The sequence below is a fragment of the Paenibacillus sp. HWE-109 genome (assembly GCF_022163125.1).
GTDB lineage: Bacteria > Bacillota > Bacilli > Paenibacillales > NBRC-103111 > Paenibacillus_E.
In genome coordinates this window covers 7952501-8010171 of record NZ_CP091881.1, presented here as the reverse complement: position 1 = coordinate 8010171, position 57671 = coordinate 7952501, and the positions used below count along the sequence as shown (strand labels likewise).

At 48.7% G+C, this 57671-nt stretch carries 48 protein-coding genes, 2 rRNA genes and 1 riboswitch (2 of these 51 running past the window's edge); of the genes, 5 read left to right on the top strand and 45 right to left on the bottom strand.

The window, feature by feature from the left end:
• The 13 genes from LOZ80_RS34550 to purE form a co-directional block, all read right to left on the bottom strand.
• Positions 1-562 carry the 5' portion of a stalk domain-containing protein gene (locus tag LOZ80_RS34550; protein ID WP_238168752.1) on the bottom strand. Its footprint begins 392 nt before the window's first position, so only the first 562 of its 954 coding nucleotides appear in the window; the start codon lies at positions 560-562; its stop codon lies off the left edge, out of view.
• Between the two features lie 1149 nt (positions 563-1711).
• The gene (purD, locus tag LOZ80_RS34545) at positions 1712-2971 is read right to left on the bottom strand and encodes a phosphoribosylamine--glycine ligase (protein WP_238168751.1); all 1260 of its coding nucleotides are present in this window, start codon (positions 2969-2971) and stop codon (positions 1712-1714) included.
• A gap of 68 nt (positions 2972-3039) precedes the next feature.
• Positions 3040-4587, bottom strand: a complete 1548-nt coding sequence (gene purH / locus LOZ80_RS34540) for a bifunctional phosphoribosylaminoimidazolecarboxamide formyltransferase/IMP cyclohydrolase (protein WP_238168750.1) — start codon at positions 4585-4587, stop codon at positions 3040-3042.
• A gap of 620 nt (positions 4588-5207) precedes the next feature.
• Positions 5208-5819 carry a phosphoribosylglycinamide formyltransferase gene (gene purN, locus LOZ80_RS34535; protein ID WP_238168749.1) on the bottom strand — a complete coding sequence of 204 codons (612 nt, stop codon included), beginning with the start codon at positions 5817-5819 and terminating at the stop codon, positions 5208-5210.
• On the bottom strand, positions 5819-6859 hold the full coding sequence (gene purM / locus LOZ80_RS34530) for a phosphoribosylformylglycinamidine cyclo-ligase (protein ID WP_238168748.1): 1041 nt from the start codon (positions 6857-6859) through the stop codon (positions 5819-5821). The genes purN and purM overlap by 1 nt, the downstream gene beginning before the upstream one ends.
• A gap of 96 nt (positions 6860-6955) precedes the next feature.
• Positions 6956-8488 (bottom strand): amidophosphoribosyltransferase, encoded by a 1533-nt coding sequence (purF, locus tag LOZ80_RS34525; protein WP_238168747.1) that lies wholly within the window; start codon positions 8486-8488, stop codon positions 6956-6958.
• Positions 8473-10716 (bottom strand): phosphoribosylformylglycinamidine synthase subunit PurL, encoded by a 2244-nt coding sequence (purL, locus tag LOZ80_RS34520; RefSeq protein ID WP_238168746.1) that lies wholly within the window; start codon positions 10714-10716, stop codon positions 8473-8475. The genes purF and purL overlap by 16 nt, the downstream gene beginning before the upstream one ends.
• Positions 10694-11389 carry a phosphoribosylformylglycinamidine synthase subunit PurQ gene (purQ, locus tag LOZ80_RS34515; protein WP_079414613.1) on the bottom strand — a complete coding sequence of 232 codons (696 nt, stop codon included), beginning with the start codon at positions 11387-11389 and terminating at the stop codon, positions 10694-10696. The genes purL and purQ overlap by 23 nt, the downstream gene beginning before the upstream one ends.
• Before the next feature lie 40 nt (positions 11390-11429).
• On the bottom strand, positions 11430-11669 hold the full coding sequence (gene purS / locus LOZ80_RS34510) for a phosphoribosylformylglycinamidine synthase subunit PurS (protein WP_079414612.1): 240 nt from the start codon (positions 11667-11669) through the stop codon (positions 11430-11432).
• 364 nt (positions 11670-12033) lie between these two features.
• Positions 12034-12933, bottom strand: a complete 900-nt coding sequence (locus tag LOZ80_RS34505) for a phosphoribosylaminoimidazolesuccinocarboxamide synthase (RefSeq protein WP_238168745.1) — start codon at positions 12931-12933, stop codon at positions 12034-12036.
• Between the two features lie 24 nt (positions 12934-12957).
• Positions 12958-14253: an adenylosuccinate lyase gene (purB, locus tag LOZ80_RS34500; RefSeq protein WP_238168744.1), complete on the bottom strand. Its 1296-nt coding sequence runs from the start codon at positions 14251-14253 to the stop codon at positions 12958-12960.
• Positions 14254-14279: 26 nt separating this feature from the next.
• Positions 14280-15452 carry a 5-(carboxyamino)imidazole ribonucleotide synthase gene (gene purK / locus LOZ80_RS34495; RefSeq protein ID WP_238168743.1) on the bottom strand — a complete coding sequence of 391 codons (1173 nt, stop codon included), beginning with the start codon at positions 15450-15452 and terminating at the stop codon, positions 14280-14282.
• Positions 15449-15934, bottom strand: a complete 486-nt coding sequence (purE, locus tag LOZ80_RS34490) for a 5-(carboxyamino)imidazole ribonucleotide mutase (RefSeq protein ID WP_079414608.1) — start codon at positions 15932-15934, stop codon at positions 15449-15451. Before purE ends, purK begins: the two co-directional genes overlap by 4 nt.
• A 179-nt stretch (positions 15935-16113) precedes the next feature.
• Positions 16114-16215, bottom strand: a riboswitch (purine riboswitch).
• A 311-nt stretch (positions 16216-16526) separates the two neighbouring features.
• On the opposite strand from purE, the gene LOZ80_RS34485 reads away from it, so the two are divergent.
• Positions 16527-17606, top strand: a complete 1080-nt coding sequence (locus LOZ80_RS34485) for a stalk domain-containing protein (RefSeq protein ID WP_238168742.1) — start codon at positions 16527-16529, stop codon at positions 17604-17606.
• Between the two features lie 75 nt (positions 17607-17681).
• Here LOZ80_RS34485 and LOZ80_RS34480 read toward each other — a convergent pair whose 3' ends face one another.
• The 7 genes from LOZ80_RS34480 to LOZ80_RS34450 all read right to left on the bottom strand — a co-directional run bounded on the left by LOZ80_RS34480 (position 17682) and on the right by LOZ80_RS34450 (position 25382).
• Complete coding sequence (locus LOZ80_RS34480; protein ID WP_238168741.1) at positions 17682-17954, bottom strand: Fur family transcriptional regulator; 273 nt, start codon at positions 17952-17954, stop codon at positions 17682-17684.
• A gap of 38 nt (positions 17955-17992) precedes the next feature.
• Positions 17993-19456: a catalase gene (locus LOZ80_RS34475; RefSeq protein ID WP_238168740.1), complete on the bottom strand. Its 1464-nt coding sequence runs from the start codon at positions 19454-19456 to the stop codon at positions 17993-17995.
• Between the two features lie 514 nt (positions 19457-19970).
• On the bottom strand, positions 19971-20387 hold the full coding sequence (locus LOZ80_RS34470; RefSeq protein WP_238168739.1) for an Rpn family recombination-promoting nuclease/putative transposase: 417 nt from the start codon (positions 20385-20387) through the stop codon (positions 19971-19973).
• A 74-nt stretch (positions 20388-20461) separates the two neighbouring features.
• A complete protein-coding gene (locus LOZ80_RS34465; RefSeq protein WP_238168738.1) occupies positions 20462-21355 on the bottom strand; it encodes an Rpn family recombination-promoting nuclease/putative transposase in 894 nt (297 codons plus the stop codon).
• 137 nt (positions 21356-21492) lie between these two features.
• Positions 21493-22389, bottom strand: a complete 897-nt coding sequence (locus LOZ80_RS34460; RefSeq protein WP_238168737.1) for a polyprenyl synthetase family protein — start codon at positions 22387-22389, stop codon at positions 21493-21495.
• Positions 22390-22431: 42 nt separating this feature from the next.
• Positions 22432-23064, bottom strand: a complete 633-nt coding sequence (locus tag LOZ80_RS34455) for a response regulator transcription factor (RefSeq protein ID WP_238168736.1) — start codon at positions 23062-23064, stop codon at positions 22432-22434.
• A complete protein-coding gene (locus LOZ80_RS34450) occupies positions 23061-25382 on the bottom strand; it encodes a sensor histidine kinase (RefSeq protein ID WP_238168735.1) in 2322 nt (773 codons plus the stop codon). Before LOZ80_RS34450 ends, LOZ80_RS34455 begins: the two co-directional genes overlap by 4 nt.
• A 737-nt stretch (positions 25383-26119) precedes the next feature.
• Between LOZ80_RS34450 and LOZ80_RS34445 the strand changes: the two genes are divergently transcribed.
• Together LOZ80_RS34445 and LOZ80_RS34440 are read left to right on the top strand one after the other, a co-directional pair.
• The gene (locus LOZ80_RS34445) at positions 26120-26809 is read left to right on the top strand and encodes a response regulator transcription factor (protein WP_238168734.1); all 690 of its coding nucleotides are present in this window, start codon (positions 26120-26122) and stop codon (positions 26807-26809) included.
• Positions 26799-27905: a sensor histidine kinase gene (locus tag LOZ80_RS34440; protein WP_238168733.1), complete on the top strand. Its 1107-nt coding sequence runs from the start codon at positions 26799-26801 to the stop codon at positions 27903-27905. Before LOZ80_RS34445 ends, LOZ80_RS34440 begins: the two co-directional genes overlap by 11 nt.
• Before the next feature lie 4 nt (positions 27906-27909).
• On the opposite strand, the gene LOZ80_RS34435 is transcribed toward LOZ80_RS34440, so the two are convergent.
• Positions 27910-29355, bottom strand: coding sequence for an alpha/beta hydrolase family protein (locus LOZ80_RS34435; protein ID WP_238168732.1), 1446 nt, complete (start codon positions 29353-29355; stop codon positions 27910-27912).
• 344 nt (positions 29356-29699) lie between these two features.
• Between LOZ80_RS34435 and LOZ80_RS34430 the strand changes: the two genes are divergently transcribed.
• Together LOZ80_RS34430 and sda are read left to right on the top strand one after the other, a co-directional pair.
• Positions 29700-30137, top strand: a complete 438-nt coding sequence (locus LOZ80_RS34430) for a hypothetical protein (RefSeq protein WP_238168731.1) — start codon at positions 29700-29702, stop codon at positions 30135-30137.
• A 25-nt stretch (positions 30138-30162) separates the two neighbouring features.
• Positions 30163-30342 carry a sporulation histidine kinase inhibitor Sda gene (gene sda / locus LOZ80_RS34425; protein WP_238168730.1) on the top strand — a complete coding sequence of 60 codons (180 nt, stop codon included), beginning with the start codon at positions 30163-30165 and terminating at the stop codon, positions 30340-30342.
• A gap of 63 nt (positions 30343-30405) precedes the next feature.
• Here sda and LOZ80_RS34420 read toward each other — a convergent pair whose 3' ends face one another.
• The 24 genes from LOZ80_RS34420 to LOZ80_RS34305 all read right to left on the bottom strand — a co-directional run.
• A complete protein-coding gene (locus tag LOZ80_RS34420; protein WP_238168729.1) occupies positions 30406-31383 on the bottom strand; it encodes an aromatic ring-hydroxylating dioxygenase subunit alpha in 978 nt (325 codons plus the stop codon).
• Between the two features lie 19 nt (positions 31384-31402).
• Positions 31403-32551, bottom strand: a complete 1149-nt coding sequence (locus LOZ80_RS34415; RefSeq protein ID WP_238168728.1) for a BMP family ABC transporter substrate-binding protein — start codon at positions 32549-32551, stop codon at positions 31403-31405.
• 4 nt (positions 32552-32555) lie between these two features.
• Positions 32556-33041 (bottom strand): (2Fe-2S)-binding protein, encoded by a 486-nt coding sequence (locus LOZ80_RS34410; protein WP_238168727.1) that lies wholly within the window; start codon positions 33039-33041, stop codon positions 32556-32558.
• Positions 33034-35346, bottom strand: coding sequence for a xanthine dehydrogenase subunit D (gene pucD, locus LOZ80_RS34405; RefSeq protein ID WP_238168726.1), 2313 nt, complete (start codon positions 35344-35346; stop codon positions 33034-33036). Before pucD ends, LOZ80_RS34410 begins: the two co-directional genes overlap by 8 nt.
• Complete coding sequence (locus LOZ80_RS34400) at positions 35330-36244, bottom strand: FAD binding domain-containing protein (protein ID WP_238168725.1); 915 nt, start codon at positions 36242-36244, stop codon at positions 35330-35332. The genes pucD and LOZ80_RS34400 overlap by 17 nt, the downstream gene beginning before the upstream one ends.
• Before the next feature lie 186 nt (positions 36245-36430).
• The gene (tnpC, locus tag LOZ80_RS34395; RefSeq protein ID WP_238166678.1) at positions 36431-37876 is read right to left on the bottom strand and encodes an IS66 family transposase; all 1446 of its coding nucleotides are present in this window, start codon (positions 37874-37876) and stop codon (positions 36431-36433) included.
• 283 nt (positions 37877-38159) lie between these two features.
• Positions 38160-38810, bottom strand: a complete 651-nt coding sequence (locus tag LOZ80_RS34390; RefSeq protein WP_238168724.1) for a nucleotidyltransferase family protein — start codon at positions 38808-38810, stop codon at positions 38160-38162.
• The gene (locus LOZ80_RS34385; RefSeq protein WP_238168723.1) at positions 38804-39787 is read right to left on the bottom strand and encodes an XdhC family protein; all 984 of its coding nucleotides are present in this window, start codon (positions 39785-39787) and stop codon (positions 38804-38806) included. Before LOZ80_RS34385 ends, LOZ80_RS34390 begins: the two co-directional genes overlap by 7 nt.
• Positions 39788-39811: 24 nt before the next feature.
• Positions 39812-41407, bottom strand: coding sequence for a gamma-glutamyltransferase (ggt, locus tag LOZ80_RS34380; RefSeq protein WP_238168722.1), 1596 nt, complete (start codon positions 41405-41407; stop codon positions 39812-39814).
• On the bottom strand, positions 41401-42645 hold the full coding sequence (locus tag LOZ80_RS34375; RefSeq protein WP_238168721.1) for a pyridoxal-phosphate-dependent aminotransferase family protein: 1245 nt from the start codon (positions 42643-42645) through the stop codon (positions 41401-41403). Before LOZ80_RS34375 ends, ggt begins: the two co-directional genes overlap by 7 nt.
• A complete protein-coding gene (locus LOZ80_RS34370; protein ID WP_238173200.1) occupies positions 42632-43912 on the bottom strand; it encodes a M20 family metallo-hydrolase in 1281 nt (426 codons plus the stop codon). Before LOZ80_RS34370 ends, LOZ80_RS34375 begins: the two co-directional genes overlap by 14 nt.
• 1 nt (position 43913) lies before the next feature.
• Positions 43914-45308: an allantoinase gene (locus LOZ80_RS34365; protein WP_238168720.1), complete on the bottom strand. Its 1395-nt coding sequence runs from the start codon at positions 45306-45308 to the stop codon at positions 43914-43916.
• Between the two features lie 36 nt (positions 45309-45344).
• Positions 45345-45701: a hydroxyisourate hydrolase gene (gene uraH, locus LOZ80_RS34360; protein WP_238168719.1), complete on the bottom strand. Its 357-nt coding sequence runs from the start codon at positions 45699-45701 to the stop codon at positions 45345-45347.
• On the bottom strand, positions 45698-47167 hold the full coding sequence (gene pucL / locus LOZ80_RS34355) for a factor-independent urate hydroxylase (protein WP_238168718.1): 1470 nt from the start codon (positions 47165-47167) through the stop codon (positions 45698-45700). The genes uraH and pucL overlap by 4 nt, the downstream gene beginning before the upstream one ends.
• Positions 47168-47357: 190 nt before the next feature.
• A complete protein-coding gene (locus tag LOZ80_RS34350) occupies positions 47358-48347 on the bottom strand; it encodes an ABC transporter substrate-binding protein (RefSeq protein ID WP_238168717.1) in 990 nt (329 codons plus the stop codon).
• Positions 48348-48886: 539 nt separating this feature from the next.
• Entirely contained in the window at positions 48887-49372 is a 486-nt protein-coding gene (locus LOZ80_RS34345) for a nucleoside deaminase (protein ID WP_238168716.1), read from the bottom strand.
• Positions 49373-49398: 26 nt separating this feature from the next.
• Positions 49399-50328: an ABC transporter permease gene (locus tag LOZ80_RS34340; protein ID WP_238168715.1), complete on the bottom strand. Its 930-nt coding sequence runs from the start codon at positions 50326-50328 to the stop codon at positions 49399-49401.
• Between the two features lie 43 nt (positions 50329-50371).
• A complete protein-coding gene (locus LOZ80_RS34335; protein ID WP_238168714.1) occupies positions 50372-51493 on the bottom strand; it encodes an ABC transporter permease in 1122 nt (373 codons plus the stop codon).
• Complete coding sequence (locus LOZ80_RS34330) at positions 51490-53034, bottom strand: ABC transporter ATP-binding protein (RefSeq protein WP_238168713.1); 1545 nt, start codon at positions 53032-53034, stop codon at positions 51490-51492. The genes LOZ80_RS34335 and LOZ80_RS34330 overlap by 4 nt, the downstream gene beginning before the upstream one ends.
• A 235-nt stretch (positions 53035-53269) precedes the next feature.
• A complete protein-coding gene (locus LOZ80_RS34325) occupies positions 53270-53803 on the bottom strand; it encodes a chromate efflux transporter ChrA (RefSeq protein WP_238168712.1) in 534 nt (177 codons plus the stop codon).
• A complete protein-coding gene (locus tag LOZ80_RS34320; RefSeq protein WP_283214807.1) occupies positions 53800-54390 on the bottom strand; it encodes a chromate efflux transporter ChrB in 591 nt (196 codons plus the stop codon). The genes LOZ80_RS34325 and LOZ80_RS34320 overlap by 4 nt, the downstream gene beginning before the upstream one ends.
• 196 nt (positions 54391-54586) lie before the next feature.
• On the bottom strand, positions 54587-56032 hold the full coding sequence (gene tnpC / locus LOZ80_RS34315) for an IS66 family transposase (RefSeq protein ID WP_238166678.1): 1446 nt from the start codon (positions 56030-56032) through the stop codon (positions 54587-54589).
• 342 nt (positions 56033-56374) lie between these two features.
• Positions 56375-56491: ribosomal RNA gene (gene rrf, locus LOZ80_RS34310) — 5S ribosomal RNA — on the bottom strand.
• A 67-nt stretch (positions 56492-56558) separates the two neighbouring features.
• Positions 56559-57671 (bottom strand): 23S ribosomal RNA (locus LOZ80_RS34305) (it continues 1802 nt past the right edge of the window).

Sequence of the window (57671 nt, the reverse complement as noted above, 5' to 3'; positions counted from 1 at the left end):
TCTTGAATCCTAATTCTACAACCTGTTCAGCAGTAACTGGCGTTACTTTATTTACGCTTACTTTATAATTTGCTTTCCAATGACCTTTTGAGTAAGGATTGTTATAAATATCTGTATAGGCCACCGACTCCCCACTGGATACTGTACCAGAGTTAGAAGATCCTTCAGACGGTTTAGTTACTGGAGGAGGAGTAGGTGCTGCAGTAGGTTTAGGTGTTGGTTTAGTAGTATTGTCTTTGTCTGGAATTCCAGAACCAGTACGAGTTCCACTAGTGATCTCAACTGTTTGAGTTGAGTTATTCCATTTAACAGAACCTCCCATAGCTTCTGCAACTGCTTTCGCAGATACATAGCTATGGCCATCATAAACCACTGGATACATAGTCCCATCTTCACTGGACATATCAACTTCACTACCATTGACAGTTACTTTTAATGCTTGATTTTGATATGCTGTGATTTGCTTAAGTGCTGAATCAGCATAGGCTAAAGTTCCTGCCGATACAGCTAGTGATACAATTGCAATGATTGCTGAAACTTTTTTACTGAATAAATTCTTCATTTCTATTCCTCGCGCTTCTTATGTATTTTTGAGACTCTTAGGGTGTTACCCTTTCGTCCCATAATAAAAAGAGGAAGAGAGATTTGAACTCTCAATAAATGCATCCTGCTCCTCTAATAATCTCTATTCAACTCCTAATATAACCAATTACTCTTCTTCTTCGACTGTCCCCAACTGACTACCCCATCCGCATAAACACCGGCCGAAAAGATGCCCACCTCAATAGTAATTGATGTCGGAATTACATAATATTATTTCATCATGAAGTTAAATCCTCCTATGTATGTTATATCATACACTAACATTTTACATCATATTACAAATTACTGCATATATTTTATTTATCGGGAACCGTCATTAAGGGGGTTTCAAACACACGTTCATGACTGAATATGGGCGGCATATTGGCCGCAGTCACCGGAAGCCGTGCTTCTTCCGGATGATTGCCAGCACAAACAGTCTTCAACTCTATAAACCGAATTAAATGTGGGTTGATACAAAAACTGGCGTTTTGTTAAAACTGCTTACCTTCAATCAAAGCCAACAGGAAATAAGTCGAATTGAAGTACTAAATATTGAATTTGATACTCTACAGGACAAATTTAAGAGTGGATACTTACAAGAATCGTTACAATCTACGATATCAATAATTGGTATAGGGGATAAAGAGTGAAAATTTATGCTTACCCCCAAGATCGTTCGTGCTTTAGATGCGTATAAGCCCATTAGGGAGGATATTCTTTGTCGACGAAAACGACTTAATCAACCTGCCTCTTCGTTTCTGAGAAACGTGGCGATCGGTTGTACAGGCGGGGAGTTGAACTTATTAATGTCGCTATACATCAAGGTTTTTGTCTTTACGGTAATTAATTTTTTAGTTCATTATTAGGACATAACTCATAATTGATATGAAAAAGGCTGCCAACAAGAAAATTCTTTGTTTGGCAGCCTTTTTTTTGCGGTACTAGACTTACCATGACCTCTTACCAAATCATTTGTTCCCGTTCAATCTTTCAACAAAACAGACATTTTGTTGAAAGTTAAGAAACATAATAGACCACCCAGTTTTGTATCCCCCCGGGTGGTGATGACTTGCCGGAGGACAATAAAAGACTTGAACTTATATCCCTTTTCCCCTTCGGGTTTTATTTATTTCAAAGCCTTCATCGCAATATCCGTCCGGTAATGTTTCCCGTCAAAATGAATCCGATCCAAATCGGCATAAGCTTTCTGACGAGCTTCGATAATATCTTTGCCGATTCCTGTGATGCCCAGCACGCGCCCGCCGTTGGTAACGATTTGACCGTCCTCGATAGCTGTCCCCGCGTGGAACACGAGCGAATCTTGAACCTGATCCAGCCCCGTAATCGGCAGACCCTTAGGATATGCGGCCGGATAGCCCGGTGAAGCCACAATGACACAAACCGCTGCGTCTTCGCTCCACTCGATCGGCTGCTCAGCCAGCGTCCCGTTGTTGATCGCCAGGAAAATATCCAGCAGATCCGTTTGCAATCTTGGCAAAATAACCTGCGTCTCCGGATCTCCGAAGCGCGCGTTGAACTCGATCGTTTTCACACCATTCGGGGTCAAAATCAGACCTGCATACAGCACACCCTTGAACGGGCGGCCTTCTGCAACCATGGCATCTGCCGTTGGCTGCACGATTTTCTCAAGCGCCTCTTGCACGATGGATTCACGAATATGCGGCAGCGGTGAGTAAGTCCCCATTCCGCCCGTATTTGGCCCTTTGTCGTTGTCAAACACAGGCTTGTGATCCTGCGAAGGCACCATCAGACGAACTGTGGAGCCATCCACGAAAGCCAGCAAAGACATCTCTTGTCCTGTCAGGAATTCCTCAATGACGACGCTCGCGCCGGATTTGCCGAACACTTGGTCCACCATAATATCTTTCAGCGCAGCTTCCGCTTCTTCCATCGTCTGAGCAACGGTCACGCCTTTGCCAGCAGCCAAACCGTCTGCTTTGATCACGATCGGCGCTGTTTGTGTACGCAAGTAAGCCAGTGCTGGCTCATATGCGTCAAAGGATTCATAGGCAGCTGTAGGAATGCTGTATTTTTTCAAAAGTTCCTTCATGAAAACCTTGCTGCCCTCGATAATCGCTGCATTAGCGCGCGGTCCGAAAGCGGCGATGCCTTTGGCTTCCAAATGGTCGACCAAACCTGCAGCTAACGGATCATCAGGAGCTACCATGACCAGATCAATCGCTTGCTCCTTCGCAAATGTGCTGATTTCCTCGAATTGCAGCTCCGTAATCGGCACGCACTCGGCCAAACCGGCAATCCCGCCGTTCCCCGGCGCGCAGAACAATTTGCTGATTTTTGGGCTTTTGCTCAATGACCACACAATCGCGTGCTCACGCCCGCCTCGTCCAATAACTAGTACACGCATGGTTATAGTCCCCTCTCATGGGGAATGCCCACGGTCTCAGAAACGATCGTGAGCATTCTCAGTTGTTTTTAGTGTTTAAAATGACGTACGCCCGTCATGACCATAGCAATGCCATTTTCGTTCGCAACGCGAATGGATTCTTCATCTTTGATCGAGCCGCCTGGCTGAATCACAGCAGTGATGCCAGCTTTTGCTGCCATTTCGAGCGTGTCGCCCATTGGGAAGAACGCATCGGAGGAAAGCACAGAACCTTTGGACTTCTCGCCAGCTTGCTCGATGGCAATTTTGGCAGCACCCACGCGGTTCATTTGACCAGCGCCCACACCTACGGTCATATCGTCTGCAACGAGGACAATCGCATTGGATTTAACGTGCTTAACTACTTTCCATGCGAAAAGCAGTTGCTTCATCTCTTCCGCTGTCGGTTGACGCTCAGAAACAACTTTCAGATCAGCTTCCGTCAATTGGTAAGCATCGCTCGCTTGAACGAGCATGCCGCCTTCAACGGTTGTCAGCACTGGCTCTGATTGGCGACCAGCGATCGTATCTAAGCCGCTAACTTTAAGCAAGCGGATGTTTTTCTTTTTGGACAGGATATCGAGCGCTTCCGGTGTAAAATCAGGCGCAATGACGATTTCCAGGAAAATCTCATGCAGCAATTGCGCTGTCGCCTCATCAATCGCACGGTTAGCCGCTACGATACCACCGAAGATGGACGTAGGATCAGCATTGTACGCTTTGGTATAAGCTTCAAGTACATTTGTACCAATGCCTACGCCGCAAGGATTCATGTGCTTAACGGCTACAACCGCTGGCTCGCTGAATTCTTTGACAATTTGAAGGGCTGTATTCGCATCATTAATATTGTTGTAGGATAATTCTTTACCATGCAATTGTTCAGCCGTCGTAATGTTCCCGGCAGCTGCATTCGGCTTGCGGTAGAAAGCCGCGCTTTGATGCGGGTTCTCCCCGTAGCGAAGCTCTTGCATTTTCTCATAAGTTACCGTGTAGCGCTCTGGGTAAGGCTCGCCTTGCAGGCCAGTCAAATAGTCGCCAATCAAAGCATCGTAAGCTCCTGTGTGACGGAACACTTTGGCTGCCAAACGCTTGCGCGTTTCCAGCGTCGTGTCGCCTGTCTCCTGGACTTCTTCCAACACTTTGGCATAGTCAGTCGTGTCGACGATAACGGAAACGAACGCATGGTTTTTCGCTGCAGAACGAAGCATCGTCGGTCCACCGATATCGATGTTCTCGATCGCATCTTCGTAAGTCACATCCGGCTTCGCAATCGTCTCCGCAAAAGGATACAAATTCACAACAACCAAATCAATATACTCCAAGCCAAGCTTCTTCATGCTCTCTTGGTGCTCTACGTTGTCACGAACAGCCAGTAATCCGCCGTGGACGTTCGGATGCAGCGTTTTGACGCGGCCATCCATGATCTCCGGGAATCCTGTCACTTCCGAAATACCGATAACCGGTACCCCTTTATCCTTCAACAAACTTAGCGTACCGCCTGTGGATATGATCTCAACGCCCAGCTTCGTCAGCTCGCTTGCGAATTCAACGATACCCGTTTTATCGAAAACGCTGATGAGTGCTCTTTTGATTGCCACTATGCTTCCTCCCAGAAATTGAATTTATAGATAGTTTACGAGTGCTTTTCGCGTTGAAAAATGAAAATAACTTCGGCCTCTTCGGGGAAACCGAATCTTTAACGCTGTTAATCAGCCTTAAAGCAGCTAATTCTGACCGGCAGCCTGACTTAAGACTGCGAAACAGCCTTAACTTCGGCCTATCTCCGCCTCATGAGGGAAAACCGCCTCTTTAACGCTGTTAATCAGCCTTAAAGCAGCCAATTCTGACCGGCAGCCTGACTTAGCGCTGCGAAACAGCCTTAACTTCGGCCTATCTCCGCCTCATGCGGGGAAACCGCCTCTTTAACGCTGTAAATCAGCTTTAAAGCAGCTAACTCTGAGCAGCTGCCTGACTTAGCGCTGCGAAACAGCCTTAACCTCGGCCTATCTCCGCCTCATGCGGGAAAACCGCCTCTTTAACGCTGTTAATCAGCCTTAAAGCAGCCAATTCTGACCAGCTGCCTGACTTAGCGCTGAGAAACAGCCTTAACCTTGGCCTATCTCCGCCTCATGCGGGGAAACCGTCTCTTTAACGCTGTTAATCAGCCTTAAAGCAGCCAATTCTGACCAGCTGCCTGACTTAGCGCTGCGAAACAGCCTTAAAGCCGCACGCCAACCCTGCGGCCATCCAGGCTCACGCGAGCCTCGCGCAGCCAGCGGATCACCTGCGGCAGCAGCACATGCTCGGCCGCATGAATCCGCTCCGCGAGCGATTCCGCGGTCTCGTGCTCGTGGATCTCCACGGCGCGCTGCGCAATAATCGGGCCCGAGTCCAGGCCGCCGTCCACGAAGTGCACGGTGACGCCGGTTTGCTTCACGCCGTACTCGACGGCTTGCTCAATCGCGCGCACGCCCGGAAAAGACGGCAGCAGCGATGGGTGAATGTTGATCATCCGCCCATAATAAGGCCCAACCAGCACATCCGTAATAATCCGCATGTAGCCAGCCATCACGATCAGATCAACCTGACGCTCTACAAGCTCCTTCAGAATGAGAGCTTCATAAGCCTCGCGGCTTTCATATTCCTTTGGACTGAACACGAACATTGGCACTTTCGCTTCCTTGGCGCGCTCAACCACGTAGGCTTTGGGGCGGTCACAGACAAGAAGCTCGATGCTGACATCAAGCTTCCCCTTCTGTACCTGGTCCACGATCGCCTGGAAATTAGAGCCGCTGCCCGAAGCAAAAATCGCGATCCGGTAAGGCTGCATTACACCTCAGCTCCTTGGAACGTCACGACACGCTCGCCCTCGGTTACAACACCAAGTCGGTAGGCTTTCTCGCCTTGCGCTTCAGCTGCTGCAATAGCTTTCTCAGCATCGTCTGCGTTCACGATCACAACCATACCAATCCCCATGTTGAACGTACGGAACATATCGTTGTTCGAAATGCCGCCCTCACGCTGCATCAGCGCGAAGATCGGAAGAATCGGCCATGAGCCGTAATGGATCTCTACATTTACGCCTTCCGGCAAAACGCGTGGAATATTTTCGATGAAACCGCCGCCTGTAATATGCGCCATCCCTTTGATCGCTACATCTTCCAGCATCGCCAGAACCGGCTTCACATACAGCTTCGTTGGCTCAAGGAGCACATTCCCCAGCTTGTCGCCCAGCTCTTCCACATGCCCTTGCAGCGTATAACCGCCATCTTCCAGCAAAAGCTTGCGCACAAGAGAGAACCCGTTGCTGTGCACGCCGCTTGAAGCCAGACCTAGAACTACGTCTCCAGGACGAATTGTTGTACCGTCGATGATCTTTTTCTTGTCGACGATTCCAACCGTAAAGCCGGCAATGTCATACTCCCCTGACGCATACATGCCCGGCATTTCCGCCGTTTCCCCGCCGATCAGTGAGCAGCCAGACTGCGCACAACCATCAGCGATCCCTTTAACAATTGCTTCAATTTTCTCAGGAATAACTTTATCGCAAGCCAGATAATCAAGGAAGAACAGCGGCTCTGCGCCTTGAACGATAATATCGTTCACACACATCGCAACAGCGTCAATCCCGATCGTATCATGCTTATCCATTGCAAAAGCGATCTTCAGCTTCGTGCCCACGCCATCCGTACCCGATACGAGCACAGGCTCCTCATACTTGTCTTTGTTCAAGCTGAACAGCCCGCCGAAGCCTCCGAGGTCCGTTAACACTTCAGGACGGAATGTCCGTTTGACGTGCTTTTTCATCCGTTCTACGGCTTCGTTCCCTGCTGCGATATCGACTCCAGCCTTTTTGTAAGCATCTGACACGTCGCTTCCACTCCTTAGTTTTGTCTATGTATCGGGGGGCGTCCGGCCCTCCCGTTGTGTATTCCAATTTTTAGCATTTCCCTATTGATTACCCAATTAATCGCAAGCACAACCAACTTTCGTCACATCGACGATTTCCGTTGGATAGCTGTTATCGAAACAAGCCGTGCAATATCCGCTCGCCGCTCCTGCCGAACCTTGACCGATCGAATCAAGCAGTCCCTCTTTGGTTAAAAAATGAAGGGAATCCGCATTGATCGCCTTGCGAATTTCTTCGATGGAATTCATCGCAGCGATCAGTTCCTTGCGGTCCGGGGTATCAATCCCGTAATAGCAAGGGTTCATGAATGGCGGCGAAGAAATCCGCACATGCACTTCCGTAGCGCCAGCTTCTCTCAGCAAGTTGACGATGCGCAGCGACGTTGTTCCACGAACGATGGAATCATCGATCATGACCACGCGTTTGCCTTCAACCACTTTGCGCACAGCGCTCAGCTTCATTTTGACCCCTTGCTCGCGCAGCTCTTGGCTTGGAATGATGAACGTTCGGCCTGTATAGCGGTTCTTAATCAGACCCAGCTCATACGGGATGCCCGTTTGTTCCGCAAAGCCAATTGCCGCCGAAATACTGGAATCCGGCACGCCCGTCACGATATCCGCGTCCACGAACGCTTCCATCGCCAAACGTTTCCCCATCCGCTTACGCGCAGAGTGAATGTTCACCGTGTCGATATCGCTGTCTGGACGAGCGAAGTAAATGTACTCCATCGCACAGATCGCACGCTTGCCACCCTCCACAAACTGTTCCGAATGGAAGCCGTCGCGATCCAGCACAATAATCTCACCAGGCTGCACATCACGGAAGTACGTCGCTCCCACGGCATCAAAAGCGCAGGTCTCGGAAGCGAACAAGTACGCATCACCAAGGCGGCCAATCATGAAAGGACGCAATCCATTCGGATCGAGCGCAGCAATCAACTTATCTTTGGTAATGATCAAGAAGGCGAATCCGCCAACCACTTGATGCAAAGCATCCTTCACCGCATCCACGATATCATCATGTTCCGAACGAGCAATCAAATGCGCCAGAACTTCGGTATCGCTGGTCGTTTGGAAAATAGATCCCTTACGCTCAAGCTCCCGCTTGATAATATTCGCATTATCGAGGTTGCCGTTCGTCGCAATCGCCAGGTCGCCCTCGCGGTACTTGAATACGAGCGGCTGTGCATTCGCCAGCTTGCTTTCGCCAGCTGTTGAATAGCGCACATGCGCGATCGCCGTAGAACCTGTCAGAGGATGCAGATTATCGTTCGTAAACACCTCTTTGGCAAGTCCCATGCCGCGATAATAGTTGAACTTACCGTCTTCGACTGTACAAATGCCGGCGCTTTCCTGTCCGCGATGCTGCAGGGCATGAAGCCCGTAGTAGCACAGCGAGGATGCTTCAGGATGACCATACACCCCGAACACGCCACACTCTTCATTCAGCTTATCAAACAATCCGCCTTGGCCGCCTACACCCTCGTTGAAATACTCGCCAGTCCAAAGCTCATGCTGAGCCTCCCCAAGTGTAACCAGGGGAGCCGCAGGAAGCTTCAGGGCCTCGGATTGCTTTATGCCATTAGACATGGGATCGCATCCTTCCAGACTTTCGCCAGCTCGCTTACCGGAGACTGGAGACGCTGTTCGTTGTTGATTTTGATCGTCAAATCTGTACCTGTTACAGTTCCGATTTCTTCATACGGCACGCCTTGGGAAGCAATCCAGTGCTTCAATGCGTCTGCTTTGTCAGGTGTTGCGCTCAGAAGAATACGGGACTGCGTTTCACTGAACAATGCGAAATCAGGGCGAAGCTCAGACGTTACGTTAACGGCTGCGCCAACGCTGCCACTGATACAGCTTTCAGCCAAAGCTACAGCCAAGCCGCCTTCGGACAAGTCATGCGCAGAAGCGACAAGACCTTCTTGAATGGCTTTCAAAACAGCGTTTTGCAGGCGCTTCTCGGTAGCCAAGTCAAGCTCTGGTGGACGTCCTTCTGTTACATTATGAATCACATATTGGAATTCGCTGCCGCCGAGTTCTGCTTTCGTCTCGCCGAGCAGGATGATGATGTCGCCTTCGTTTTTGAAATTTTGTGTCGTGATGTGGTCGATGTCATGAACAAGACCAACCATCCCGATGACTGGCGTCGGGTAGATCGCGCCTTTGGAATTCTCGTTGTACAGCGAGACATTTCCGCCGATAACCGGCGTATCCAGGAAGCGGCAAGCTTCTGCCATACCGTCTGTGGATTTCTCCAACTGCCAGAAGATTTCCGGCTTATCCGGGCTGCCGAAATTCAAGTTGTCCGTTACAGCCAGCGGCTCAGCGCCGGAGCAGACCACGTTGCGCGCTGCTTCAGAAACGGCGATCCGTCCGCCAACTTCCGGATCCAGATACACGTAGCGCCCGTTGCAGTCGGTTGTCATTGCGAGGCCCTTGCGGGTTCCGCGAATCGTTACAACCGCTGCATCCGATCCCGGACGCACAGCTGTTTCCGTACGAACCATGTAGTCATACTGGTTGTACACCCACTCTTTGCTCGCTACCGTCGGTGACGCGAGCACCGATTTAAGCGCATCTGTCAACTTCGTTACCTCTGGGTAACGGGTTGTATCGATGGCTGCGCTAGCTTCGTAATAAGCCGGTACTTTGCTCGGCTTATTGTACACCGGGCACTCGTCGACGAGAGCGCCAACAGGCATGTTCCCCACGACTTCACCGTGGTGGATCAATTTCAGGTAACCGTCATCGGTTACCTTGCCGACTTTGGCGCAGTGGAGACCCCAGCGCTCGAAGATGCCCTTGGCTTGCGCCTCATGCTTCGGCTCAACCACGAAAAGCATACGCTCTTGAGACTCAGACAGCATCATTTCATATGCTGTCATGCCGTCTTCGCGCTGCGGCACTTCATCCAGGTACAACTCCATGCCGTTGCCTGCTTTACTTGCCATCTCAGCGCTGGAACAAGTGAGTCCCGCTGCGCCCATATCTTGAATTCCGAGCACGATGCCGGAATCGATTAACTCTAAGCATGCTTCCAGCACAAGCTTTTCCATGAAAGGATCGCCAACTTGCACCGCTGGACGCTTGGCTTCAGACTCAGCCGTCAGCTCTTCGGACGCGAATGTCGCACCGTGAATGCCGTCGCGGCCCGTTGCCGGCCCTACGTAGAACACTGGGTTGCCAACACCTTTGGCAACACCGCGTTGAATCATGTCGTGGTCGATGAGACCGACGCACATGGCGTTAACAAGCGGGTTTCCTTCGTAGCTTTCGTCGAACATCACTTCGCCGCCAACTGTTGGAATCCCGATACAGTTCCCGTAGCCTGCGATACCGGATACTACGTGCTCGAACAAGTACTTCACACGATCGTTTTGCAGCTTGCCGAAACGCAAGGAGTTCAGCAGCGCTACAGGGCGCGCGCCCATGGAGAAAATATCACGAATAATACCGCCCACACCTGTCGCCGCGCCTTGGTAAGGCTCGATTGCGGAAGGGTGGTTATGACTTTCAATTTTGAAAACGACGGCTTGGTTGTCACCGATATCTACAATCCCTGCGCCTTCGCCAGGTCCCATCAGAACGCGAGGTCCTGTAACAGGGAATTTGCGAAGTACCGGTTTGGAATTTTTGTAAGAGCAATGCTCGGACCACATAACGCTGAATACGCCGATCTCCACATAGTTCGGATTGCGTCCAAGGAAGCCGCAAATTTTGGCAAACTCTTCGTCGGTTACGCCCATTTGCTTGTAAATTTTCTGTTCCGCGATTTGTTCGGCTGATGGTTCCTTAGCGGATAGCTGCTGCGTCATGTTTCTCCCTCCAAGCGCTTAGAATTGATGTGAACATTTTCTTGCCGTCTGCTGAGCCCAGAATCTCGTGAACCGCACGTTCCGGATGGGGCATCATGCCAACAACATTGCCTGCTTTGTTGCTGATTCCTGCAATATCGTCCAATGATCCGTTCGGGTTGCTGCCTGCTTCATAACGGAACACGATTTGTTTGTTTTCTTGCAATTCTTTCAGTGTTGCATCATCACAATAATAATTGCCTTCGCCATGAGCGATAGGGATCGTGATGATCTCGCCTTCCGCATAGTCACGCGTGAAAGCCGTCGTGTTGTTCTCTACTTTGAGCGCCGTTTGGTGACAGCGGAACTTCATGCCATTGTTGCGCAGCAGCGCTCCTGGCAATAATCTTGCTTCCGTCAATACTTGGAATCCGTTACAAATACCTAGAATGTATTTGCCTTCTTCCGCCGCTTTCACAACGGATTTCATAACATTCGTAAATTGTGCGATAGCTCCGCAGCGCAGGTAATCCCCATAAGAGAATCCGCCTGGTACTAGGATGCAATCATATTTAGACAAGTCGCTTTCTGTATGCCATACGTAGTCAACCGGTTCACCGATTGAATCTTCGATTGCTTTGTACAAATCGATATCGCAGTTCGATCCCGGAAAAACGAGAACCGCAAAATTCATGACGTGTTCCTCCTTTTAAGTGGTAAGCCTATTCGGTATGTTACGCCAACTCGTAGCGGTAGTCTTCGATAACCGTGTTCGCAAGCAACTTCTCGCACATAGCTTTCACGCGTGCTTCTGCTTCTGCTTTATCCGTTGTTCCCAGCTCAAGCTCCAAATATTTGCCAATGCGCACCTTGCCAACTTCCTCAAACCCCATCGAATGAAGCGCTCCTTGCACCGCAGTTCCTTGAACATCCAATACGTTCTGCTTGATCGTTACGTAGACCGTTGCTTTCATTTGTAATCTCTCCTTAGCGTTATTCGCCAGTTGATCTGGCAGCGGCATAGTTAGGAGCCCATTTAGAAGTCCCTAAGGGCTCTTATTTCTCATTTTTCTTCCACTTTTGATGAAATAGAAGCTTCTAGGGACTCTTATTCCTCTAAAAGGCAGCTATTTCATTGGTTTTCATGCAAATAAGAGGCTTTAAGGGCTCTTATTCTGTATTTATTGCTCAATTCCCTGAAAATAAGAGGCCCTAAAGGCTCTTATTCCCCATTCCGAGGCCGGGGGCACACACGAATGTGTGATCTTAGGACGAGCATCCGCTCAAACTAAAGCCCCGCTACATGTCAGCCCTGGCAATTAAGCCCCCTGCAATCCCCTACTCCGTCAAACGACGCAAAATCTCTTTATACCGATTGGACGTCTCTTCCACAACAGAAGCCGGAAGCTCGTCTGGCTCGCTGTTTTTGTCCCAGCCCGAACCCGCCAAGTACGTACGAACGGGCTCTTTGTCCATCGAATCAATCTCGATATCGAGCGCATAATTTTCTTGTGACCAATAACGGGAGGAATCCGGCGTGAAAATCTCATCAATAATAATAAGTTCACCGGCATAAATGCCGAATTCGAATTTGGTATCTGCTAAAATAATGCCTTTTTGCTCACAAATCGCATGCGCAAGCGTGTAAAGCATGATGCTTTTCTCTTGCAGCTCGTAAGTCAGGTTCTCACCGACCAACGCCGCCATTTGTTCCACGGAAATGTCTTCATCATGACCAACATCATTTTTCGCCGCAGGCGTGAAAATCGGATCTTCCAGCCGTTGATTCTTTCGCAGTCCTTCAGGCAGCTTGCGGCCATTAATCTCGCCGGTCTGAGCGTACTGTCTCCAGCCATTACCTGTGATGTAGCCGCGAACTACACACTCGATGGAGATGCGCTCTGCTTTTTTGGCGACAATAATTCGCTCCTTCAGAAGCTCTCGCGCCGCTGCGTCAGGAATGACAGCGTGAAGTTGTTCCACGTCCGTGTGGACGATATGGTTCTTCATATAACCGCTCGTCACGTTGAACCAGTATTTGCTCAGTGCATTCAGCACGTAGCCCTTGTCCGGAACATCCGGTTTCAACATATAGTCGAACGCCGAGATGCGGTCCGTTACGACGATCAAGAAGTTCTCTCCCAAATCATACAACTCGCGCACTTTGCCTTTGTGAACAAGCGGCGCTTTCACCAGCTCTACCGCTGAATCAAGGATTTTCGTGATCACAGCCAACATTCCCCTCTCCCCTCATTGCAAATGCTATTTCAAACCTAAACGGTCAAAGATCGTGTCAACGTGTTTCAAATGCCAGCTCGGATCGAAGCAGTCTGCGATTTCTGCCGGGCTTAAAGCCTCAGTAATAACGGAAGCACTCTCTACGATGTCGCGGAAAGAACGTTGTTCTTCCCAAGCTTGCATCGCTCTTGGTTGAACCGTATCGTACGCTTGCTCACGCGAAAAGCCTTTGTCGATCAGCTTCGTCATCACGCGGCCGGAGAAAGGAACATCATACGTGCTGCGCATGTTGCGTTTCATGTTCTCAGGGAACACCGTCAAGTTCTTGATGATGTTGCCTAGGCGGTTCAGCATGTAGTTGAGCAATTGCGTTGCATCCGGCAGGATAATACGCTCAACGGAGGAGTGCGAGATATCGCGCTCGTGCCACAGCGTCACGTTCTCATAAGCGGAAACCATATGTCCGCGAATCACGCGGGACAGGCCGGAGATGCTTTCGCAGCCGATCGGGTTGCGCTTGTGCGGCATCGCGGAGGAGCCTTTTTGACCCTTAGCGAATGGCTCTTCCACTTCACGGAACTCACTCTTCTGAAGCGCGCGAATTTCTGTTGCGAATTTATCCAAGGAAGTAGCAACCAAAGCCAGTGTTGCCATGTATTCCGCGTGACGATCACGCTGCAAAGTTTGCGTCGAGATCGGGGCAGCTTTCGTGCCCAATTTGTCACACACATATTGCTCAACGAATGGGTCGATGTTCGCGTAAGTACCGACAGCACCGGAGATTTTACCGAATTGTACGCCATCAGCGGCAAAACGGAAACGCTCCAGGTTACGCTTCATTTCCTCGTACCAAAGCGCCATTTTCAGACCAAAAGTCGTCGGCTCTGCATGCACCCCATGCGTTCTGCCCATCATCGCTGTATCTTTATGTTCAATCGCTTTATTGCGAAGGATTTCAATGAAATTCTGAATGTCTTTGTCCAAGATCTCGTTCGCTTGTCTCAACAAGTAGCCAAGTGCTGTATCAACAACGTCGGTCGATGTTAAACCGTAGTGAACCCATTTGCGCTCAGGCCCGAGCGTTTCGGACACGGCTCTTGTGAAGGCGATCACGTCATGACGCGTCTCTTGCTCGATTTCGTAAATGCGGTCGATGTTGAAGCTTGCGTTCTCGCGCAGCACCTTCACATCTTCCTTAGGAATGACGCCAAGCTCAGACCAAGCCTCGCAAGAAAGAATTTCAACTTCCAACCATGCTTGAAACTTGTTTTGTTCCGTCCAAATGTTCGCCATTTCCGGGCGCGTATAACGTTCGATCATTGTGCCGTTCCTCCAATAATTATCATTTACTTACTTTCCCAAATGCTCGTGCGTTCTATCCAAGTCAGTGCATGCTGCACGTTGCTTGCCAGGAGATTGATATGTCCCATCTTGCGTTTCTCTTTGGCTTCTTTCTTGCCATACAGATGAACCTTCGCGCTTACGCCTAAATCCTCATCTTCGAGAAAGCCTGGCTGGTCGATTACGCTTTGCAGCGGCTCGATATGTTCACCAAGCAGATTCACCATCACGACAGGGGTCAGAAGCTCTGTTGAACCCAGCGGCAGGTTGCATATCGCGCGAACATGCTGCTCGAACTGCGAAGTTCGGCACGCTTCCATCGTGTAATGACCGGAATTGTGCGGGCGTGGCGCCAGCTCATTCACATAAAGCTGACCATCCTTCGTTAAAAACAGCTCAACAGCAATCAATCCGATGACGCCAAGCGATTCGGCGATGCGAATGGCCAGCTGCTCTGCTTCCTGCTGCACTTCCGCTGGTATGCGAGCCGGTACGATGGATTGATGCAGGATGTTATGTACATGTATGTTTTCCGCTGCCGGGAAAGCTTTCACTTCCCCACGAGGACTTCTCGCTGCAATGACGGATAATTCTTTGTCAAAATGAATGAATTGTTCGAGTACCAGCTCGGTTTTGGCGCGGCTCAGTGTCTCGTAGGCTTCTTCGACTTCATCTAAAGAGCGAATGACCCATTGGCCTTTGCCGTCATAGCCGCCAGTAGCCGTCTTGAGCACGCAGGGTGTGCCGAAGCGAATAACTGCTTCATGGAGCGCCGCTGCGCTGTTGATTTCCGCATAAGGCGCAACAGGCACGCCAGCAGCTTCAATCGCTCTCTTTTCCCTCAGACGATGCTGGGTTGTATATAAAAGTTCGCTCCCTTGGGGAACATAGGATTCGTTCATCAAAATATTCGTGACGTGGGCATCGACGTTCTCGAATTCGTACGTGATCACATCCGAGCGCGCCGCCAGCTTCCTCGCGGCTTCGACATCGTCGAAGTTCGCCAGGATCTGCTCATCGGCGACTTGACCGCAAGGCGCGTCTTCCGTCGGGTCGAGCGTCACGAAGCGATACCCCATATTGCGGCCGGCCAAGGCCAGCATGCGGCCTAACTGCCCGCCACCCAGGACGCCGATCGTGCCGCCGGGCTTGATGATCTTGCCATCTGCTGCTGTCATAGCAGGTCACTGCTTTCGATCACCGTTTGCGCGATGCGCTCACGACGTGCTCTGACCTTCGCTTGCAGCTCCGGTTCGAAGGCGCCGAGGATTTGCGCTGCCAGTAAGCCTGCGTTCGTTGCGCCTGCATGGCCGATAGCCACCGTAGCAACCGGAATGCCGCCTGGCATTTGCACGATGGACAGCAAGGAATCCAGTCCGTTCAGCGTGGACGTCTTCACGGGAACACCAATAACCGGTAGCTCCGTTTTGGCTGCTACCATTCCTGGTAGATGCGCCGCCCCGCCTGCTCCGGCAATAATCACTTGGATCCCACGACCTGCTGCCGCGGCTGCATATTCAAACATCAAATCTGGCGTTCTGTGCGCAGAAACCACCTTTTTCTCGTATGGCACTCCGAGCTCTTCCAGCATGTCGCATGCGTGCTTCATCGTTTCCCAATCCGACTGGCTTCCCATTATGACACCAACACGTACCGTCATCTCAAACCCACTCTCATATAGTTAAGTCGTTTTGAAAGCTTGGCTTTCAAAACTTTCATTTCCAATAATTTCAAACCAGTCCACCTCTAAACCCAAAAAACGCCCAGAGCTAGAATACATGATTCTATCCGTGGACAGCAAAAGAACCGAATGCAAAAAGACCATCGTCTTCCTATGGTTCCCCTCATTCGCTTCCTCGTAGTCCAAAAATTCATGGTTTTTGGGTAGAAACTTTCAGGCCTTATCCCTGATTTTATACGAGTTGATTCGACATTTTCAATTAGTGCGGGTTCATTTCCCGCTTCCCTAGTTTACTACCAACTGACGTGCCATGTCAATTTCAAAAAGCGAACGTTTTTTAACTAATTCTTTCGTATAGTTCGTTTTTAGGCATTGTTTTCCCAATAAACACCGGTTTATATCTTCTTTTCCGTTTTCACTCCTCCTTACATGATCCATATACGCGAATAGATTCGCGGAAAGCGCGTTCAATTATTTTCGACAAATCCAAAAAAAATACTTCGAACCTTCTAAACAGGCGCATCGTCTAATTCATAAATCACTACATAAACGCCACAAAGGAGAGATATTAATGAAAAAGAATATGCCCGCATTACTGAAAATCACTTTGGCCACAGCCCTGCTAGTCGCTGCTAGTCCAGCCCTGCTACAGCAGGCAAGCGTTTATGCACAGACGGAGAGCAGCGATTTCGAGATTAAGCTTGCCCCTTTGAAGATCCAGATCGAAGATCAACTACTGGAAGTGCCAGGCGGCAAATCGGTAGACGGCGACACCTATGTCGGCCTTGCTTTTCTCAGTCAAAAGCTTGGCTTAACGACAGCCTGGGATGAGGCTACCAAAACAGTTACCGTCAGCGCCCCTAACAAGAAAATGAGCATGATGAATCAAAGCACCCAATACTCGATGAATGGTCGTGAATTTTTCAAACCGCTGCCGCCTGTCATCGTGGACGGAACCACCTACTTGCCACTGCGCTTGCTCCTTGAACAAATGGGTTACCAAATCGGATACAACGATCAAAACCATGTAGTTTCGATTACTAAAATTCAAGAAAACGAACTCACCTTGACGAACAAGTCCGATTCGAAAAAGATCACCGACAATCAGAATATTACGATAGATTACCCTCAAATTGAAGGTTGGGCCAATTCCGCGGCAAGCGCGAAAATTAACACATTCATTCAAAGCGAGATCGAGAAATATAAAGATGCCGCCAACAAAGAGCTAAGCAAAAGCGGCAACGAGTATCCCTATTCTATGGATGTTAATTATCAAATCACGTACAATCAGAAGCACAAACTTAGTCTCTACTTCGAAGTATATACATTTACAGGCGGCGCCCACGGGTTCACCACCCACGATGCTCATACGTTCGATCTGGATACAGGGAATGAGCTGAGCCTTCAGCAGGTGACGTCGACTAATACCAATTACAAGACTATCATCAATCAAGAGATCAAAAAGCAATTGAAAGAAAGACAATTGGAATCCGATCTACTCGAACCCTTCGAATCCATCCGTGACGATCAGGGCTTTTATTTGAAAGATGACACGGTTGTCGTATACTTTGGCCTGTACGAATACGTTCCTTATGTGATGGGCATTCTAGGATTCCCGATTCCATTGTCAGCTTTTGCAGCGGTAAAATAGAGATAATGAAAGCGCCCCAATCGACTACTCGAGGCTAGATCCTCTTTGTAGCGAGTGGGGCGCTTCTTTTTACCCTTATGAGCTTAAAGCAGCTTCATATCGTATGGAGCTTCCGATCACGGCGAGCTCTTTCACCAAACCAAGCTGTTTAAATACGTGCAGACTGCTGTTCACTGTCATCGCATTAATCGTCGGATATTTGACTATTAACGCTTCACAAATATCTTTCACCGTCGTATAGCTGCGTTGCGCGTACAGATACTCCAATAACGCATACCGCTGCGGGGTTAATGGAATGTTTTTGGAACGCATGCGCTGCAGCGCTTGTTCAAGATCATGATGGACCATTCTGGAAACCTCCTCTACGAGTTGCTGCTTTTTATAAGTTAGCGGTTCAAGTGCTGTAAATAGCCTGAAATATCTACGTTCAACCCTGCCGCAAGGTTTTCCCCGAGCTTCGCATCCGCCCGATAGAAATTGCAGATCGCCAGCAGCTTCGATTTCTCATGCACCGAGGACAGGTCACCGACTAAATTGGAAATGAAGTTCGCCTGCTCCTGCTCGCTGAAGCTGCGGAAGGTGTCGCCGGCTTGGGCGAAATCATTCGTTTTGGCAATCTTTTGCCGAGTTGCACTTCCGTGAAGAGGAGTGCTGCTGTCCCGATACTCGGGTGCTTCCTTAGGCTCATCCGCATGACGAGTTGGCTCATAGTTGATACTGCCGGCCTGCGGCTTCATTTGCATAGCGCCGTCCCGTTGGTTATTTTGCACAGTTGCGTAGGGACAGTTCACTGGAATTTGCAAGTAATTTGCGCCTAGACGGTGCCTTTGTGTGTCGGGATAGGAGAACAGCCGTCCTTGCAGCAATTTGTCTTCGGATGGTTCTATTCCGGCAACCAACACACTAGGTGCAAATGCCGCCTGCTCCACATCGGCAAAAAAGTTCTGCGGATTGCGGTTCAACGTCATCGTCCCTACCTTGTGCAGCGGAATCACATCTTCCGGCCAAACTTTCGTTGGGTCCAGCGGGTCGAAATCATAAACATCCAGATCCTCTGGCTGCAGCAATTGCACATGCAGATCCCATTTCGGGAAATCGCCGCGTGCGATGGCGTCATACAAGTCTCTCGTTGCGTGGCTGAAATCCTCCCCTTGAACAGCGGCGGCTTCTGCCTTGCTCAAATTGCGCACGCCTTGATGCGGCTTCCAGTGATATTTCACATACACGTAGTTGCCAACGGAGTTAATCCACTTGAAGGCGTGGACACCAAAGCCGTTCATCTCACGGTAGTTGGCGGGCGTACCATAATCCGAGAATACCCATGTCAGCATATGCGTAGATTCCGGTGTCAGTGACATGAAATCCCAATAGCGATCAGGCGTCTGAACGTTCGTGTCCGGCGCAGGCTTCAACGAATGAACCATATCTGGAAATTTCATCGCATCGCGGATAAAAAACACAGGCAAATTGTTGCCGACCAAATCATAATTGCCTTCTTCCGTATAAAACTTCACCGCAAAGCCACGCGGATCACGCGCTGTCTCTGGTGAGCTTTGACCGTGGATCACGGTCGAGAAGCGAACGAACACAGGCGTTTCTTTGCCCGCTTCGGCAAGAAAGCCAGCTTTCGTATAGCGTTTCATCGCATTTTCAACCGTAAATGTTCCAAACGCTCCCGCTCCACGCGCATGCACCACACGCTCCGGAATACGCTCCCGATCGAAATGTGCAATCTTCTCTAGAAGATGGTAATCCTCCAAAAGCGTAGGGCCATTCTGACCGGCTGTCCGTGAATTCTGATTATCGCCTACTGGTGCGCCTTGATTCGTCGTTAAGTGATTATGAGTCATTTGCATTCTCCTTTGTAGGTTGAATTTGTAATAATAATTTCTTATTTATAATTATTATAATATAGTATTCATTTTATTCTAAGTGATAATGATTGTCAATAACTAAACATGTACGAGAGGCTATCCGCGGCTCTTTGTTCCTTGTTAGCCACCCAATGACAAAATACTAGCCTGCGGCTAGGTCTTTAAGTCCATGCACCTTCGCAAGCCTCCTTACGAACCCAATAACCTTTATTCGACCAAAATCGCTCATTCTGAAAATCTAATGAATACCAGATGCGCTATTTCAAGAAATTGATAACAATTCGACCAATAAAGTACTCGATTACGCCAGTCCAGTTCATTAAATCTCAAAAGTAGCCATTTTCTCGTCTATAAGCATCTTACAGTTCATTAAATGCCACTCAAGACCGAAAACCTCCAAAGCAAAGAGTCCTGCGGTGGACGTCGACTAAATAGGGAGTCCCCCTTAAACCCATAAGACCGCCCTATTATGGGACGGTCTCTGGTGTGACTACTGCATCAATTCTTCTTTTAATCTTTGAACTTCATCTTTAGTTAAGCCCGTGGCCTCGATTACGTTAGCTGCGTCGATGCCTATACCGAGCAAGTTCTTAGCTATTTCGATTTTGCTCTTATGCATACCTTCTTGCATTCCCTCTTGCCTGCCTTCTTCCCTAGCCCCATCAATCATCGAGGCCTCATCATGCAGCGCTTTTTGCCGCATTTCATAAAGTCTTCGGGCCTCTTCATTCTGGCTCAGGAATTCAAGCGTATCCATCGCTTTTTGCAAAGCCGGTTCGTTCATCGAAATCTCCTCCCATACTTCTGGTTTGTCCACACCTTTTAAGAACAACAACCATTTGACCAATTTATCCGAGATCCTGACCTTCTGCTCTTCTAGTTTAGGAAGCTCCATGAAATGGATCATGGTCCGTCCGCCGTGAGCGCACGTACATCGAGTAAAGAAAAAACCGCCTTATTATGAGACGGTCTCTGGTGTGACTATTGCATCAATTCTTCTTTTAATCTTTGAACTTCATCTTTAGTTAAACCTGTTGCCTCGATTACCTTAGCTACGTCGATGCCTATACCGAGCAAGTTCTTAGCTATTTCGATTCTGCTCTTATGCATACCTTCTTCTATACCTTTTTGCATACCTTTTTGCATTCCCTCTTGCCTGCCTTCTTCCCTAGCCCCATCAAGCATCGAGGCCTCATCATGCAGCGCTTTTTGCCGCATTTCATAAAGTCTTCGGGCCTCTTCATTCTGGCTCAGGAATTCAAGCGTATCCATCGCTTTTTGCAAAGCCGGTTCGTTCATCGAAATCTCCTCCCATACTTCTGGTTTGTCCACACCTTTTAAGAACAACAACCATTTGACCAATTTATCCGAGATCCTGACCTTCTGCTCTTCTAGTTTGGGAAGCTCCATGAAATGGATTTCAATATGGTCGGTCAGTACGAGTCCCATATGATCTTCCCTCAAATGAAACAAATTATAATAACGGTCATTAGGAATAAACTTAAAGTTTAAAATGTTAATGGTAATCGTCTTTTTGAGCTCTTTATATTTTTGTCCTTCTTCTAGTTGGCTGGCATACATTTTGCTCCAATAATACAAAGTCCGCTTCTCAATGTCGTAGCGGTTAAACAATTGAATTTCAATATTCACTTGCTTCCCGTCTGCCGTGCGGGCATGTATGTCCAGAATGGACTGTTTATCGTGCAAAGCATTTTTATCAATGTAGGGATTCAGAATGTGAATGTCGGTCAATGGACGCGGTTCGCTTTCCCTTAACGTTACATTCAAAAAATCGAGCAGTACGTCTTTATTCTCTTCCACTCCGAAAATACGCTTGAATACAAAATCGACTTTCGGGTCAAGTCTATCGAACATAGCGTCAGCTCCATTCCTTTTCCTTACTATTATACCATGATCGATGGGGTTGAGACATCAGCGCATTCGCAGTTAACTCTATCTCATGTAAAAAAGCTCGCGTTACCATCCGGATTCAGGGATAGTAACATGAGCTTCTATTTGGGAAGGAAATCTCCATACGCAACTTCTCTAAATTTTTCTTTCCAAGGCTCGACCGCTTGCAGCTTTGCGTAAATCTCCTCCGCTTTCTGTAGACACACGGATTGCACCACACGCGAGTATTCCAAACAACCCGAGTCATGAATCATTTGAATGAAGGCTTCTTTGTCGTGAAGAAGAATATCTGCGGTAATTTTACCTGCGTAGTAATCTTTTAGTGAGTTAAAGGCTTCATCTTCGACCGAGAGCAGGTATAGAATGGGCAATGTTCGCTTTTTACAGTACAAATCATTCTTCACATCATATCGCACGAGATCTCGCATATCGTTCTGGATCTGATGGATGAGTCCTATGCAGTCCGCCAGCTCATGAAGCTGTTTAATCGTTTCCTCCGGACAGTCCAGTGATAAATACCCCATGAAACAAGCCAATCGGAATAGAGAGCCTGATTTTTCTTGCGTCATGATCAGATAGTCATCCACTGACACCGACGCGTTGATTATATCTTTGTGCTGCCCATTGATGGATCGCGCGATAATTCGAGTAATCTCTACGAGCACTCTCCCGTGGACCTGCAACTGTCCCAATTCACCAACCACGCCCATGAGCATTGCTAGAATGGCATTCAGCGTAGAGGCTCGGGGGGACTGCATCCATGGTTTGTCTGCTTGATCTTGATCCTGTAGATCGTCGACGATATCTGATATCAAAACAAATATTTCAGTTATTGCGGCAAATTTATAAATGTCAGGTGAAGCCCCCCCTAACATGAAATGCACACATAATGTGATACTTACCCACGTATCCTTATCCTTCTCTTTGTCCTTCATAAAGGTTTTAAATAATTCATTTAAATCCTCCACATAGACATAGTCATCCATCATATTACTCATGTGGCGGTTTACGTCCTGGTGCAATTTCTTTCCCCCTGGTGACTACGAGTAATATTTACTTTTTATAAACTTTTCAAGAGCTTCAGTTCTAGATTTCACACCTAATTTATCATAAATCTTTCGTAGATAGTTATCGACCGTTCTCTTACTCATAAAGATTTGGTCAGCAATTTGATCATGAGTAGCTCCTTTTACCAACATATTCATCATGAGGATCTCTTCTTCTACTAGCGCGAAGCTTTCCTGAACAGCTATTTCTGTTAATTGCATCTGATGAAAGAACGATAAAGGTAGCATCGTGTGCCCATCTAAAATACAGTTCACCATATTTTTTATCGTTCGCTCACTTGATTCCTTTGATAAAACGCCGCTTACTTTGATTTCAATCAATTTATTTAAGATCCCACTCAATTCGATTCCTGTGAAAATAACAACATGAATATTTGGATAGTTACGTTTAATTATAGTAGCAATCTCTATGCCGGATTGATCCGGTAACTGATAATCAAGAAAGACTAGTATAGGTTGATAGCGCTCCACATATTCCAGGCATTGCTTTCCATTTCCAACAACACCAATGACCTCAATGTGTTCGATTTGCTCCAATAATGCTTTGGTTGCTCGAGCAAACAAGGGATGATCATCGACAACAAGGGTTCTCACAATCTCACTCATGCAGAAATGACCTCCTCAATAGGAATTCTGATTTTAAATATCGTACCATTTCCCTGCTGTGTCAGAAAATCCATCTGCCCCCCCATATGCAGGATGCGGCTCCGTATCTGTTCAATCCCCATTCCTGATGCGCCAATCTCTCTCTGGGTTCCTTCTTTATCGCTAAAACCTACGCCGTTATCTTCATAGTTTAAATAAAACACTTGATTGCTTTCCATGATCTTAAACGTAACTTTAGTCGCTTGTGAATGCTTTTTTGCATTGTTTAGCAATTCTTGTACGATTCTAAAAATGTGCCTCTTCGTTGGCAAATCTTTACCTTCAATAAACTTGACTGCCATTGCCTCAAATATCAGTTCAAACGGTGCTGTGTAAGATTCCTTCTCAACATACATTTTGAGCGTTTTAATCAAACCCACTTCCTTCAATAAGTGAGGGTTTAATTCAAAACAACTTTGACGGAGACTCGCATTTATCATATCCACAAAATTATTCATATTCCTTAACTGCTCTTGATCTCCTTTAGGCATGGTAGAGTTTTCAGCCAGTGTGGATATTCTTCTTTTAAGAAAAAATAAATCTTGCATTGTAGTGTCATGTAAATCAGTCGCAATCCTTATACGTTCCTCCTCCTGTAGTTCAAACATGACCTTACGAAACCATTGAATATCATGCGCTGCAGCTTCATGAGGAAGTTGAGAAGCAAACTGTTGCAAATTGACTGTTAGTTTACGAATTAGATGTACATTTTCTAAGCTAACTTCTAGGTAAGATGTAATTAACTGCAACCACTGCTTCTCTTCTTTAGGCAGTAGCGTATTTGTCCTTTTGCGCGTCATAATGAGATAACTGGTATATGCCTCATGATAGTTCATTTCTATGCACGTATACATAGGGTTATCTAGTAGCGTTGATGTTTCAACGAGCTGCCGAACTTCTGAAATATCTATTTCGCCTTCATAAATAATTTCCGTATCATTCTTATAGCAAAATACGATAGCCCCACCCATCACTTGCAGAGTACTTACAATATCAACAAGTATGATTTCTTTTAACTCCCTGAAACTAGAAATCGTGCCTAGATTTCGCGCAATCTTTTTTAAAGCAGTTTGGAGTAAGTATTTTCTTGGGAATAGAAATGACTCCAGCCGCGTTGTCCAATACTCGGCCGCATACAAAACCATAGTTACTATGATCATTGACCCAACAAAAATAAACAAAATCTGTTTTTCATCAGCAATTTTTCTAAATAGAAAAACATATACGCCCGTAAATAGGCTAACAGGTAAAATTGCAAGCAGACCAGCAAACATAATACGCCTGATAACTTGACCAAAGTCATACAATTGATTGGAAGCAATTAAATAGGCAAAAGAAATAGGAAAAAATAATAAAATCCAACTTGTAAATATAGCGTTTAGAATACGTTGGCCTGTCAGTAATTGCGGTAGAAAGGAGAAACAAATAATAGGTAAAAAAGAAATTAACCAAGATAACCAAACACTTTTAATAATACTAGACATATAGGATTGTTGTTTTCGAACTTTGACATATTGAACAGTTAGTACATACATATTTATTAAAAAGCCGAAAATGAAGAAGCCTAGTGTAACTGATACATCATAATGATATAAGTTGTATGTTAAAGAAGGTAAAAAATAAAGACTTCTTAAACATAAAGTAAACACTACAATTGTATATAAATATTTCAACATCCATGTCGGTAAAGCTAAATTCCCTTTTTCCTTAAAAAACACAATCAAAAAATGCAAAAATACAATTGGCATTAGCATCATAAAACTAGTAATCAGTAGCTTACCAATAGCATCTCCTCTTATAGAAGCGCCTAGACCCATAAAAATAAAAGATGCACTTATAAACACGGCTGCCAACAATTTCGCCGATTTAGAATAGGACATTTTAATATAAAGTAAAATTGCCATAAACAAACATACGATTTCCTCTATTAATGGGAGTAAATCATAAAAAATATTACTTTTTGTGTTAACACTGATTTCGTACTCAATTCCATTTCTAGAAATAGATAGCATATCGGCTTGTTCAACAGTGTGCCACTTCTTTACTAACATGGATTCCTCGGCAGGCCTATCATCTACTTGTTGAACGATGTCTCCTAGCTTTAGGTCCAACTTTATACCAGCACCTTCAGTAGTTAGAGCATTTATTTTCCATTGTTTATCTTGTGTAGAATCAATTTCTATACCTAAATAGGGATAATAGAATATAAATGAAGAGCACCATATCTGCAAAAAACAAAATACAGAAATACAAAATCCGACAAAAATTTTTTTCTTCACTCTACAACCCCAATTCCTACTTATTTGCTATAATACTTATGGAATCTACTCATTCAAGAAAGGAATAACCCTATGCTAACTATTCAACTGAATCCTCAGTTACATGAAACTATTCATTTAATGAAACGTTCCACGTTAAAGAAAGTAGAAAATCTTGCAAATAATAATAAACTATCATCCAGAGAATCCTTAGCCATTGAAGGAACATTTTCAAATGTACAAGCTAGCCAGTTAGTCAGTGTTCAAGGTACGTGGGCATAACACTAGTCTTATTCTACCAAATAAAAAAGGATTGTATAACTAGTCTAAGGCTAATTATACAATCCTTTTTTACACATTAAAGTAGATACCACGACTATACTGATTAAATAAGAAATCTTCTAATGAATACAGTCAATTTCTAATGCCGCTGCCCCTTCAACATCTCAATCTCCAACTCAGACAAACCAGTCATTCGAACAATCAGCGAAACAGCGATGCCTTCACCAAGCATATTCCTTGCCACTTCGAGTTGGCTGAATCTGTATATGGAAAATTTTTAAGCTATGGAGCCCACATCCATTCCCTCCGCAACGCACCCAAGTTTTGAACAAGCTCATCTAAGGACGCCGAAAGGCGTCAAGTCATCGGATTCGCAACTTTAGATATTCTTTAGATTTTCCCCCACTAATTCTTCATATATTTTTGTTATGTTGAGAGCAAAGACTGATTTTTGGCAGATTATCAGGAGGTTACAGATGAATAAGATCACCATCTTGGTTGTGGATGATGACTCCGAAATTAGGGATTTTATACACATCTTCTTGTGCAATGAAGGATATCATGTGCTTGAAGCGGAAAATGGCTTGAAGGCATTGGAGATTGTCCAAACAACACCCGTGCAATTGATCATTCTGGATGTGATGATGCCCCATTTGGATGGGATCAGGGCTTGCCTGAAAATCAGAGAAACCTCAAAAATCCCTATTATCATGCTGTCCGCCAAGGAAGAAGAAATGGATAAAATAACCGGGCTAACTACCGGAGCGGATGATTACGTTACTAAGCCGTTCAGTCTTCTGGAATTGGTGGCCCGGGTCAAAGCGCAGCTGCGCCGGCAAAGCTATTCCGCCAAGGACCACGAGGATGATGTCATTTCAGTAGGGGACTTAATCATTGACAAGGCCAGGCACCAGGTTACCGTAAAAGGAAAGGAAGTATCCCTGACACCTCTTGAATTTTCCATACTTGAACTGATGGCAAGCCATCGCGGATATGTGTTCAGTGTGGATCAAATTTACGAACGGGTTTGGAAGGAAACCTCCAGCGTCTCGGACAATACGGTTGTGGTTCATGTCCGAAATCTTCGGGAGAAAATTGAGGAGAACCCACGGGAGCCACGGTACGTCAAGACGGTCTGGGGGGTGGGATATAAAATTGAAAAATAAAGTGTTTTCCCTGATTTCTGGAAAGAACAGTATTCGTGTGCGCATGTTTTGGTCGTTTATCCTTAGCCTAATCATTGCGCTCAACATATCGTCATTTGTCAACGAATCTTTGTTAAGCAGTCTTCTTACTAATCGCCATTTCCCTTATTTATCAAACATTCTCTATGTCGTTTTATCTATCGTTGCGTTTGTCTTCATGTTTATTTTGAGCTTTTCCCTTATGACTCGGCGTATCGTACAATATCTGCTTAACCTGACCGAAGGACTTGATTTTATCGCCAGAGGAAATCTGCACTATCGCGTCCCACTCTCAAGGCAGGACGAGCTGGGCAGGGTTGCCGAAAACATTAACGCAATGGCTGAAAAGCTGGAACGCCAAATCGAAAAGGAACGTCAAATCGAAAAGTCCAAAATGGACTTGATTACAGGCGTATCCCATGATCTGCGAACCCCCCTTACCAGCATCATCGGATACCTAGAGCTGTTGAAAAAGAGAGTCTATCACAATGAGCAGGAACAGGAACGTTTCGTTGACAACACCTACAACAAAGCTATGCAGCTGAAGCATCTCATTGATGACTTATTTGAGTACACACGTCTCACAACCAGTGACGCCAAGCTTGAAATGGGCGAGTTCGATGTACGGGAACTGCTCACACAAATTCTGGCCGAATTTCAACCCTTCGCGAAAGAACTTGGGGTCACTGTGGAGACGTTTTTGGAATCCAAAGCTATACCGATACCCATGGATCCAGGAAAAATAAGGAGAGCCATCGACAACCTGTTGATGAATGCTTTGAAGTTCTCAGTGAAACCGGGAATTGTTCGCGTGACATTGGATGCACGTGTTCCTTTTGTTGCCATCCAAATCGAAAATGAAGGAGCTTCGATATCGAAGGAACAGGAGGAGCTATTATTTGAGCGGTTTTATAAAGCAGATCACTCGCGAGCGTCCCATGCCATCCAAATCGGTTCAGGATTGGGGTTATCCATTGCCAAAAATATCATCGAACGGCACGGCGGCACCTTAAGCCTGGTTCATTCATTGGGACATTATGCTTTCATCATTGAACTTCCTGTATCAACTCTCGCCTAAACGCTTATTTGTTCACCTTAAAATTCACCTCCGGGTATTTGACGGCCAATGCTTGCAGCACAGAAGCGTCCTTTCCTTTTAAATACGTATCGAAAAAGGCAACACTGAATTCGTTCACGATGCGGTAATCCCGCTGCGGGTCTGCGCCCCTCAAGCCTAGCAGAGGAGAGAATAACGCAAGATCGGAGTAGCTTGCATGTTTGGAGCCCGGAATAAGGATCGATAACCCTCCGCCCGCCAAAGCATTGCCCGATTTTTGTACATATTCTTTCCTGGGGGCTTCAAACGCTTCGCGGCTTACCCCACCCAGCTGTTTAGCCACATCATCGTAAGAGGTCATCACCTTGTTGTACGTCTCCTCTGAATACATCATCAAAAATGGTTTTCCAAATCCTTTTTCAGAAACAGGTGAACCATAAAATCCGCCGTCCATACTTAGGGCAGCCTTCACACGCGAATCTTTCTGCAACATTTGCACCGTAACGGCTCCCCCGAACGAATGTCCGAGCATGCCGATTCGTTCCAGATCAAGTTTGCCGGTAAAACGGCCTGCAGAATCATTCTGATTCAGCTTCTCTACTTGATTCAGCACAAAGGCAGCATCGTTGGTCCAAAGCGGTATATGCTCTTCGTACTGGGCATTGGAACTCAGGGTACGGCTGATTTTGCTCAGGGCTACCCTACCGTCAGGATACACCGAGGCAGCAGCTTCATAGGCATAATCGATGCCCAGAACGATGTAGCCGTAGCTTGCAAGTTCTTCCATCTGGTACATATTTTGATTGCGAAACCCGTTCATTCCATGGGAAAAAACCAAAACCGGATAACGGCCTTCCGAATCCGAAAGCTTGGCTTCCAACAAAGAATGCGTTTTGATCAGCCCCAGGTGGCTTAGCGTAAAAGCTGGAAGGTCCAACATTTTTGATGATATGGCTGCCGTCATCTGCGATGCGTTCTGGAGATAAGGGCTCACTTCTTCCCTGCCTCCTTCTATAGCAGGGTACCAGACCTGCACCATCAACTCGCGTAGGTCGGCAGGGTTCTCCGAATAAGTTTCCCGCCGCTGTTCATCTTTCCAGTGATAAACCGTCGTTCCGACCGCATAAGGCCCCGTCGGTTTCGCAAACGAGAATACCGGCAGCATTGCAGGCGGTGCAACCGAGACCAACAAATATACGGTCAATAGCACCGTTTGAACCGTGACCGCAAGCCGGCTTCTGCCGCCCTCCTTCCGCTTGCCTAAGAAGAAATAACCCGTCAAAAGGAGCGGCGTCAAGTAAGCCGGAATCATCTCCCACCGTCCACCTTCCCCGCAAACCTGCACAATAACTAAACCGAAGGCGATCCCCAAAGGGATGAACAATCCCCGGTTTCCTTTCTTATTCGTGATTACCGCCCAGTACAACAGGCTAAAATTGATCATAATCAAGCCTATTTCCCAAATCCTCATGCCCATCTTCCTCCCACTGCCATTCCTATGAACTAGTTCCAGCTTACAAAAAAGTTATAAAGACGAAGCAGGGAATATAATAAAATTTTTATGAAGAAACAGTGATGCCTTCATCCAGCATATTCCTTGCCACTTCGAATTTACCTTCTGCCTTACCTTCCCCCATTTGCAAACAAACGCAAATAAAACTTGCCTACTTTGCATCATCACGCAAAAAATTTACATGCATCACACTCATTATTGTGATGATTCCAAATCGAGTTAACATTATGATAATTAGTATAAATATGGAAATTATCAATCCGGTTTATCATCTATGGTATGAACAGAAAGGAGTTCCGGGTATGAAAGATAAAGTCATGAGTCGTTGGAATACCTACGATCCCTTCTACATCCAACTAGCAGATAAAAAAATTGTGGATATCGTCATCACACATCATGCACATAGCCGCTGGTGTACACGTATTGGCAATGAAGACACCAAGCTCGAAGAGATTTGCTCTTTCCTATGGGAAAAGCTCAAAAGCGGCAATATTGCTTCGTACTATCGGAATGAGGAAGAAGTTTATGTCATCGACGATGACTTATTGATGGTTGTACAGTTTTCGGTCGACGAAGCTGAGAAAGATTTGCTTGGCAATCCACTACATAAAATGATCGTCATCACATTTCTCGGGCGTATGTCCGAAACGATGGAATTGCGTGATTTAAAAACGTATTATTCATGGCTGCGCCATTCCAGAAGAATGACGCTGCTTAAAAATAGCAGAAAACGAAAATAATTCCCCGAAATGTAAGAGGTTCAGAATGAAATCACTGAGTAGCCAAGGGCTGATTGACGCTTATTTTAGTTCCATAGATCTGCAACTAGAAAAAGAGTTTATACAGCTCCTGCTTCTCGAACTCAAACATCGAAATATTCATGTAGACTGTTTATCTAACATTACATTTGGAGCTAACAGCCCTTTAGATGGAGCGAATGAATAAAGACGCTGCTCACGCATGGACGAGGAATAATTTCTTCTTCGTCCATACGCGGCAGCGTCTTTTTTAGGCTGTGCCGAAGGTGACGCCAAGTTCTCGAAGCCGTTTGCGGTAAGCAATACTCAATCGGTCAGTGTTCAAATGCAGTTCCGCCTGCAAATCTAGCGGCAGCAGTTCGGGCTTCTGGTTTTCTACCATGATGCGATCCTGCTCAATGAGCATATCCTGGAATTTGACGAAAACCTCGTCCGCTTCCTCATATGCGTAGTTGCGCTGCTTCAACATGAATGCCTTGCTCTCTTGCTCCGTCACCGGCAGCACCATCAGGAACAGTCGGAAGAGATGATCCGAACCCTGTTCTCTTTTGGTGAAAGCTACGCAGAGCGGACTGAAAACTTCATAGACATAACGGCTATGTAAGCCTCGCCCCGTTCCATCCGAATCGGGTTGATACACGATGATTTCTTCGGATGTGAGCACCCCATTTTCCTCTTGAACCTGATAGTCGTTAATCTCCGCATAGGCGCTGTCTCCCAGATGACCTTCATGCACGAACATGAGATGGGAGACATCGAGGAAATTCTCGATAATGCGCGGCCCCGCCGCTTGCAAGGTATAGGGACCCATCAGCACTTCTTTGAAGCCCGCAGGAATATAATTGCTTACTTGGGGCAATGGACTCAGCGGCACGCCTAAGCAAACCCAGATGAATCCGTGTGCTTCAACACATTCGTAGACGATCGCTTTGGCCCTCACGGGAATGGCCCGGTCAGCAGGCAAAGATGGAATTCGTGTGCAGGCACCACAGCCATTATAGGACCAACCATGATAAGCACAGACAAGTTCATCTTCCTTCACTTTGCCGAGCGATAGCGGCACGCCCCGATGAATGCATAAATCTTTGAAGGCGTGGACGCCTTGCGAGGTGCGGAAGACGGCCACTTTTTCACCCAAAATAATGACAGGGATGGGATCTTCACGAAGTGCTGACGACAACAACACGGGATGCCATTCATTACGCAAAGCCTTATCTTGTATCGTCATCGACACAGCCTCCTATTCCTTATTTAGGGATAACGCCTTTAATGCCTTTCACGAACCACGTTGTGCCTAAAATCTCTTCATCCGTCATCTTTTTCCCTTGCTCATAACGCACTTTACCATCTTGATCCACAATCGGCCCTTGGAACACGTCGAAAGTGCCTGCCAAAATATCCTGCTTCTTCTTCTCAACTAGTGCTTTGACATCGGCGGGGACATTTTTACCCAGAGGAGCAATATCGGTAATGCCGTCTTTCATGCTGCCGAAATAAGCTTCTGATTTCCACGCACCATCCATGATACTTTTCACGGTTTGGACGTAATAGGGGCCCCAATTCCATTTTGGATTGGAAATGTACGTTTCTGGCGCAAATCTGCTCATATCGGAATCATTGCCAATTCCCCACACTTTGCGTTCAGCGGCCGCTTGAATACTTGCAGGCGAATCTTGGTAAGCCGCCAAGACATCAACGCCTTTATCGAGCAAAGAAATCGCAGCTTGCTTCTCAGTTGCCGGGTCAAACCAGGTATTGCTCCAAACAACGGAAACATCGATATCGGGATTCACGCTTTGAGCGCCCAATGTGAAGGCGTTGATCGTATAAATAACTTCCGGAATCGGGAAGGCTCCAACATAACCCAGATGATTGTTTTTAGTCATTTTACCGGCCGCCATACCTACGAGGTAAGCACTTTGATATTCACGGCCCATGTAGGTCCCCAAATTCGGCAGTGTTTTGTAACCAGTGGAGTGCAAGAATTTCACGTTCGGGTGTTTTTGAGCCACGCTTACCATCGAATCCATGTAGCCAAAGGAGGTGCCGAAAATGATATCATTTTTCTGTGCCAACTCTTCAAATACACGCTCTGCATCCGGGCCTTCGGGGATATTTTCAACCGTAGTAGCTTTAATACCGAGCTCTTTCTCCAGCATCATACGCCCTTGGTCGTGCTCGTACGTCCAGCCTCCATCACCTGGTACACCAATATAGACGAAGGCGACTTTCGGCAGTTTTTTCTCAGCTTGCGGTGTAGCTGTAGTGGCCGTTGTAGCTGCCGGGGAACTGCTAGGTGCTGTCGTGGAACTCGTTTCCGTCGTTTTTGCGGAGCAAGCGCTTAGAATCACTAGGAAGATTGCAGTTAGAGCAAACATCATTTTTTTCGGCATCATAGCTTTACCCCTCTCTTTTTATCGACAACCCACATCTTTCTACTGCTCTGAAAATACCTTCATACCCCGTGCACCGGCATATATTTCCGCACAATGCTTGTTCCGCTTCTGCCCTTGTTGGGGCAGGATTGATTTCCCATAGAGCCGTTAGCGTCACGACCATGCCAGCGGTACAATAACCGCACTGCAGTCCCCCCTCCTCGAGCATTGCTTGTTGAACAGGATGCAGGTCTTCCCCTGCGGATATCCCCTCAATGGTGGTGACCTCCCTGCCGGCCGCTTGATAGGCCATTAGCAAACAAGAGTTCACAGGCTTGCCATCCAGCAGGACCATGCAGGCGCCGCATCTGCCAATTTCACATGACACTTTGGTCCCTGTTAAAAGGAGGTCATCACGCAAAATGTCCGACATCCGCTTGGATGCAGGTACGGGTATCGCTACTGCTTTCCCGTTAATGGCACATTTCAGCACATAGGTTGTATTAATCAATGGCCTCCACCCTTTCTAACCAATCGATGGACTGCACGATGTCTTCTGGTGATAGAGGCAACCGACTCACCCAAATACCGGTCGCTTGCCGTACGGCTGCGGTGATCGCTGGAGCCAGCCCGACAGAACCGATTTCTCCAACTCCGCGAGGGCCAAATGTATCCCCTACGGGCAATTCCTCAATCGCTTCCACTCGGATTATATGTGGACTATCCTTGAACGTTGGAACCAAATACGTATCCAAATTATGTCGTAAATAGGCACTCTCTTTCATGACGGCGTCCTCTGTCAGCGTAAAGCCGAGAGCCATCCCGCTGCCGCCTTCGATCTGTCCAAGGAAGCCCATAGGATTAATAACAGGACCTGCTGCAATGACGTGATCGGTTTGTATCACCTTCACCCGGCCTGTCAGCATGTTCACTTCCACCTCTACGGCAACTGCTGCGTAAGAGTAAAGGTAGTGCGCCCCGACCAGCCCTTCGGGCGTCGTCGGGTAATCGAATTCCGTATGCGCAAGGATCGGCTTGGCTGCCGCTTCGGCAGCCTCCGCCAACTGCGCATACGTCACCACCGGCGTGCCCGCTTCATCGCCTATGCGATGAATGCCGCCTGCGCCGGTGGCCAGCTCTGCGGCTGCGATGCCCGCCCATTCAGACGCCAGCTGCAGCAGCGTATGGACGAAGGGCGGCCTCAGCCGCTGCAGGGCGCGCCACATCATCGTGGTGGCGCGCGAAGCCGTGCTGGACCCGCTGCTCGGCACGCGGTCCGTGTCCCCGATGACAATGACAATGTCATCGGTGGCGCAGCCAAAGACGTCCTGCAGCATCAACGTCAGTGCTGCGTAAAGCCCTTGACCGAACTCCTCGAAGCCGAAGGAGGCTTGGATCTTGCCCTCCGGCGTGAGCTCGAGGCGGCCGCCGGAATGATCCGGGATGCCGAGGCCGAGGCCGGCGCCATGCATCACCATCGCTGCGCCGATGCCTCGGCGCGTCCACGGATCTTGGGACTCGCTGGGCGGAGACTGCCCCGATCCGGGCTGGAGCTTTGCCCGCTTCGCCCACAGCGCCGATTCCATCATCTTGCTCCACACCTGGCTCGCACCCTCAGTTTGCACGATCTTCTGCCCCATCGGGCCTGGATCGCCAGGAGCGCGCAGGTTTAGCTTGCGCAGCTCCCAAGCATCCATGCCGAGCTTCTCGGCCAACCGCTCGATCTGGCTCTCCACGGCAAAAATCACCTGATTGCCGCCAAACCCCCGAAACTCACCGGATACCCCATTATTCGTATAAACACTAGTCCCTTCTACATCAATATTCGGAATCGTGTAAGGCCCAATCGCATGCTCGGTAGCAAAGTTTAGGACTTCACATCCCAAAGTAGCGTAAGCCCCCGTATCCGCAAGGATACGAACTTGGTGTGCGACCATATGCCCCGCTTCATCGACGCCTGTTTTCATGCGAATCCGCATGGGATGGCGTTTGATCCCGGCAATAACGGATTCCTTGCGTGAATTATGCATTTTGATCGGAGAACCTGTTTGTAAAGCTAACAACGCTCCAAAAGGCTGAACATTAAGCTCATCCTTGCCCCCAAAAGAGCCTCCGATCGGACTCGATATCACTCGAATCTGTTCCTCAGCCATAGCAAGTATACGCGCTAATTGCATGCGATCTTTGTAGCCATGCTGCGTTGGCGAGTACACCGTTAACCGGCCATCCGCTTCTGGGATGAACAACCCGCCCTCCGTTTCCATGTAAGTGTGCATTTGACGAGGCGTATGGTACGTTTCTTCAACGATATGCGCACACCCTGCGAATGACATTTCCCCCTGCTGAAGGCTAGTTCGATGCAAGAGGTTTCCCTCGGGGTGCAGCTTCATCACACCCTCATCCAGCGCTGTTTCCGGATCATCCACAACCGGCAGCGGCTCGTAGACAACCTCAATTAAACTAAGCGCATACTCAGCTAGTTCTTCCGTATCCGCAGCGACTGCTGCCAAAGCGTCGCCGATATAGCGCACACGGTCATGACATAATACAGGCTGATGCGGAAAGGCAATGCCGAACAAATTCATGCCAGGAACATCCTTTGCCGTCACCACAGCACGCACGCCAGGCAGCTGCCTTGCTTTCGTCGTATCTATAGAAAGAATCCAGGCATGCGGGTAACGACTTCGAAGTACTTTCCCATAGAGCATGCCTGGCGCAGTCAAATCTGTTAAATAGCGCAGCTTGCCCGTAACCTTCTCTTCGCCGTCAGGTCGAATAATCCACTTTTTCGCATAGGTTTCACGATTTAGGAGCATTCGCCCCGCCCCCTTTTCGCCAAACTTTATAGCATTCCGAAACGATTAAATTGGCTGCTGTCTGCTTGCGATAAGCCACTCCGGCATAATCATCGGGTACAGCCTGAAAGCCCTCCGACACGCCTGTATGCAGCGATTGCAATAGGTCCTTCGATAGCGGCCGACCGATTGCAGCAGTTTCCAAATCCACGAATCTAGCCGGCACAGCGCTCCCCCCGCCTGCGGCTAATGCAAGGCTTTGGATGGTCTGATCCGGTGCCAAGCTCAACCTCCCGGCCACGGTTACAACAGATGGCGTGAAAGCCTCTCGACGTCCTACTTTTAAATAAAACTCGAACGTGCGCTCTGCATCCTCAATATCTATGTTTGGTACCTTGATCCCTGTCATCACCTCAGAAATAGCTTGCGCTGGAACGTCCAGCCACTTCGCCAGCGGTAGTGTGTACTCAGCAGTCCCATTCGAGCAAACCACCTGCGCATCCATGACGAGCAGTGCTGTGATTAGATCACCTGTTCGAGTAACCACATTCCCGCCAATGGAAGCTAGGTTCCGCACCGACGGTGCTGCGATCTCGGCGCAAGCTTTGACTAGAAGCGCACATTTCATCTGCATAAGCTCACTATCCATTAAATCAGCCAAACGAAGCGATGGACCTATATGAATTTGCCCCCCGGCATCCATTGCCAAACCGGAAAGAGCCTGAATATGTGCAAGACTAATTAAATGCTGCGGCAGCGGTGAAACGCCGTTCTCCCAACGCGTGCGGAGCCAAGTGCCTCCCGATATGAGCACCGCTTTGTCTCCCCATTTGTGCTTGAGATGCATAGCTTCCTCCACGCTTGTAGGCTGCCACACGGAAGGCTGCTGTTCCGGCACCTGGTATAAAGGAACTGACATGAACACCCCTCCTTTATCATTGCTATGAAATTGTTTCATTCATGCTATCTGATTTGATTGCGACTGGCTGCAATCCGCTATTTGGCTGCTCACAAAACCCCATCCCCCAAGCCAATAAGAGCCTCCAGGAGCTTCTATTTGCGCAAAATACACCATTCTCAGGCGGATAAGAGCCCCCAAAGGTTACTACTTACCTTCTTCCAAACGCGGAAAACGAAACTCCCCACGAAAAGTAACAATAAGCGTCGAGAGTACAGGTAAATTTTGTTTACGAAGGGTTGAAATGAAGCCGCGCGCGCGGGCGAACTGATGAGCCCCGTCCCAGGTACGGAATAAGCCGGAGACTTTGGCTTTGACCTTGGCCATCCGCAAGTCTCGTTCGGCGACATTGTTGTCAAAAGGAACACGGACATCTTGAATAAACCGGAGAATCGGTTCCTTGTGACGACGGAAACGTTCACCCAGATTGGCCGATTTACTTTTGCTTTGCCTGCCTTGCGGTCCGGTTTTGGCTTTGGTACGCCCTTGATTCCATTCCAGCTCGCCCTGCTGCAGGATGTCATCGTACCAATTCTCTAGCCATTTAACCGTACTCGGAGCTAAGCAGCACAAGACTTTACGGGCGGCTAGCGTGAGACGCCAGGCTACTTGTAGCAAGCGTTTCATCTGCACGGCCCACTGGTGATGATCATAATCGGCGATTCCTTGGCATTCCCGCAGTAAGTGCGCATTGCATAAGGCATGCTGGAACGTGTATTTTTCTTTAAAATACGGCCCGTTGCAGTCATGCACTAGAATGCCCGAGTAAGCCGGCAGCAGACCGATGGCATCAAAAGCGAGGGTGCCCCGGTTTTCGTGAACCGCCTGGAACGTCCAGTCCACATTAGAGAGGGTGTGCAGCCATCGCTGTTTGCCATCGACGTGAATGCCGGTTTCATCAGCGTGCAAAACATCGGCATTCAGCAGGTTTTGGCGAATTTGTTCCTCATAGGGACCTAGCTGCTTGTGCGATTTCTTCAAATGGGCGATGACCGTAGCCTCGCTCAGCGAATGCCCGGTCAGGTCCGCAAACATCTCGCTCACCCTTTTCAGTGGAATCATATGGTACGCACTCACATACACGATCCAGCCCGTAACACCAGCTCCATATTGGACAGAGGCGCTGACATGCGACGGAAAAGCAGCCTGATGAACCCCGCTACACTGCGGGCAGCAGCTCGTATGAGCGCGAAACTCGGTTGTCTGGATGCGTGGTTCAGGCAGATCGATCTGCTGACGCCGGTCGTAGCCTATACAGTTCTCCTGGTCCATTGGAGCATGACACGCAGGGCAGGTAGTTAGGCAAAAGTCGAGGATGGCATCCGGATCATCCACCATACTAAGTGTGTGTCCTTCATGACCTAGGGGTGCTCCCTTTTTGCCACCAGCGATGCGGGAGTTTGCGGGCTTACGAAACCCGTCACTTGAAGGCGGCTTGCTACTATTCTTGCTGTTAAGCCCTAGCTGGCGCTCCAACTCGGCTACTCTGTTTTCCAGTTCAGTGATCCGTTCTAGCAGTTTCGTAATGACCTTCTCGATTTGATCTGGACTACTGTGGCTAATTTGTTTGATTTCTTCGAGGCTCATTTTCATCCTGATCCCTCTTCTCCATTAAATTCGTTAAGTATTCTTAACCAATTTTTAGGGGTTTGAATAAGGGGACCTAAGTAGTAACCCCCAAAGACTCTTATTCACCCCATCCTCCAAGCCATGCGAGTCCTGCGCGTTAACTTTCATTAGCCCATTACCTATAAATTAGATCTACTATAAACAATCCCGCAAAATAACGTCAACTAACATTACACGATTTTGTGTTTTCGTATAAAAAAATAGCGCATTATTAGTAATAATGCACTCAACTCATCTTTTATGTTATTTAACTTAACATTAATTTGTTCCATACAATTTTTTTCGCAGCCAAGTATCGCTCTTCAGTGTCAATATCCAAAAACTTCAAGGCTTCCTCTTCGTCCATAACCTGTCCGCGATACTGCGGCAAATGAAATAAGGAGCGCGCCCCCTCATCTCCTTCTAAGGCCAGAGCAGAAGGCCACATCTCCCGCCCCAGAATCACAGGGGGCTTAGGCATGCCTTGATCGCCACTCGCCACGAAGTCCCATCCAGCCTCGCCCCTGAACGTATCCATGAGTCGATTCAGCATCTGCGCATCGATGAACGGCTGATCCGCCAAAACCACCAATATACCGTCTGCATTCTGACGCTCGGCTGCCTTAATCCCCACCCGCAAGGAGTGAGCTATGCCTCTTCCTGCTTCCGCGCAAACCTCAACCAGACAGCGCCCCGCTTCTGCATAGGCAAGGACTTCAGCGGACAACCAATCGAGCGGGTCATCTTCCCGAACGACCACAACAACGCTATGCACCTCAGACTGGAGCGCATGCAGCAGAGCTATACTCCCCAGCCTAGTATCCGCTGCCATTTCCAGCGACTGCTTCGAAGTCCCCATGCGCCTGCTGCTTCCCGCCGCCAAATAGATGCCGATAACCTTCTTCGCTTCGCTCACCATGAGCGACTCCTGTCCTCACGCCCGCTCACATTAGCAGATGCTCCGGTCGCCTTGCCGCCTCGTTTGAGGCTAATCAACTCTGCGACGATACTGACGGCATTCTCCACGGGGCCTTCTGAACCGATCGGCAGTCCTACGGGGTAACGCAGCCATTGAGGGCGGTCGATACCTGCCAATAAATTTTCCGTCCGTTCTCTGGACCCCATGATCCCAAGATAAAGCAAGTCAGCCTTCATGGCTTCTTGGACAAACAGAGCGTCCTTTTCGTACTGATGGCTCATCACAATGATGTAGTCTTGGGCATTCAGCTTTAAATTCGCCACCAGCTGCTTAGGAAAAGCAACCTCTGTCTCCGCGCCCGGAAAACGTTCTGCCCGACAATAAGCCTCACGCCAGTCGGCGACAACCACGCGAAATCCGCTGCTAATCGCCATTTGAACAAGTGGGATCGCATCCGAATTTGCGCCAAAAACAATCACTCTAGGCTTAGGTTTAAACAAGGAAACATACACAGAGAGAGAAGCTTGCCGATCTGAAGAATTACCTTCAGAGCACAGGGTATACGAGATGCCTGAATAGCCATCCGTAATTTCACGCACCAACTGTACAGCTTCGCCTCGATCCAAACATGCTTTCACAGCAAGCAGATTAACCAACAGTTCTCCACTAACAGGCTCCAGTAGAATACGGATCAGCCCGCCGCAGCCAATCGTCTCTCCCCAACCGAAATCATCAGCTGGCCTCATGTCGTACTCCACCATTTGGGAGGTTGAAGATTCCCATACTGCCGGTACATAGGCGAAGAGATCCGCTTCCAAGCAACCTGGCGAGATACTTCCTATCGAGCTCCCGTCTGCCATCATCAGCATGACAGCTCCCTGTTTACGATAAGCATGGCCTTCCACATGAATAACTGTTGCCAACACCCGCGCGTGACTATCACTCTCTACTGCCAGCAAAATATCATAGGTTTCCATCACTCATCGCTCCTCACTTAATCATTACCAACCGATCGCTAAACCGTCACCCCGCGGATCGGCGGCACCACTCATGAACCCTTGTTCGTCAATGACAATGCCCTGCGCTTGCCCCATAATGCCATCCCATGGGTTGACGGGTTCGACACGATGTCCCCACTTCTTCAAGCGAGCGTACACATCTCCATCCAGACGATGCTCCAGCTTCAGGGCGTCTCCGTCTTCTCCCCAAGTTCGGCCGTACACCCAACGAGGAAGCGAAATCGCTTCTTGAATCGACAAGCCATAGTCCAGAACACCAGTCAGAATAGAGAGTTGTGTTTGCGGCTGACCTTCCCCGCCCTGCGTGCCGTATAGCATGTAAGGCTTGCCCTCTTTGCTGACCATCGCCGGCATTAGGGTATGGAAGGATCTTTTACCTGGCTCCAAAGCATTGGCACAAGACGATTCCAGCGAGAAAAAAGAGCCGCGATTTTGCATGATAATTCCTGTATCTCCAGGCACATAGGCCGCACCGAAGTCAAAATATAAACTTTGTATGAAAGAAACCGAGTTCCCCTCTTCATCCACCACAGCAGCATAGGCCGTATCCTGGCCGATCGCCGGCGACAAATGCTCACTGACCTTAAACGGCTCCGCTTGAATATCGTTCCAAAGTTCCTTGGCATAAGCCTTGGAAAGCAAGCGCTTCAATGGAATCTCGCGGAAACGCGGATCGGTTAAGTACAGGTCGCGATCTTTGAACGCCTTTTTAACAACTTCCGACATCAAGTGATAAAAATTCGCTGATGCTCGGGGAACCGCACTGACATCGACATTTTCCAGCATATTCATCATCATAAGCGCTGTGAATCCTTGCGAGTTCGGCGGCATTTGATAAATGTCATACCCGCGATACGTCGTGGAGAGCAACTCAACCCATTCTCCGGCAAAATTGCGGAAATCTGCTTCCTGCAGCAGCCCGCCATCAGACTGAATGTTCTGTACAATCGACTGCATCAGAGTACCTTTATAAAAGGCATCCCGACCTTCTCGCTGCACTACTCGCAGGGTCTGAGCCATCTCTTTCTGAACGAGGCGATCGCCTTCCTTCAGAAGCTGACCACCCGCCATATATAAGCTGCTCAACTGCTCTGAGGCTCGAATGAAGACCTCATCCTTGCGCATCCAGAACAGCAGATTGCGTGAAATCGGAAACCCTTTCTCCGCATAGTCAATCGCAGGCTCAAGCAGCTTAGCCCAAGCAAGCTTGCCGTATTTCTCCCATACCTGCCACCAGGCGTCGACCATGCCCGGAACGGTGATCGCACTGAGAATACCTCTTTGCGGTATCGCTTGCAGCCCTTTCGCTTTATAAAAATCAGGCGTAGCTTGGGCAGCAGACTTCCCGCTTCCATTGAATCCCGTATATGCGCCTGCAGCCGCATCGTACATCAAGAAAAAAGCGTCCCCGCCAAGCCCCGTCATATGCGGATAAACAACACCAAGCGTTGCGCTGATCGCAATCGCTGCATCGAAGGCATTGCCTCCCTGCTGCAAGATCGCGCTTCCTACGCTGCTGGCCAAATAATGAGGCGTAGCGATCATCGCTCGCTCCGCTCGTGGCATGATGTTCAACATGGAAGTTCCTCCTCTGTGGGGGCATATACGGATAACGCCGCTTGCAGCGCTTTACCGCTTGTAATCGCAGCTTTGTGCCATAAGAGCACCGCTTCCAATGCACCCAACACGTGAAGCACATTTTTCTGGTTGCAGCTGAAGCCCATCGTTCCAATTCGCCAAATTTGACCTTTTAACGGCCCGAAGGAACTGGCAATTTCGATGCCAAAACTATTCAGCAGCATAGCGCGAACGGATTCGCCGTCAATTCCTTGCGGTATCTGAATACAAGTGACAACCGGAAGCTTACAAGCGGGGTTGCCATACAACGTTAAGCCCATGGCCTTCAAGCCAGCAACCAAGGCAGCTTCATGGCGCTTATGGCGGTCAAAGCGTTCCTCCAGCCCCTCTTGCAGCACAAGCCGCAAGCCTTCGCGCAAAGCGTACAGCATGGAAGTTGACTCCGTATGATGATTGAGCCGCTTGGGGCTCCAGTAATCCTGCAGTTGACCGAGATCGAAGTAGTTGCTCGCAACCGGCTTCCCAGCAGCTACGGCTGAACCTTTTTCACGCAGACCGCGCTCAATCGTTTTGCGTCGCAGCACCTTCGCCTCAACACGCTCATTGTAAGTAATCGGAGACATGCCAGAGGGAACCGACAGGCATTTCTGCGTGCCACCGATAACCGCGTCTAACTGCCAGGCATCCGTCTGTACCGGCACGCCGCCAATTGTCGCAACAGCATCAACGACCAGCAGCGCATCCACTTCACGGCAAGCCGCCCCGATTCCTTCAAGAGGTTGAACGCACCCCGTGGACGTTTCGCCATGTACAATCGCTACAATATTCGGCTTTTCCCGATGAATAGCGGCAATGATTTCCTGCGGGTCGAATACCGTCCCCCACTCCTTCTCCAACAGGACAACTTCAGCTCCGCAGCGTTCAGAAATTTCGACAAGCAAGTTGCCAAAACGACCATAAATCGGTACAAGCACTTTATCCCCAGGTTCAATCACACTGACTAATACCGCCTCAATACCTGAGCGGGAGGTACCATCGATAGGGTAAGCCCATTGATTGCTTGTTTGAAAAACATCCCTGAGCATTTCCATCGTCTCATTCATCAATTCCGTAAATTCAGGATCAAACTGTCCCAGAATCGGATACGACATCGCGCGCAGAACACGCGGGTCGACCTCAACCGGTCCGGGCGTCATAATCGTTCGCAGCGAGGGCGATAAGTCTTTATAGGATTTCATCAGCTTTACCCCCATAGCCATATTGGTATAACACATGAACCAGCGTTTGAAAACCTGCAATCAAGTCATCCGGTTCCGTGAACTCCTCCGGACTATGACTGATCCCCCCGCGGCTTGGCACGAAAATCATCGCCGATGGACAGATCGGCCCAAACAACTGGGCATCGTGGCCAGCCCCGCTGGGCAGCTTCATGCTTCCGAATCCATAAGTCGCGCACGCTGCCTCAATGTCATTCGAGATTCCTTGGTGCATGGCAACAGGTGAAGCATGTAAATTTTCAACCGTCTCTATAATAAGCTCTCTTCGCTTCGCGATTTCACCGAGCTTTGTTAGCAATCTTGTTCGAAAAGCGTCCATCTTCCGCTCATCCGTATGCCGAATGTCCAGCGTAAATTCAACTTCGCCCGGCACCACATTCGAGGTTCCACGCTTTACATCCAGCCGTCCTACCGTAGCCACTAGCGGCCCGCCTTCTTCCAGTGCCATACTTTCCGTGAGAACAACCATTTCAGCGGCTCCCGCGAGCGCATCCCGGCGCATGGTCATCGGTGTTGTTCCGGCATGGTTCGAATCGCCTTTGACAACTACAGTCATCCGAATCTGTCCAACTATCGCGGTCACAACGCCAATTTGTTTCTGTTTCACTTCAAGAACAGAACCTTGCTCAATATGAATTTCAATATAAGCTCCAATATCATCACGCACTGCCGAATGTTCGCCCGCGTTTGCAGGTTCGAAGCCTGCTTCTCCCATAGCTTCCAACAAAGTAGTACCCTCTAGATCTGCAATACCTGCAGCACTTGCGTAAGATCTTACGCCGGTTACATGGCCGGATCCCCAATAAGCAAGCGGGAAGCGGCTTCCCTCTTCTTCACAAAATGAAATCACTTCAATTGTCCTTCTCGGAGTCCCATGTACAGCCTTCAGGTAGCCAAGTGCCATCAGCGATGCAACGACGCCGTATGCGCCATCATATTTACCGCCATTTTTGACTGTGTCGACGTGCGAGCCTGTAAGAACCGACTTCAAAGACGCGTTGCTTCCTTGCAATTTCCCATATACATTGCCTACGGCGTCGAAATTCGCTGCTAGACCCAGCCCTTCCATCTTTGCCAAAAGCGCACGCTGCGCCTGCAGCCATGACTCCGTGTACAGCAGCCGGGTAACTCCTCCCTCTGGATTAGCGCCGTAGGTTGCGAGCCACTCCAGCACATCAAGCATTTGCTTGGAATATTGAGCTAATTCTTGAACAGAGGTCGGTGTCATTTCAGCCACTGTGCACACCTCCTGTCACAGCAGCATGACGAAGCCATGCTCCTTCTGTCTTGTCAGCAACGCCTTCATGAAGCTCATACACTTGGTTTCCGCGTAAGAATGTGGCTTTTACTCGGCAGCCAAATGTTTTCCCCACATAGGGGCTATGCGGATGGCGGTACAGCAAATCACTTGCTTGCAGCGTATAGCTCATCTTCAAATCCACAAGCGCCAGATCCGCATCTGCCCCCAGGGCAATTTGGCCCTTGCGCGGATACAACCCAAAGCGCTTGGCTGGCTCCGTAGCCAGCAGCCGTGCAAGCAAAGGCAGCGGCACATCCCGGCGGAGATGGCCTTCATCCAGCACCAGCTCGACCGAGCTTTGCGCGCCGGAGATTCCACCCCACGCCTCGATAAATTCCCCTTGCTTCATCGCTGCCGGGCAGGGGGAATGATCCGAGGCGAGCAGATCAAGCCTGCCAGCAGCAAGCTCCTGCCAGAGCCGCTCTTGATCATGCGCCGTACGCAGTGGCGGCGCACATTTGGCAATCGCCCCTTGCTGCTCCAGATCCGCGCTGGTCAAGACCAAGTAGTGCGGGCACGTTTCCACGGTGACGTCCAGCCCTCTCGCCTTCGCATCCGTGATCACGTGCACAGCCTCAGCGCTGCTGATGTGCACGAAGTGCAGCTTGCAGCCCGTTTGTTCCGCGTAGAAGAGCGCGCGGTTGACCGCTTCCAGCTCAGCGGCGATCGGCCGCGTCGCAGCGAAGTCGAGCGCCCCTCGCTTGCCTTCCTCCCGCGCTTCGGCTGCCAGTTTCGCGACCATCTCTTCACTCTCTGCATGCAGCGCAAGCACGAGCCCCAGGCGAGCGATCTCTCTCATCCCTTCGACGAGCGTCAGGTCGTCCACTTCCGCGAAAATATCTTCCCCTTCTCCGCCGGGACAAGACATGAAAGCCTTGAATCCAATGACACCAGCTTCGGCTAGCTCTTGCAAGTGTCCGATATTGCCGGGAACAAGACCGCCCCAAAGCGCATAATCGACCACCGAGTTTCCTTCTGCCGCTTCCAATTTTTGCTTCAGGGCGCTAAATCTCACCGTTGGCGGAACACCGTTGAGCGGCATATCGATATAGGTGGTGCAGCCACCTGCGGCGAGCGATGCGGAACCTGTAGCGAAGCCCTCCCAATGTCCCAAGGCGGGTTCATTGAAATGAACATGAGCATCTACCATACCCGGCAGGATGACCAGATTTTCCGCTTCATAAGTAGGCGTTTGCTCCGAGTAAGCGAGGTTTTCACCTAACGCGGCAATTTTACCGTTTCGAATACCGATATCCAACTGACGTACTTGATCTATGAGGACTACGGCACCTTTACGAATAACGAGATCAAATTGATCATCCATGCAAATCCCTCCCTCAGAACCCTTGGTGGCTTGAAATTAGCTGCCCTTATAGGTGTTGTATCCCCATGGCGCAACCAATAATGGCACATGATAGTGAACATCTGTGGCTGATATTCCGAAGCGAACCGGAACTTGATCTAGAAAAGCCGGCTCTGGAAGCGATATGCCTGTGCCTCGGAAATAATCACCAATATGAAAAACAAGCTCATATACCCCAGCTTGGTAACCCTCACCGCTCAACAAGGGTCCCTCCAGACGGCCATCGCTGTTCGTTGCACCAGAACTTAACAGTTCCGACTTCCCGTCTTGTATCCGAAATAAAGCGATGTGTACATCCTTCGCAGGTCTTCCGCTGCTTATATCCAGAACATGCGTTGTAATCCCTCTGCTCATAGGCCCTCCAAATCACGCTTCGTCATCGAAAACCCTTGGAAGCCATAAGGAGGTCTAGGTTCTGTAAATACTTTGCCTTCGCCTACCGAAGCCTGCTCCAGAATCGTTTCCCACGTGCGGTTATTCGATTCGAAGCGAATGTCCTTCAACTGCGGGAATCTTGTAAGTGCTCGTTGTCCAATCCGATAAATGAGATTTTGAATCGATGGGGAATGCTGCTCATGGAATACGGTATGCGCAATATCCCTTATTTGCTCAGCAGCCACATAACGGCCGAGATCAGAATCGAAGGCATCTTCCACCTCTTCATAGCTCCATGACATATCCAAGAAGATGAATAAGGGCCGATCATAGGATTCCGGAAGCGTGGTGTACTCGTCTCGCACAAAACCAGCGAAGGAGCTGCCTTTTACCTTAATTAGTTTAAGATCAGCGATACCGCCGGAGTGTTCAGCAACAACGATCCCCTCATCTGTGCGAACCATGTCAACCAAAGCCGTTGGATGTTCATTTTGTGAATAACGATAGACGAGTTCTCCATTTTCCAAGCCATTGGCTCCGGGAACTGGCAGAACGTCGAAGGCAACTTGATCAGCCGTCATTCTCACGCCCGTCATCTGCGGGTAGGTCTCCAGAAACTTGCGAGCAGCGAAGGCGAGGAAGCCTTCTGCTGTAGCTCCTTCATAGTCGCCGGCTTTGCGTAGAAGGAAGTTTTTCATCGAATCCGTGGCAACGACCAACGTGTTATCGCCTTCGGTGAACGAAGTAAAGAACTTCTCTCCGCTAACCGCGATTTTAATATTCATCCCGAACAACACATTATCTCGTCCCGCAAAACCCGATTCAGGGATTAGCGTTAAATTCGTCAAAGGTTTGGCATAAGAACGATATACCCACACATCACCTTTTCCGTAGTACATCGTTCTCTCTGATACGCTCGCTTGTTTCATCGCTGTTTCCCCCTTCTCATCCTCCATTAATGCTTCAAGCCGAAAACGACCTATCTTGCAAACTTCCTGAAGAGCCTTGCCTAATTCCGTCTCTAAGTCTCGTTCAATCCGCAGACGAATCGCTTCTTTGATCGTATCCTTCGTTTGCCCCTTCACAGCCATAATGAAAGGAAACTTGAACTTCGTTGTATATTGCTTGTTGTAGGCAAGGAATTGCTTATATTCCTCTGGGGACAAGCGATTGAGTCCTGCGCCTGACTGTTCCTGGACCGAGTGATTCGTCATCTGGACCCTTGTCCCTAAGTCCGGATGCGCCCGCAATAGGGCAAGCCGTTCCTCCCGGCTGGCTAACCAAACTTCCTGCTCAAGAGCAAGCGTGAATTCCTGCTGTGAGGCATAAGGCAGCGAGCCCCACGCCCGCTCAGCCACCCACGGGGAATGTTCGAAAAGAGGGCCGAACGCATGAACGAAATCAATCTGATTCATTGTGTTCACTTGATGCAGCTTAAATTTCATGACGTTTCACCTCTATGTTTAGGTTAGAACCTGCCACTCATTTGTAAGATTTGTTTCATTGTAAGTGCGCTACCCCTATGGGTCAATTTATATGAAAGAAGTTTGTAAACTTTCATAACATGGCTAACTTTTTTTGTGAAATAACAAAAAAGCCGCCAGGAAGAAGAAACTTCCTGACGGCTTTCCATACTTACTTCAAAATACTTTTCAAAACGTCATCAATCATTTTACTGTTCGCAATAACTCCGCTGTATAACCAGCTGTGGGTTTTATCAAATTCATAAACATGCCCGTTCTTCACAGCAGAAACGCTTTTCCAAATCGGATCGTTAATAATTTGGTCGCCTTCTCCCTTACCACGAATCAGGATAATATGATCCGCATCTAGTTGAGACAAGGCTTCCATCGAGATCGCCCGCCAGTTCGCAGTCCCTTTGCTGGAAATTTCTTTCACCACATTAGGCACTTTGAAGCCCATGTCCTTGTAGAGCAAAGCTCCACTGGACAGGTTCTCGCTTACCACATAGGCAGCTTTGGCAGTCACCCATATCGCAGCCGCTGATTGCTCGCCGTTTGCTTTAATCAATTTATCCTTAGCTTCTTTCGCCTTCGCATCATAAGTTTTTAGCGCTTGCTCTGCTTCCTTCGATTTATCGAAGATTTCGCCGATCTTCAGCAGCGCTTTGCGCCAGTCATTGTTGACTTCATCGCCCAATACAAAGGTAGGTGTAATTTTGGCATACTGCGCATACTTCTCGCCTGCTGCTGCGCTGGATCCCCCGATGATCATAAGATCCGGATTGAAACTCGCAACCGCTTCGAATGGAAGATCCGATGGAAGCGTCGGGATGCCGTTCAGACTGTCCTTTAAGTAGTCCTGAACACCGCTGGCAACAGCCCATTGTGCAACTGGTTTAATACCAAGTGTTATCAAAGGATCTTCTAAGTAAGAACCAATAATTCGTTGTGGATTAGCTGGAATGGTTACCTTATTGCCTAGCCCGTCCGTCATTGTTTTCTCTGTTTTGGCTGCAGCCGTTGCCGCTGGAGAACTAGCTGTTGGTGACGTGGATGCCGTGGAACCAGCATTAGATGCGCTCCCGCAAGCCGACAATAACAACGTCATACTCATTAAGCTTACTAGCGCAACGGAAACTTTTTTGCTTTTTCTTTGTTGCATGACCATCTACCCCTTTAACTTCGTTTGTAAGCATAGAAATCTGCTACGCTCAATTCACATTTGTTAATGATAACAATTATCATTATCAACGTCAAGTTTAACACCTTTGGTGGAGCGTCGATCCTCTATGTTAGCGAAAAGTAGGCGAAATGAACTCTCAACGGATCATCGTTCCGTGGGGGCAGTCTTTAATGCCCTTGCCCTTAATAAGAAAAACGGCTTCGCCGCCCTGAGATATCAGCCTCATAGTAGCGATAAACTAGTAAGGGAATCGTGTTGAGGGGAACTATAGTACGCTATTTAAGCAAATAGTAAGAATGCGAGAGTCATAGCGGAACTACAGGGTCTTATTTCCACGAAAAACGCTAAATTTCGCTTGAAACAGCATAATAGCGTACTGTAGTTCCCCCAACCTCGCGATAATGACACTTTTTGCTAGAATAGCGTACTGTAGTTCCCTTACCTCCGGGGAGGTCGAGTAACTCCACGTCCCCTCCAAAACAACAAAAAAGGCCGAGCAGAATTACCCTGCTCAACCTTTATAACCAATATCCCTCATGAGCGGCAACCGCCTCCGCCTCAACTTCTTGAATAGGACCAATGACTTCAATCGGTTTATTCCCTCTGGCGAAGACTTCTCGGCAAGGTAAATCCAACGTCGGATTCTGCTCATCCTCCCCGGTTAGTTGCGCCAACAACTTTTCGGAAATTCCATAGACGACTCGCCCTACATTACCCCAATAGATGGAGCCTGAACACATGGCGCACGGCTCTACAGACGTATATAATGTGCAGGACCACAGTTCGGCCTTGCTGTATCGTTTGGAGGCCGCCTCCATCAGCATCGTTTCTGCGTGCCCTGTGCAGTTGGACTGGGTAATTTCCACATTGCCTTGTTCAAGCAAAACCGCACCTGTTGGCCCTACTAACAGCGCGCCGAACGGTGTATTCCCGGATTCTCTCGCCAGAACAGAGAGCTCGACGCATCTTTTTAAATAAGCGATATGTTGCTCACGTTCACTCATTAACACTCCTCCTAACTAATCCAATGTTAGAATCTTTGCTCCCGAATATAAGGAACACCCAGAGCTTCAGGCGCGCCCGAAGGCTTATTCCGATTACGCCAACCTAAGAACATCAACACTAGAATCGTGACGACGTATGGAATCATTTTCAGGAAATAAGAAGGAATGTGACTGCCGATCAGCTGAACACGGAAACCGAGACTATCCAGCACACCGAAGAAATAAGCGCAGAGCAGCGCTCTGATCGGATTCCATCTGGCAAAAATAATAAGCGCCACCGCGATCCAGCCCCGTCCGGAAGTCATCCCTTCATTCCATGTAGGCGTGTAAACGAGCAGCAAATCTGCTCCACCAATACCGATCAACATGGATCCAATTACAATACAAGCGTAGCGAATCGCAATAACAGGAATGCCCATAACATCTGCCGTAGCCGGATTATCGCCGACTGCCCGAAGATGCAGTCCCCAGGAGGTGCGATGAATAAACAAATGCATGGCAATGACCAGCACGAAGCTAAACCAGGTGAACAGATCCAAATGTGCAAATATGTTGCCCAGCAATGGCACCGGCTCCAGCCAAGGCAAGTCCAGCTTGGGAACTGCGCCCGCCAGCGGCTTTCCACTCACTGGTTTACCCAAATAAGCACTAAGCCCTGCTCCGAATATCGTCATGGCCAAACCGCAAACAACCTGATTGGCATGCAGAGTTACGCATAGAAACCCATGCAGCAGCCCAAGCACTCCGCTCACCGCCAATACACAGAGAAGGGTCAACGCCAAACTGCCTGTATGAATAAACATCAAGCACGAAATCACAGCCCCCATCAACATCAAGCCTTCAGCACCAAGCTGTGTAATGCCGGATCTTTCGATCAGAATTCCGCCTAGTACCGCTATAAGCAGCGGAGTACCGGAAGAAATGGCGGAAATCAGTATTTGTGTGAGCATTTCCACGACTCGTCATCCCCTTTCCAGCGTGAATTGGATGCTGACTTCATCAGCGATTGCTGCGTATCCGGAATTTCCCGGCCATTCCCCCCGCAATGAGGAAAAACAGAATAGCCCCTTGAATCATGGATGAAGTCGATGACGGAAGTCCAATCGTTTGCACACTATAACCACCCACAATCAGCCCTCCGAAGAGCACTGACGAGACTACTAAACTCAGCGGATTCAGCTTTGCCAACCAAGCGACAATAATAGCCGTGTAACCATACCCAGGTGATATCCCATACATAAGGCGATGCGCCACACCGGAAACCTCGCTCATTCCTGCAAGTCCGGCCAATGCGCCGCTGATCATCATTACGATAAGTACATGTTTGGAAATACGAATTCCTGCATGCCTCGCGGCTTCCGCATTCGCACCAATCAGACGCAATTCATAGCCATAACGCGTATAGCGAATCACAAAAGCATAAAGCAGCAGCGCTGCCACCGCGAAAATAATCCCCAAATGCAGCCTGGAAGTCCCCCAAGTAGGCAGCGATTGTGCAGCTGTAAACATTGGTGATCCTGGGAAGTTAAAGCCTTTTGGATCTTTCCACGGACCGAATACGGCATAATTCAAGGCAAGCAGAGCCACATAATTGAGCATTAACGAAGTGATGAGTTCATTGACTTGAAAAAAGGTCTTTGGAATCGCCGTAAGCAAACCCCAGACACCTCCTGCTGCCATACTTGCCAATAGCATAACCGGAATAGACACGTACATCGGCAAATGTGGAAAATAAACCGTAATTGCCGTTGCTGCCATCGCTCCCGCCAAAAACTGCCCTTCCGCCCCAATGTTCCATACCGAGATGCGGTAAGCAAAAGATACCCCGATGCCGCACAGCAGAAGCGGAATTGCCTTCACCAGAGTCTCAGTCAGCCCGAAGGTGGAGCCGAATGCTCCGTTCAGCATTTTGCCGTAGACCGCAATGGGATTCATGCCATTAAGAGAGATAAAGATGCCGCAGGCGATAAGCGCCAGTATAATTGCAGCAAGTGTTACCCACCATGGACTGTCGCGCCCAGTTGGATCAATCTCCAAACGGTAGGGCATCCGAAAGCTTGTTTCGCGTTTCACAGCTTTATTGTCAACTGGAAGTGCGCCTGCTGTTTGTTGTTCACTCATCCCGCATCCTCCTCCGATCCTGCCATTAACAGACCAATATATTCCCGGTCCGCTTCTTCCCGCAATAAATCACCCACAATACGCCCACCGTACATCACGAGAATCCGATCAGCCAAATGCAGTATTTCATCCAGATCCTCCGAAATCAGCAGCACCGAACGTCCCTTCCTCCGCAGATCCTCCAATAACGCATGAACACCCGCCGTAGCTCCAACATCAAGCCCTTGTGTCGGATGTACAGCGACCATGAGCTTCGGATCTTGATCGATCTCTCTGGCCAAAAGCAGCTTCTGTTGGTTGCCCCCCGACATATATTGAACAGGCGCCTCCAGACTGGATGTCTTCACATCAAATCGTTCAATAAGCTTCTGCGACCAACTCCGGTTGCTCCCCGCGCGCAACAAGCCGAATCGTGAGCGCGCTTGGGAGCGATACGTTTTGACCAGCAGGTTATCCACCGAACCCAGGCTGCCAGCCAAACCGCTCTTCATGCGATTCTCCGGCACATGGGCGATTCCCAGGTCAATCGCTGTGCGCACCGATCCATTGCGTAAGGCCTTTCCAGCGAAACTGACTTCGCCCTGCTTCCATGTACGCAGCCCTGTGAGCACCTCAGCCAGCTCTTTTTGTCCATTGCCGGAGACTCCGGCCACGCCGACAATTTCACCTTCATTCACTTGAAAATAAAGCCCATCCAGCACTTTGCGTCCATGATCCGCATATACATCAAGACCATTCACCACAAGCATTGGATTGCCTTGTGTTGTCTCTCTTACGACAGCTCGGCTTTCCAGGCTCACCAGGCTCTCTTGACCGACCATGAGCTGCGCCAAATCCCGTTCACTTGTGGCTGATTTCGCCATGGCGGCAATCATTTGACCTTTGCGCATCACCGAGATCCGATCCGCGGCAAACATGACTTCCTTCAACTTGTGCGTCGTCATAATAACCGTTTTGCCTTCCGATGTCATCCGGTTCAGCGTCTCAAACAATTGATCGACCTCACCTGGCGTCAACACCGAGGTCGGCTCATCCAAAATAATCAAATCCGCGCCGCGATACAGCGTCTTCACAATCTCAACCCGCTGCTGCTCCCCCACGGATAACTGCCAGATCGGCCGATCTACCGGGAACGGTAGACCAAAATGCTGCGAGATCGCCTCGATTTCCTCGGACTTCCTTGCGAGCCAACCCGGGCCTCGCCAGAAGGAGGAGGTCTCACCAAGCACAATATTTTCGGCTGCCGTTAGCGTCTGCACAAGCCGAAAATTCTGAAACACCATGTCAATCCCCTGCTTCATCGCATCCTTGGGAGAGCGAATGCGCACCTTCTCTCCACGGATCAGAATATCTCCGCTGGTTGGTCGATATACGCCCGAGAGCATGCACATCATCGTGCTTTTCCCTGCGCCATTCTCCCCTAGCAAGGCATGAATCTCTCCAGCTTTTGCCCGGAAATCTACCTGATTGTTAGCTAGCACGGAACCAAATTGTTTGACGATTTGAACCATTTCAACGGAATAAGCCTCTGTTTTATTCATATGAGCCCCTCCTTTTCCGTCCTAAAAAGACCCTTATATACTCAAAACAGCATCTCCCAACCAGGGATATGCTGTTTCTGGATACCGTCTTATAAGAAATCGAAATGCCTGCTTTGCACCTATTTTCCTCACTATACGTTCAGGTTAAATTTACGTCAATTAACATCACATCGAATTAGCTATATGTACGAAAAATGGTTTCAACTTTGTGCTTCCATCCAAATTCTCCCGTCACTTACGATAGAAAAATCCCGCCGTAGACGAAGCCAGCGACAATAACAAAGGCAGGATGTATCTTTCGTTTCTGAATCAGGTAGAAGGCAACTGCCGCAATTCCAAAAAATTGGAGGTAGCCAATCGTCTTTGTCGATTCCACCAAACTGCTCCACGTAACCAATACCATCATAATCGCAATCACTGGCTGAACCAGCAATGTCATCCCTTTAATAACAGGGGATTGTTTATATTTATGCAAAATATTAAGCAAAATAATAAGCGCAATAATCGACGGAACGACCGTTGCCCCGACAGCAATCAACACACCCACCCAACCCCCGATTTGGAAGCCGACATATGCCGCAATCTTCGTTGCAATCGGACCGGGGAGCGCGTTTCCGAGCGCTAGCATATTGGAAAACTCACTGCTCGTCATCCACGCATGATTCGGCACAATTTCTTGATACATCAGAGGAATCGATGAAGGCCCGCCGCCATATCCGAATACATTAGCCAGGAAAAAACTAACGAATAACTGCCACCAGTCCATCATGCGCCATCACCTTTGCCAAGCTGCTTCTTGCCTTTGTTCCACTTGTCCTTTACCTTATGATGAAAAGCACCGTAAAAGAGAAACAAGAAAATCACAATAGCCGGATGCACCGCGAAAGTCTGCAACAGCAGGAAAGAGATAACAAAGAAAGTAATGCCTGCTGCCCAGCCTAATCCCTTGATCGCTTTCTCGCCAAACTCATAGGCCATGACCCCCAGCATAACAGCCACAATCGGCACTACCGCGGCAATCATCCCTTTAATAACTTGCGAATTACTAAAGAAATTAATGAACGAATACAACCCCACCATAGCGACACAAGTTGGAACAATATGCGCTAGCAGTCCGATAACCGCGCCCCCTGTTCCTTTCAATCGATAGCCTAAATATCCAGCCAACTTCGTTGCAATTGGCCCAGGCAGTGTATTGGCAATCGCCAGTACTTCCATAAATTCCTCGTCCTTCATCCACTTAAACCGTGTAACCGCCTCATGCCGAACCAACGGCACAATCGACGGCCCCCCGCCATATCCCAAAATCCCTGTCCGAAGCATCGCCACTCCGATCTGCACATAGGCATTTGCCAATCGTCTCACTCCTATCTCTCTCCAACCTAGCCAGCTAATTGTAAACTAAAATTCCTCACTTTCTATGCTTCTATCCGCATTTTTGTAAAAATGACAAAGTTTCCTCCTGTTATTGGCACCCGACTGAAAAATAAACAGACTCATTAACATGCTTAGCTTGCTGAAGCATGTGGCAGATAAGAGTCCTTCGGGGTTACTACTTACCTTCTTCCAAACGCGGAAAACGAAACTCCCCACGAAAAGTAACAATAAGCGTCGAGAGTACAGGTAAATTTTGTTTACGAAGGGTTGAAATGAAGCCGCGCGCGCGGGCGAACTGATGAGCCCCGTCCCAGGTACGGAATAAGCCGGAGACTTTGGCTTTGACCTTGGCCATCCGCAAGTCTCGTTCGGCGACATTGTTGTCAAAAGGAACACGGACATCTTGAATAAACCGGAGAATCGGTTCCTTGTGACGACGGAAACGTTCACCCAGATTGGCCGATTTACTTTTGCTTTGCCTGCCTTGCGGTCCGGTTTTGGCTTTGGTACGCCCTTGATTCCATTCCAGCTCGCCCTGCTGCAGGATGTCATCGTACCAATTCTCTAGCCATTTAACCGTACTCGGAGCTAAGCAGCACAAGACTTTACGGGCGGCTAGCGTGAGACGCCAGGCTACTTGTAGCAAGCGTTTCATCTGCACGGCCCACTGGTGATGATCATAATCGGCGATTCCTTGGCATTCCCGCAGTAAGTGCGCATTGCATAAGGCATGCTGGAACGTGTATTTTTCTTTAAAATACGGCCCGTTGCAGTCATGCACTAGAATGCCCGAGTAAGCCGGCAGCAGACCGATGGCATCAAAAGCGAGGGTGCCCCGGTTTTCGTGAACCGCCTGGAACGTCCAGTCCACATTAGAGAGGGTGTGCAGCCATCGCTGTTTGCCATCGACGTGAATGCCGGTTTCATCAGCGTGCAAAACATCGGCATTCAGCAGGTTTTGGCGAATTTGTTCCTCATAGGGACCTAGCTGCTTGTGCGATTTCTTCAAATGGGCGATGACCGTAGCCTCGCTCAGCGAATGCCCGGTCAGGTCCGCAAACATCTCGCTCACCCTTTTCAGTGGAATCATATGGTACGCACTCACATACACGATCCAGCCCGTAACACCAGCTCCATATTGGACAGAGGCGCTGACATGCGACGGAAAAGCAGCCTGATGAACCCCGCTACACTGCGGGCAGCAGCTCGTATGAGCGCGAAACTCGGTTGTCTGGATGCGTGGTTCAGGCAGATCGATCTGCTGACGCCGGTCGTAGCCTATACAGTTCTCCTGGTCCATTGGAGCATGACACGCAGGGCAGGTAGTTAGGCAAAAGTCGAGGATGGCATCCGGATCATCCACCATACTAAGTGTGTGTCCTTCATGACCTAGGGGTGCTCCCTTTTTGCCACCAGCGATGCGGGAGTTTGCGGGCTTACGAAACCCGTCACTTGAAGGCGGCTTGCTACTATTCTTGCTGTTAAGCCCTAGCTGGCGCTCCAACTCGGCTACTCTGTTTTCCAGTTCAGTGATCCGTTCTAGCAGTTTCGTAATGACCTTCTCGATTTGATCTGGACTACTGTGGCTAATTTGTTTGATTTCTTCGAGGCTCATTTTCATCCTGATCCCTCTTCTCCATTAAATTCGTTAAGTATTCTTAACCAATTTTTAGGGGTTTGAATAAGGGGACCTAAGTAGTAACCCTTCGGGACTCTTATCAAGATTTATTATGCCATTCTGCTGTGAATAAGAGCCTTTGGAGGCTCTTATTCGTATGTTTTGCCTGATTTTTTGCCCATTTTGACCGGATAGCAGTCTCTAGAAACTGCTATTTATCAAATTGGACTGTTTTTAATGGCAATAGGAGTCTCTAAAGACTTCTATTGCTAGTTTGACCTGCTAAGCAGATCAACTAAACAGAAAAAACCTTACGAGGATTTCTCCTTGTAAGGTTTCTTAGCTGCTTGGCAACGTTCTACTCTCCCAGAACCCTGCGGTTCAAGTACCATCGACGCTGGAGGGCTTAACGGTCGTGTTCGAGATGGGAACGCGTGGGTCCCCTCCGCCATCATCACCAAACAGTCAAAGCGTGATTTGCGCCTTGAAAACTAGATACGAAACGTGCGTAAAGTAACATTTAGGTTTATTGGTTAAGCCCTCGACCGATTAGTATTCGTCAGCTGCATACGTTGCCGCACTTCCACCTCGAACCTATCAACCTCGTCGTCTACAAGGGGTCTTACATACTGGGAAATCTCATCTTGAGGGGGGCTTCGCGCTTAGATGCTTTCAGCGCTTATCCCCTCCGTACATAGCTACCCAGCTATGCCTCTGGCGAGACAACTGGTACACCAGCGGTACGTCCATCCCGGTCCTCTCGTACTAAGGACAGCTCCTCTCAAATTTCCTACGCCCGCGACAGATAGGGACCGAACTGTCTCACGACGTTCTGAACCCAGCTCGCGTACCGCTTTAATGGGCGAACAGCCCAACCCTTGGGACCTACTTCAGCCCCAGGATGCGATGAGCCGACATCGAGGTGCCAAACCTCCCCGTCGATGTGGACTCTTGGGGGAGATAAGCCTGTTATCCCCAGGGTAGCTTTTATCCGTTGAGCGATGGCCCTTCCATTCGGTACCACCGGATCACTAAGTCCGACTTTCGTCCCTGCTCGACTTGTAGGTCTCGCAGTCAAGCTCCCTTATGCCTTTGCACTCTGCGAATGATTTCCAACCATTCTGAGGGAACCTTTAAACGCCTCCGTTACATTTTAGGAGGCGACCGCCCCAGTCAAACTGCCCACCTGACACTGTCCCCATACCGGATCACGGTACCAGGTTAGAACTCCGATACGATCAGGGTGGTATCCCAACGGCGCCTCCACCCAAGCTGGCGCTCAGGCTTCAAAGGCTCCCACCTATCCTGTACAGATCGTACCAAAGTCCAATATCAAGCTGCAGTAAAGCTCCATGGGGTCTTTCCGTCTTGTCGCGGGTAACCTGCATCTTCACAGGTATTAAAATTTCACCGGATCTCTCGTTGAGACAGCGCCCAAGTCGTTACGCCATTCGTGCGGGTCAGAATTTACCTGACAAGGAATTTCGCTACCTTAGGACCGTTATAGTTACGGCCGCCGTTTACTGGGGCTTCAATTCATAGCTTCGGGTTGCCCCTAACCACTCCTCTTAACCTTCCAGCACCGGGCAGGCGTCAGCCCGTATACTTCGCCTTGCGGCTTCGCACAGACCTGTGTTTTTGC

Bases quoted from the DNA above. Each gene is read 5' to 3' on its own strand.
- LOZ80_RS34385 (WP_238168723.1), bottom strand. From the start codon at position 39,787: ATGGAAACCTATGATATTTTGCTGGCAGTAGAGAGTGATAGTCACGCG.
- LOZ80_RS34415 (WP_238168728.1), bottom strand. From the start codon at position 32,551: ATGATGCCGAAAAAAATGATGTTTGCTCTAACTGCAATCTTCCTAGTG.
- LOZ80_RS34465 (WP_238168738.1), bottom strand. From the start codon at position 21,355: ATGTTCGATAGACTTGACCCGAAAGTCGATTTTGTATTCAAGCGTATT.
- purF (WP_238168747.1), bottom strand. From the start codon at position 8,488: ATGTCTAATGGCATAAAGCAATCCGAGGCCCTGAAGCTTCCTGCGGCT.
- LOZ80_RS34475 (WP_238168740.1), bottom strand. From the start codon at position 19,456: ATGACTCATAATCACTTAACGACGAATCAAGGCGCACCAGTAGGCGAT.
- LOZ80_RS34370 (WP_238173200.1), bottom strand. From the start codon at position 43,912: ATGACACCGACCTCTGTTCAAGAATTAGCTCAATATTCCAAGCAAATG.
- uraH (WP_238168719.1), bottom strand. From the start codon at position 45,701: ATGAGCAGAGGGATTACAACGCATGTTCTGGATATAAGCAGCGGAAGA.
- purL (WP_238168746.1), bottom strand. From the start codon at position 10,716: ATGACGCAGCAGCTATCCGCTAAGGAACCATCAGCCGAACAAATCGCG.
- LOZ80_RS34430 (WP_238168731.1), top strand. From the start codon at position 29,700: ATGAAAGATAAAGTCATGAGTCGTTGGAATACCTACGATCCCTTCTAC.
- LOZ80_RS34330 (WP_238168713.1), bottom strand. From the start codon at position 53,034: ATGAATAAAACAGAGGCTTATTCCGTTGAAATGGTTCAAATCGTCAAA.
- purB (WP_238168744.1), bottom strand. From the start codon at position 14,253: ATGATCGAACGTTATACGCGCCCGGAAATGGCGAACATTTGGACGGAA.
- purE (WP_079414608.1), bottom strand. From the start codon at position 15,934: ATGACGGTACGTGTTGGTGTCATAATGGGAAGCCAGTCGGATTGGGAA.
- LOZ80_RS34365 (WP_238168720.1), bottom strand. From the start codon at position 45,308: ATGGATGATCAATTTGATCTCGTTATTCGTAAAGGTGCCGTAGTCCTC.
- LOZ80_RS34480 (WP_238168741.1), bottom strand. From the start codon at position 17,954: ATGGTCCATCATGATCTTGAACAAGCGCTGCAGCGCATGCGTTCCAAA.
- purD (WP_238168751.1), bottom strand. From the start codon at position 2,971: ATGCGTGTACTAGTTATTGGACGAGGCGGGCGTGAGCACGCGATTGTG.
- purS (WP_079414612.1), bottom strand. From the start codon at position 11,669: ATGAAAGCAACGGTCTACGTAACGATCAAGCAGAACGTATTGGATGTT.
- LOZ80_RS34325 (WP_238168712.1), bottom strand. From the start codon at position 53,803: ATGATGGACTGGTGGCAGTTATTCGTTAGTTTTTTCCTGGCTAATGTA.
- LOZ80_RS34470 (WP_238168739.1), bottom strand. From the start codon at position 20,387: ATGATCCATTTCATGGAGCTTCCTAAACTAGAAGAGCAGAAGGTCAGG.
- LOZ80_RS34335 (WP_238168714.1), bottom strand. From the start codon at position 51,493: ATGAGTGAACAACAAACAGCAGGCGCACTTCCAGTTGACAATAAAGCT.
- LOZ80_RS34445 (WP_238168734.1), top strand. From the start codon at position 26,120: ATGAATAAGATCACCATCTTGGTTGTGGATGATGACTCCGAAATTAGG.
- LOZ80_RS34435 (WP_238168732.1), bottom strand. From the start codon at position 29,355: ATGAGGATTTGGGAAATAGGCTTGATTATGATCAATTTTAGCCTGTTG.
- purN (WP_238168749.1), bottom strand. From the start codon at position 5,819: ATGCAGCCTTACCGGATCGCGATTTTTGCTTCGGGCAGCGGCTCTAAT.
- pucD (WP_238168726.1), bottom strand. From the start codon at position 35,346: ATGCTCCTAAATCGTGAAACCTATGCGAAAAAGTGGATTATTCGACCT.
- LOZ80_RS34345 (WP_238168716.1), bottom strand. From the start codon at position 49,372: ATGAGTGAACGTGAGCAACATATCGCTTATTTAAAAAGATGCGTCGAG.
- ggt (WP_238168722.1), bottom strand. From the start codon at position 41,407: ATGTTGAACATCATGCCACGAGCGGAGCGAGCGATGATCGCTACGCCT.
- LOZ80_RS34390 (WP_238168724.1), bottom strand. From the start codon at position 38,810: ATGGTGAGCGAAGCGAAGAAGGTTATCGGCATCTATTTGGCGGCGGGA.
- tnpC (WP_238166678.1), bottom strand. From the start codon at position 56,032: ATGAAAATGAGCCTCGAAGAAATCAAACAAATTAGCCACAGTAGTCCA.
- LOZ80_RS34455 (WP_238168736.1), bottom strand. From the start codon at position 23,064: ATGAGTGAGATTGTGAGAACCCTTGTTGTCGATGATCATCCCTTGTTT.
- LOZ80_RS34400 (WP_238168725.1), bottom strand. From the start codon at position 36,244: ATGTCAGTTCCTTTATACCAGGTGCCGGAACAGCAGCCTTCCGTGTGG.
- sda (WP_238168730.1), top strand. From the start codon at position 30,163: ATGAAATCACTGAGTAGCCAAGGGCTGATTGACGCTTATTTTAGTTCC.
- purK (WP_238168743.1), bottom strand. From the start codon at position 15,452: ATGACAGCAGCAGATGGCAAGATCATCAAGCCCGGCGGCACGATCGGC.
- LOZ80_RS34375 (WP_238168721.1), bottom strand. From the start codon at position 42,645: ATGAAATCCTATAAAGACTTATCGCCCTCGCTGCGAACGATTATGACG.
- LOZ80_RS34505 (WP_238168745.1), bottom strand. From the start codon at position 12,933: ATGTTGGCTGTGATCACGAAAATCCTTGATTCAGCGGTAGAGCTGGTG.
- tnpC (WP_238166678.1), bottom strand. From the start codon at position 37,876: ATGAAAATGAGCCTCGAAGAAATCAAACAAATTAGCCACAGTAGTCCA.
- pucL (WP_238168718.1), bottom strand. From the start codon at position 47,167: ATGAAATTTAAGCTGCATCAAGTGAACACAATGAATCAGATTGATTTC.
- LOZ80_RS34460 (WP_238168737.1), bottom strand. From the start codon at position 22,389: ATGAGTAATATGATGGATGACTATGTCTATGTGGAGGATTTAAATGAA.
- LOZ80_RS34420 (WP_238168729.1), bottom strand. From the start codon at position 31,383: ATGACGATACAAGATAAGGCTTTGCGTAATGAATGGCATCCCGTGTTG.
- LOZ80_RS34350 (WP_238168717.1), bottom strand. From the start codon at position 48,347: ATGCAACAAAGAAAAAGCAAAAAAGTTTCCGTTGCGCTAGTAAGCTTA.
- purQ (WP_079414613.1), bottom strand. From the start codon at position 11,389: ATGAATTTTGCGGTTCTCGTTTTTCCGGGATCGAACTGCGATATCGAT.
- LOZ80_RS34485 (WP_238168742.1), top strand. From the start codon at position 16,527: ATGAAAAAGAATATGCCCGCATTACTGAAAATCACTTTGGCCACAGCC.